A 56,118-nucleotide genomic window follows, 5' to 3' on the forward strand; every position below is an offset into this window, starting at 1 on the left:
GGTTCAGCGTCTGGCCATGCAGGTCGTTCTTGGTGAACCAGCGCAGCGAAAAGGCCGGCGTATTGGTCCGCCCCACAATGACCGCACCGGCCTTGCGCAGATTCGACACCACGGGGCTGTCCTCTTCCGCGATCAGGTCCTTCTGGATCTTCAGACCGTTGGTCGAGGCATGGCCCTTCTGGTCCGAGATCACCTTGATCGTCACCGGCACGCCCGCCATCGGGCCCGGATCGCCCCCCTTGGCCAACAGCGCATCGACAGCCGCGGCCTCGGCCACGGATTCCTCGGGGAAAATATCTACAATTGCATTGATTGCCGGGTTGGTCGCTGCGATCCGGTCCAGGTGCGCCTGCGTCACCTCGACCGCGGTGACGGCGCCGCTTCGCACCATTTCCGCAAGTTCCACCGCCGAACGGCTGTAAAGTTCCGTCATCTGCCCGCCTCTGCGCCACTACCTCACCGGTGATAACCGAGCGTTCAGCCGCCGCACAAGGCATAGCGGTCCGGTGGCCGGATTAAACAGACCGTCAAGACTTAGCTGCTAGAGCCTTCGAACGGGTCCGACCGGATACACCGCCCGCACGACTGCGGAGCGACCGTTCGGGATGCCAGAGTGACATGCCAAGATGGAGGCACGCGATGGAGGATTTCAGTTCGGTCCAGGTGACCGACGGACATCAGGCCGGTATGGCCGCCCCCTTTGCGCCACATCAGATCATCTACTCCCGGTCGGATGAACGGGGGGTCATACTGTTCGGAAACGCCACCTTCCAGGAGATCTCGGAATACTCCTGGGCAGAGCTGCGGGGCGCTCCGCACAAGATCATCCGCCACCCGGACATGCCCCGGGGCATCTTCTGGATCATGTGGGACCGGTTGACGCGCGGCCTGCCGGTGGTGGCCTATGTCAAGAACCGGACCCGGTCGGGGCGGTATTACTGGGCGCTGGCCTATGTCTCGCCCTGCCCGGGCGGCTACCTGTCGATCCGGATCCGACCCGACGACGACCTGCGCGCCACGATGGAGGCAGAGTACAGCGCGCTTCTTGCGCGGGAGGAGACGCAGAACCTGAAACCAGAGCGCAGCGCCGAGGCGTTTCTGGCGCGGCTGAAGGAACTGGGTCACATCGATTACGAAGCCTTCATGCGCACCGCCCTGACCCAGGAACTGAAGGCCCGGACGTCGCGCCTGGGCCGGACTGACCGAATCCGCGCCAATGCGCTGGACGGGATATTGGAGCTGTCGCAACAGGCGGACGATTATGTCCAGCGCATGGCCGCGGGCTTCCGCAACATCCGCGCGGAACCCATCAACATGCGCATCCTGTCCAACAGGATGGAAGACGGCGGCGCGGCGATCAGCTCGATCTCGCAGAACTACGAGGTGATGGCCGCCGACATGGGCCAGGACCTTGCGTCGCTGGATACCGGTGACGGTGAAACCTTCGGCCAGATCCGGAGCGCGGTCACCGAAGGCCATTTTGCTCTGCACGCCGCCGAAATCGCAATGGAAGCGGCGCTCGAGATGACGACCCACCGCGAGGCGCTTGCCGGCCACGGGGTCGACATCGACGCCGAGCTGGCGCTGATCCACCAATTTGCGGCCCTGACCCAGCATCGGTCGGTCGACTCGCTGAAACTGATCGCGGGTCATGCCGAGCGTCTAAGCGAGACCTGCCGCCGGCTGCGGCGGCGGATCAACGGTCTGGACGTCGTGAAACTGATGTGCCGCGTCGAAAGCGGCCGGCTGGAAAACCCCGATGCGGCCCTGACCGGCATCATCGACCGGCTGGCGAAATTCCACCTGGAGATCGACAGGAACCTGGTCAAGCTGGGCCGCTGCGCCGGCGGCATGACCAGGAACGTCAAGTCCTGCCGCTGAAATCGCCCGGCCCCCTCGCCCCTACAGTGTTTGTTAATTCCGCTGTGTCAGGGTCCCCACAGATTGAGCCGTGCGACGCTGCTTCGCTTGCACGCCCCAAACGAAGGAAATCGAATGAGACTCTTCAACCGAATTGCCAAGGCCGGCGCCGTTGCGCTGCTGACCCTCCCGATAGCGACTGCGTCCGGCGCCGACGATTTCACCGGCATCCTGACGGAACTGGGCAACACGGCCATCCGTGACCTTGCCAACGATCCCCAGGTGATCTCGGCCGTCCAAACCCAGAACCTGACGACCTACGGTTACGATCAGTCACAGATCGATGCACTGGACACCAAATGGGCCAACCAGACGGCGATCAACGGTCCGATGGTCGCGGAAACGCTGGGCAACCCCCTGTCGCAGCACCTGCTCGCCGTGGTCGAGGACAATCGTGGCCTCTTTGCCGAAGTCTTCGTAACCGATCACCTCGGCCTGAATGTCGGGCAAAGCCACGTCACCTCGGACTACTGGCAGGGCGACGAACCGAAATGGGACGTCCCCATGCATACCGACGACATCCATATCGGCGAAATCAACTTCGACGATTCGTCGCAAAGCTATGTCGCTCATGTCAGTCACCCGATCCACGACCCGGACACCGGCAGCCTGATCGGCGTCATCGTGGTCGGCGTGAACGTCGAAGTCCTGGCTGACCTCCAATAACTGCAACCGGCGGAGCGTGATATGGAAAACACCGCAGCAGGCCGCCTGGTCGGCACCCTTATGAAGCGACCTAAGATTTCCGGTGTCGGCCTTCGGTTCAAGCTGGCCTCGATTGTGGTGCTGGGCTTCTTTCTGTCCTTTGCCATCGTGGCCTGGCTGAATTTCTCCAGCCAGTCCCGCCAGATGGAAAGCTTCGCCGCCGAGACGACGCGGGCGCTGACCGGCCAGCTGGGCCAGCAAATGGCCGCCTCGCTGAAGTTCCAGCGGACGGAACGGCTGCGCGACATCTATGACACCGTGCTAAAGAACAAGAAGATCCACCTACAGGATATCGTCGTCCTGGATTCCGAAGGTGCCGTCGTAGATCAGTTGAAAGAAACCGGCAGCAACGTCTCCGAACTGGTGGCCCTGGGACGCAAAGTGCTCAATTCGGGCGAAGCTGAGGTCGTCCAGGACAACGGGCTGATTCAGGTTGCGCAGACCGTCCGCACAGGCAAGGACAACGAGACCGTGGGCGCCGTCGTGATCCTGTGGGACCTGACCTACGAAATGGGCCTGCTCCTCCGAAACTCGATGATCGCATTGGGCGTGGCGTCGATCGCCATGCTGGCCGGCCTGGGCGGGATCATGTTGTCCATCGGCAAGATGGTTAGCGGGCCGCTGCTGCGGGTGACCAATGCCATCGAACGGATTGCCGATGGCGACTATGTCACCGCCGTGCCGGACATAGAGCGTACGGACGAGATCGGGCGCATCTCCCGCCATCTGAGCGCCTTCCGCGACCGCCTGGCCGAGGAAGAACGGGCACGGGCAGAACGGGCCGCCAGCGAGGCACGCAAGCACGATCTGTTCGATCACCTCAGCGCCTGCCTGGGCCAGGTTTCGGAAGGCGATCTGTCGCCCCGCGTGGACGTGGCGATGTCCGATGGCCTTGGCGACAGCTATCGCCAGGTCTGCTACGACCTGAACACCCTGCTGGAAAACTTCAGCGACGTGATGCTGACGGTGGTCGGTACGGCCGAAAGCGTGCGGGCCAGCGCCATCGAAATCAGCCAGGTGGCCGACGCACAGTCGCAACGGTCCGAAGCGCAGGCCTCGACCCTGGAAGAATCGGCGGCAGCCCTGGATGAACTGACCAACAGCGTAAAGTCCGCCGCGGTCCACGCCGCCGAGGCCGACAATGCAGTGGCAGAGAACCGGCGCCAGGCCGAGGCGAGCGGCGACATCGTCCGCAATGCCATTGCGGCAATGAAGCAGATCGAGGAATCGTCCAGCCAGATCACCCAGATCATCGGCGTGATCGACGACATCGCGTTCCAGACCAACCTGCTGGCCCTGAACGCAGGCGTCGAGGCGGCGCGGGCCGGCGAATCTGGTCGGGGCTTCGCGGTCGTCGCCTCGGAAGTGCGGGCCCTGGCCCAACGTGCCTCGGAATCCGCGCGCGAGATCAAGGACCTGATTTCGAAGAGCGGTCAGCAAGTGAACGAGGGCGGCATGCTGGTCAGCGAGACCGGAGATGCCCTGGCCGAGATCATCAACCGGATCCGCAAGGTGTCGGAACTGGTCTCGAACATCGCCGCATCGATGCGCGAACAGTCCACGGGCCTCGAGGAGATCAACTCCGGCATCAACGAACTGGACAAGGTGACCCAGCAGAACGCCGCCGTGATCGAGGAAACCTCGGCCGCCAGCCAGGCGCTGTCGAAGGAAGCCGAACGCCTGAGCAGCACGCTGGACCGGTTCCGTCTCGGCGGCGACAAGCCTGTGGCTGCGGCCGCGGCCCCCGTCTCTGCCTTCAAATCGAGCGCGGGCGGCGGTGCGTCGTCCAGGGGATCCGCGGCGATCAGCCACGATGCGGGCTGGCAGGACTATTGACGGCCCGACAAGGGTCAAGCCCGGCGCGACAGGTATCGCGCCGGTCCGCTCAGCCCGGCGGGGATCCTTCGCCCGGCCCGCAATCCCGTCGGAGACAGCCGGATCCAGGCCCCTCATCCGACGCAAGCCAAACCCTGATGGTCCTTCCCGCCATGGCGGCCTTCCCGGACCGGATCGACAACCGAAGCGACGTTTCCGATGATTGAAAACGGACTCAGAACGATCACGGTCCTTCAGGGCGAATACAAGCTTTCGGCCGAACCTGACGTCGTGCTGGTGACCATCCTGGGATCCTGCATCGCGACATGCCTATGGGACGAGGGAGCAGGCGTGGGTGGCATGAACCACTTCCTGCTACCCGGCGATCCGGACGACAAGAACGGCAACCTGCGCTATGGCGTCAACTCGATGGAACTGCTGATCAACGCGATGCTGCAAAAGGGTGCCAGGCGCAGCGAGCTGCGGGCCAAGGTTTTTGGCGGCGCCAAGATGACCAAGGGCAGCAACAGCATCGGCAAGAGCAACTCGGAGTTCGCGTTCTGGTTCCTGGCCGAAGAAGGCATTCACTGCGTCGCCCATTGCGTGGGCGGCACGATGGGCCGCAAGATCCGGTTCCGCCCCAGTACGGGACAGGTGCAGCGCATGTTCCTTCAGGACGCGATCCCGTCAGAGCCGACGCTGGTGCGCCCCAGCCGGCCCTCTGCCCCTCCGGCAGCAGCCGGCGCGGGCGACATCACCTTGTTCGACTGACCGACAGACCGGAACGGCGCGTCCGACACGTTCTGGCGGCGCGCCGGTCGGTGCGCTGCTTGCCACCAGGACCCAGTCAGCCAATCTGCCGGTCCGCATCGACTGGAGGACTTTCGCCATCTCTGGCCGCGGCCACTTCAACCGCTGCAAGGCGCTGCAAAAAGAATGGCCTCCCATCGAAACGGGCCAGATAGCAAGACCCGCTGACAGGGCCCGCTCGCAAGGAGGGCGCAGCGCCCGGATGCACGCGTCGTCCTCGACGGCTCCGCGGCCGGCGATTGCGCAAGTGCCACAGCCGTCGCTGCGACCATCCAGCGGTTGCAATCGGGTCTTGGATCTCTGATCAGAGTCATGCAGCCTGAGCGGCAGAAGTTGGGGCCGCTGTCCGGGTCATGTGAGTTTGATGGGTAGTCGGTGTGGCCGGATCTGCGCTGCGAGGGCAATCATGACGAGTGATCCTTATGGGGCCGCCACGCCCGGACGCTGTGCGACCGGGCGACGGTCGTGCCGATTGCGCCGGCACCTAGGCCCCCAGCCCAACCCCCAGGTTCGCCCATGTCGCGAACCAATTTGCACCGTCCAACAAGATATCATTCGCGGATCCTGGCAGAGCCAGGTCCGACAGTCCTATCCGGGCCCTGCACGCAGCATCGCCCCCCGCACCTTTGCGGAACGCGCCCCGCGGCGCGCCAAGATGCGCCATGACAGTGCCTTTTACCGTCAGATCCCGATCCGCCCGAACCCGGCCGCATATGCGTGCCGCCATCCGGGTGTGGACGTCTTGCGCGGGGCCTTTCGGCGTCTCCGTGCAAAGAACGCTTCGAAATCGAACGCCGCGGCGGTTACAATCGCAAGACGGGTAACCTTCGCCATCGTAAAGCCATGCGCGCCCAGTTCCAGCAGGGGCCGCGCCATACCAAGGAGAGTTGAGGGATGCTGAGACTCATATCTGGGCTGATTTTCCTGGGCGTCGTGGGCCTTCTGGGCTTCGGCGTCTTCATTCTGGTCTGGGGGGTGCCCCGGGCCGAGGAACGCCCCACGCTGACCGCCGCATCGGACATCCAGGATGGGCAGTACCTTGTCCAGCTGGGCGACTGCGCGTCCTGCCACACGGCCGAGGGCAAGGCCGACGAACTGGCCGGCGGCTATCCGATGGAAACGCCCTTCGGGACGATCTATTCGCCCAACATCACGCCCGACAAGAAGACCGGCATCGGCAACCTGACCTCGGCCGAGTTCTACCAGCTGATCGCCTATGGCGCGGATTCGATCTGGGCGCCGCTGTACCCGGCGATGCCCTATACCTCGTTCCACAATGTCGACCGCGACGACAGCGACAAGATCTTTGCCTACCTGCAAAGCCTGAAGCCCGTTGACCGGCCCCAGACCCCGAACGAAATGGGTTTCCCCTTCAACATCCGCCCCGCCATGTTCGGCTGGGATTTCCTGTTCGCCAGCCGCGAACCGTTCCAGCCAACCGAAGGCAAGGATGACGTCTGGAACCGCGGCAAGTGGATCGTCGAAGGTCTGGGCCATTGCGGCGAATGCCACACGCCCCGGAACGCCCTGGGTGCGATGAAAACCGGCAAGGACGACGCCCTGTCCGGCGCCGTCCTGGGCGCATTGGAAGCCCCGGACATCCGTCCAGCGGCGCTGGCGGAACGGGGCTGGACGCGCGAGGATCTGATCATCTTCCTGCAGACCGGGGCCGCACCGCAGGGATCGGCCTTTGGCGAGATGTTCCTGGCAGTCAAGAACTCCTTCCGCCACATGACCAGTGACGACCTGAAAGCCGTGTCCACCTTCCTGATGGACGTCCCGGCGGACGAACCCACCAAGGGCGAAAAGCTGGTGGCCGCGATGGGCGACAAGGCCGACCCGAACAAGGCGGGCCAGGCGCTGTTCCTGTCCAATTGTTCGGTGTGCCATGGCGACAAGGGCCAGGGCGTCCAGGGGGCGGTGCCGGCATTGATGGGGAATTCGACCCTGGGCGAACCCGGCGGACGGAACCTGGTGTCGGTCGTGACCAACGGGATCGAACCACAGCAGGCCGACGCCAGCTCCAACGCCTATGGCCAGATGCCGTCCTTCGGCGACCGCTTCTCGCTGGAGCAGATGACGGATCTGGCGAATTTCGTCCGTGCGAACTTTGCCCCGGACGGCGCCTCGCTGACGCCACTGACACAGGCGGAGGTGGCCGCAAACCAGTAACCCCTGCCCCATCGGACAGGACCGGCCGCCCCCAGAGGGGGCGGCCGTTTTCGTTTCGGTGTCAGGGAAGAGAGCCACAGCCGGGGACCCGTCCCCCCTTCACTGGCGGCCAAGGGCCGCATCGCTCGCCGGCCGCCCGTCGGCCCCTCCACACCATGGCCCCGCGCATCGGCGGCGAGGACCGGCCGCCGAAAGGCCAAAGCGGTCCCCGTGATCGCCCACAACCTTCAGAAGCCGGCCCTTGCCGTCACCTTCCCCCAGCGAAACCGTGTAGGGCCCCGCCCGGACGGCAGGGCATGAAAAAACCCGCCGGCCCAGGGCCGACGGGTTCGAATTGTCCGGGAAACCGTCAGGGGTCGATCAGACCTCTTCCAGATCCTCGACCGCCTTCTGCAGGTCGTCCTTCGACACTTCCTTGTCGGTCAGCGTCGCCAGCTCGAAGACGTAGTCGACGACCTTGTCTTCGAAGATCGGCGCGCGCAGTTGCTGTTGCATCTGCGGATTCTGCTGAACGAATTCGAAGAACTGGCGTTCCTGGCCCGGATAATTGCGGGCCTGCGCCATGACCGCCTGACTCATCTCGGCGTCGGTGACGCTGATCTCGGCCTTCTCGCCCAGATGGGCCAGCAGCAGGCCCAGACGCACGCGGCGTTCGGCCAGCTTTTGGTGCTCTTCTGACGGCTCGATCGAATCGTGGTTGTGGTCGTGAACCTCGGGGTGTTCCTCGTGCCACAGCTGGTGCGCGATCTGGTCGGCCTCGGCCTTGACCAGCGTCGGCGGCAGCTCGAAGCTGACCAGGTCGTCCAGCTTGTCCAGCAGGCCACGCTTCATGATACCGCGGGACGCGTTGGAATACTCGCTTTCCAGCTGTTCCGAGATCCGTGCCTTCAGCGCTTCCAGGTCATCGGCGCCGTATTTCTTGGCCAGCTCGTCGTCGATGGCGGCTTCGGCCGGGGCCTTCACTGCCTGCACGGTGCACGCAAAGACGGCTTCCTTGCCCGCCAGATGCTCGGCACCGTATTCCTCGGGGAAGGACACGGTCACGTCACGCTCTTCACCGGCCTTGGCACCGACCAGTTGCTCTTCGAAGCCCGGAATGAACGAACCCGAACCCAGGACCAGCGGATAGCCTTCGCCTGCGCCGCCGTCGAAGGCTTCGCCGTCGATGCGGCCGACAAAGTCGATCACGACCTGGTCGCCATCGGCAGCTTCGGCGCCTTCTTCCTTGTCGGCGAATTCCTGGGCGTTCTTGGCCAGGCTTTCCAGCGCCTCGGTCACCGACGCGTCGTCGGCCTTGACCACCAGGCGCTCCAGCGCAATGCCCGACAGGTCCACTTCCGGGATTTCCGGCAGCGCTTCATAGGACATCTCGACCTGAAGGTCGTCGCCTTCCTTCCAGTCCTCGTTGGTCATCTTGACCTCGGGCTGAAGGGCCGGACGCTCGCCCGTGTCCTCGAAATGCTTGGACATGGCGCCGTCGATGGTTTCCTGCATCACTTCGCCCATGACGCGCGGGCCGAACTGCTTTTTCAGCAGGGCCATCGGGACCTTGCCCTTGCGGAAGCCCTTCATCTCGATGTCGGGCTGGGCTTCGGAGAGTTTCTCGTTGACCTTCTCGTCCAGCTCGGCAGCCGTCACCGTGATGGCGTAGCCGCGTTTCAGTCCGTCCTTGAGCGTCTCGGTGACCTGCATTCCCGTATCTTCCTGGCGCATGTTCGGTGCGGGCCTGCGTGAACAGGGGCCGCGGATGACAAAAGGGCCCGGACGAAAGTCCGCCGGGCCGCGCGAATTTGCTGCCTTCTAGAGACCTCGCAGCAGAGGTTCAAGGGGAGAAGCGCGCCCGCATGCCTGTGGTTGCTGGGCACCCGGCACCGGTTTGCCTGCCGGACCGACGACGGACCGCCCCTGCCGGGAACGGCCCGTCCGGTTCAGGCGGGGGCCAGGGGGCCGCTCAGAAGTCCCAGCGCATGCCGACGGTCCAGTTGTCGGCGTCCATATAGGGATTGCCCGGCTCCTGATAGTCGTAGGAGCGATAGCCGGCATAGACCTGCATGTTGGCGTCGTCGAAATACTGCGCGACACCGATCCCCCACGAGGTCGAGGTCGAGCCGGAGACGTTGTAATCCTCGCCCCCGAAGTAGTCGATCACGAAGGCGGTCATGCCCAGCGGCGTGAAATGGGCGTTGTAGCCGGCCGAGACATAGTCATAGCGCCCGTCGCCATGCTGCCGTGCCGAGGCCACGGCAAAGTTCAGGCCGCTGCCGAACTCGATCGCGATCGACGACATTGTGCGCCTGCGGTCGGGCTGGCCCGGGGTCTGCTTGACTTCGTAGCCCACGCCGCCATCGACCTTGGTGGTGCCGAACTCCTGCTTGTAGTGGATCTGGGCGTCCGTGTATTTGTCGTCGGATCCTTCGGTCAGGATGTCCTTGCCGGTGGCGACGCGGAACTGGAAGCCGCCAAAGAAGGGCGTGTCATAGCGGATCCGGCCGCGGCGGCTGGGATCCAGGCCGTTGAAGCTGTTGCCGACGGTGGCCTGTCCCAGCAGGCCGTTGGCCTGCCTCAGGAAATAGCCGCCGTCCTCGTCCTGAAGTTCGTTCAGGATCGCCATCTGCACGCCTTCGAAATTGTACTGCGTGACCCCGTCGGCCGCCATCGATCCCTGACCCGCAAAGAAGGTCCCCCAGGGTCCTTCCAGGCTCAGATCGGCCCAGCGGATGCTTTCGCGGGTCCAGTTATAGGCCTTGGGATCGTTGGTCTGGTTGTAGGCACTGGTGGACGCGAAGCCCAGCGCGGTTTCCAGCCGGATTCCGAAGGTCAGCCCGTCCGACAGAGGCTGGGCCAGGCGCATGCCGATACGGCTGGGCGCGGTATCGTTGTCGGCCAGCACGCTGCGTGTCTCCTGCCCGTCCGAGAACTGGACCCAGGCCGGGTTGAGGAAGCCGTAGAAATCGACGGTGCCACCGGAACTGTTGGTGTACCGGTGCTTCGGCGCCGCTGCCGCAGGGGCGGCAACGCCGATCAGGGCCACCGCCAGCGCAGCCTGCGAAACGTAAAGGGGAAAGGCACGGGAAAAGAGGGAACTGGTCATGTGTCACCTTGGTCAAGCGTTGGGAAACTTGGGGTCGGGTATCCCCAGTCGATGTAGGTTTCGTGATCCCGACAAGGTTCCGGGCACCCGCAGGGCCCAAGAATCCGCCCGCAGTGTCGCGACGGTAACGTTTCGGAACGCCCCGGCGCCCCCGCCGCCCGATGTTGCCGGTCGGTTCGGCATTTTGCCGGTCTTGCGGAAACAGGCGCCCGGTGACGGCGCGAATCTGCCCATTGCCCGGCTTCGGGGGAACGGTCCGGCGCCACCCGGCCCCGGTGCAGGCCGCCGGCGGGACCGTCCGATCCGGGCCCGAAGCCGCGATTCGGGTCGTGCGCGGACGGTCTGCGGCCCCAGGACCATTGCAATATGCGCCGCCGCGGGCTTGGCTGGGGCCGACATCTGAACCACCGACCGGGGATCCATGGAACACGCTGCCGACCTGCCGACCGCCCTGCCCTTCGACATGACCGAATACGACCGCCGGCTGCGCGCCGTCGATGCAAGGATGGAGGCGGCGGGGCTGGACGCACTGATCGTCGCCGACCCTTCCAACATGGCCTGGCTGACAGGCTATGACGGCTGGTCCTTCTATGTGCCGCAGGCGGTGATCTATCGGCCCGGATCGGCGCCCTGGTGGTGGGGCCGCTACATGGATTCTTTCGGCGCGCTGCGGACGGTCTGGCTGCCTGCCGATCATATCCTGCATTACACCGACGATTACGTGCAGGCCGGCGCTCGCCACGCGATGCAGGACCTGTCCGCGCAACTGGCAGGCCTTGGCATGGGCACCCTGCGGATCGGGGTGGAGCTGGACAACTACTACTACTCCGCCCGGGCCCATGCCGAACTGGTGCAGGGCCTGCCCGATGCGACGCTGGTCGATGCGACCGGTGTCGTGAACTGGTGCCGGACGGTGAAGTCCGAGGCGGAACTGACCTTCATGCGCCGCGCCGCACGGATTTCGGAAACGCTGGTCGATGGCGTGCTGGACCGGATCCGCCCGGGCCTGCCCAAGAATGAAATGGTTGCCGGGGTCCTGTCGGACATGGCGACCGGCGCCGACGGGCACTGGGGCGATTACCCGGCCATCGTGCCGCTGCTGCCGTCGGGCGCCGATGCCTCGGCCGCGCATCTGACCTGGGACGGGCGACCCTTCGCTGCGGGCGAGGCCACGTTCTTCGAACTGTCGGGCTGCTATCGCCGCTATCACGCGCCGTTCTGCCGGACAGTCTACCTGGGCGAACCGCCCGACCGCATGCGCAAGGTGGAAACCGCGCTGGTCGACGGGCTGGAAGCAGGGCTGGACGCCGCGCGGGCCGGCGCCGTGGCGGGCGACGTGGCGCGGGCGCTGCATAGCACGCTGGCCAAGCACGGCATCACCCGGACCGGACGCTGCGGCTATCCGATCGGGATTTCTTACCCGCCGGACTGGGGCGAGCGGACAATTTCCTTCCGCGAAAGCGACGAGACGGTACTGGAACCCGGCATGACCTTCCATTTCATGCCCGGCCTCTGGATGGAGGACTGGGGGCTGGAAATCACCGAGACGATCCTTATCCGCGAAGGCGGCCCCGCGGAAAGCCTGTGCAACCGCCCGCGGGAACTCTTTGCGGTGGTCTGAAGACGCGGGCGGCGCCATCGCGCCCTCACCGGCCCCACCCGCCCATCCCGGCGCGGAACGCGCAGGGCGTGTGGCTGAAGGGCGATGGCAGGTATCCCATGGCGCGCCAATTCGGCGCTAGGGATCTGGACAGGATCCGGCTAGGCTTTGGCATTCCCAACAGAGGTCGCCAGGATGAAACCCCGCATCAGCATGATCACACTGGGCGTCAGCAACCTGGACCGCGCCCGCCGTTTCTATCGCGACGGGCTGGGCCTGCCGGAATTCCCGACGCCCGGCGACGTGGCCTTCTTCGACCTCGACGGCACATGGCTGGGCCTTTACGGCCGGGCCGAACTGGCGCAGGACGCGGATGCCGACGACGACGGCCAGGGTTTTCCCGGTGTCACGCTGGCCCACAACCTGACATCGCGCGCCGAGGTCGACGCGCTTTATGCCGAAGCTCTGGCTGCCGGCGCCACCGCCGCGAAACGTCCCGCACCAACCTCCTGGGGCGGCTATTCCGGGTATTTCCAGGACCCCGACGGGCATTTCTGGGAAGTGGCCCACAACCCGCATTTCTGGATCGGCCCCAAGGATCCGGACCCGGCCCGGGCCTGACCGACACCTGACCCGCATCAGCCGCGTTGCCGACCGCAGGCTGCGCACGTATCCTTGCGCGCACAGGACGGCGCCGTTGGACCGGCCCGCCGGACATGTTTGGGGGGACCACCGCATGGTGATCTGGATCGGACTGGGCATCGCGGTCCTGGCCGGGATCTATGCCATCTGGCTTTACAACCGGCTGGTGGCCTACCGGCAACGCACGCGCGAGGCGTGGTCCGACATCCTGGTCCAGATGCAGCGCCGATATGACCTGATCCCGAACCTGGTCGAGACGGTCAAGGGTTATGCCGCGCACGAGAAGACGACGCTGGACGAGGTGGTCGCCGCAAGGAACGCGGCCGTGGCCCAGACCGGCACACCCGACGAACAGGCCACGGCCGAGGCGACCCTGAACGGCGCGCTGGCCCATGTCTTCGCCCTGTCCGAAAACTATCCCGATCTGAAGGCCAGCGCCAATTTCCAGGACCTGCAGCACGAACTGTCGGATTCCGAAAACCGCATCCAGTCGGCCCGGCGCCATTACAACGGGTCGGTGAAGGCGCTGAACACTGCCATCGAAAGCTTCCCCGGGAACATCGTGGCGGGCCTCTTCCACTTCACGCCAGAGCCGTTCTTCGAACTGGAAGCCGGCACCGCGGCAGAGGTCGAACGCCCAGTCGGCGTATCCTTCTGAGATGACCGGCAACGGCCAGCGGCTGATCCGGATCCTGGGCGGCCCTGTCGTGGCCATGCTCGCCATCGGCGGCCTGACAGGGCAGGCCCGGACGACCTCGACCTATGACGGCGCCACGCCCACCGGCCGCGAACCCGTCTCGGCCAACCCGCTGACCGGCACGATAGGCAGCGCGATCGAGGCGCAGGCCCGCGCGGTGTCTGCGCGGTCCGGCTCCGGCTCTGGCGGGGGCGGATCCTCGGGCAGCGGCGGGTCGGGCGGCTGGTAGGCGATCGACCCTAACCCAGGTCCATGACAAAGGTGTGGATCGTGAACAGCACCGCCTTCGTCTTTGGCAGGCGCAACAGGTTCTGGCGTTCCGACCGCAGATAGCGCCCGTCGCGCTTGGCACCAGACACGCGCTTGCGACTTTCCAGTTCCGGCTGGAACAAGTCCGGGTTCGTGTACCGAAGCACGTTGAACCGCCACAGCGGCCGGCCCACCTGGATCCCATCGAACAGGCGCTGCACCCGGCGGGCGATGTTCTCGTCGTAATCCGGCACGGGCACGTGGATGCGCAGCAGCGGCTTCATGAATTTCTCGGCCAGGGTCCAGTTCGCGGGAAAGCACAGGACGGCGCCCGTCAGCACATGTTCGTCGTCACCGTCGGACTTCTGAAGGATGTTGAAATCCTCCTGCACAAGACGCCCGACCGTGCCCAACGGATCGGACCGGTCGATCGGGACGGTCACCCCATCGGGCCGCGTCACCTGGTCCCCTGCCCCCGGATAGACATGGGCCAGCACCATCTGCAGCAATTCGTCGGCCGCGGGCCGCGCAGCTTCGTTCAGCCGCAGCACGTCGTCCCGCCGGTCCGCCAGCAACCGGTCGCGCAGCGCCATCTGCCCGGCATAGGCATCGTCGCGCAGCAACCAGTCTTCCATCGCCATGGGCTGGATGCCCGGCAGTGGCCTTTTCGCGTCGATATCGTACGGTATCGCGCTTTGCAAAATCGGTTCCATCATCTGTGTCCCGGCCCCCTTGGCATCGCGTGCCTTCGCCTTGCGTTCTTCGCCCATCGCCGCGCCGCGGTAAAGCACCGGCAAGGCGCGGAAAACGACGCGGTGCCTGTCGTAAAAAGGAAGGACCGGCGCCCCGGGCTGACCGACGCTCGGACCGACACACTCCCGGAGTTTTCAGGCATGAACCTGCACTATCGCGACACGCGCAAGATCGACCCGACCCGCGGCGACATGCTGGGCGACGGCACGCCGAACGATGCCAACCGGGTGGAAATCGGGCCGACACCGCTGGCCTTCGCCGAATGGGCCGAGGCCGGGCTGCAACTGCCGAACCTGCCGACGATGCGCGAATACCGCTGGCAGCGGCTGACCCAGGCTGTGGTGGCCCGCAATTATGCCGGGATCCTGCTGACCGACCCGCTGAACATCCGCTACGCCACGGATTCGACGAACATGCAGATCTGGAACATGCACAATCCGTTCCGGGCCGTGCTGCTCTGCGCCGATGGCTACATGGTCCTGTGGGACTACAAGAACGGCATGTTCCTGTCGGCCTTCAACCCGCTGGTCAGGGAAGTCCGGACCGGTGCCGACCTTTTCTATTTCGACCGCGGCGACAAGGTGGGCGAGGCGGCCGAGGTGATGGCGAAGGACATCCGCGCCCTGCTGGCCGAACACGCGCCGGGTAACACGCGCCTTGCTGCCGACAAGCCGATGCTGCACCTCTCCCGCGCGCTGGAGACACAGGGGCTGGAGCTGTTCGATGGCGAGGAAGTCTCGGAAAAGGCGCGCTCCATCAAGGGCCCGGACGAGATCCTGGCGATGCGCTGCGCCATGATGGCCTGCGAGCGCGCCGTAGGCGAGATGGAGCGTTTCGCCCGCGAGAAGATCCCCCTGGGCAACGTGACCGAGGCCGATGTCTGGGCAGTTATGTCCGCGGAAAACATCCGCCGCGGCGGCGAATGGATCGAAACGCGGCTGTTGTCTTCCGGCCCCCGGACCAATCCCTGGTTCCAGGAATGCGGCCCCCGAGTCATTTCGCAGAACGAGATCCTGGCCTTCGACACCGACCTGGTGGGCAGCTACGGCATCTGTTCGGACATCTCGCGCACCTGGTGGATCGGCGACACGGCCCCGCCTGCGGACATGGTCGATGCCATGCGGCACGCGCACGAACACATCATGACCAACATGCAGCTTCTGCGCCCCGGCGTGTCCTTCCACGACCTGACCCACAAGGGCCACGTGCTGGAGGACCGCTACCAGGCGCAGAAATACGGCTGCAAGATGCACGGCGTGGGCCTTTGCGACGAATGGCCCCTGATCCTCTACCCCGACACCGAGATCGAGGGCGCCTTCGACTACGAGATCGAGCCCGGCATGGTCTTCTGCGTCGAGGCGCTGGTGGGCGAGGTCGGCGGCGATTTCATGATCAAGCTGGAAGACCAGGTCCTGATCACCGAAACCGGGCACGAGAACCTGACCGTCTACCCCTTCGATCCCCGCCTGATGGGCGCCGCCTGACCCCTGCGGGTTTGGTGCGTGGCAGGCACGCACCCTGCGCCTCCTCCCGCCCCCCGACACATTACCACTTCCGCACCCGCCCCCTCGCCCTTCGCCCGCGGACCCGCCCTCACCTCCAAACTTCTTCGATCTCCAAATACCCTTGGGGGGAGTCCGGGCCACAGGCCCGGGCGGGGGGCAAAGCCCCCCAGCCACCCCGACGCCCGACTGCACCCGGGAACTCCCCGCACTCCCCTCCGTAGGGTGCGTGCTCCGCACGCTCCATCCACCGCCCATGCACCGACCTGCCCCGCCCAAGGCAACCACCCTCCCCCGCAACGTCCGACCAGGCAGCGCCCCTGCCGCCTCTGGGCTCCTGCCCCTCGACCCGCTACGATTGAAGCGCGGGGGCCACAGGCCCCGGAACAGACGGAGACCCAGACATGCCAACCGAACGCGTCACCTTTCCCGGCCATGGTGGCGACCAGCTGGCAGCGCGGCTGGACCTGCCGGACGGACCCGTCCTTGCCACCGCGCTGTTTGCGCATTGCTTCACCTGTTCCAAGGACATCCTGGCCGCGCGCCGGATCGCCGGCCGGCTGGCCGCGATGGGCTTTGCCGTCCTGCGGTTCGATTTCACCGGTCTCGGGCATTCAGGCGGTGAATTCGCCAACACGACCTTCACCTCCAACGTGGCCGACCTTGAAGCCGCGGCCCGCTATCTCGACGGTCGCGGCATGGCGCCGTCCCTCCTGATCGGCCATTCGCTGGGCGGGGCGGCGGTGCTGAAGGCCCGCGCGGGCATCCCGTCCGCCCGGGCCGTCGTCACCATCGGCGCGCCTTTCGACCCGTCCCGCACCCTTGAAAACTTCGGCGAAGCCCTGCCCGACATCGCCCGCGACGGTCAAGCGCGGGTCACCCTGGCCGGCCGTCCCTTCACCATCGGCCAGGACTTTGTCGAAGACGTTTCGGCCACCCGTCTCGAACCTGCCATCGCCCACCTGCACGCGGCTCTCCTTGTCCTGCATGCACCGCTGGACGAAACCGTCGGGATCGACAACGCGACCCGGATCTTCGTGGCCGCGAAACACCCGAAGAGCTTTGTCACGCTGGACGATGCGGACCACCTGCTGGACGACCCGGCGGATGCGGACTATGCCGCCGCGGTCATCGCCGCCTGGTGCAGCCGCTACGTGCCGATGGACCGCCCCGCCCCGCCGCCCGGCGCGCCCGAAGGCGTGGTCCGCGTGTCCGAGGTGTCGCCCGACGGGTTCCTGCAGGACATCCAGTCGGGTCCCGATCACCACCTGCAGGCGGACGAGCCCAAGGACGCCGGCGGCACCGACCGGGGCCTGTCGCCCTACGGTCTGATCGCCGCAGGGCTGGGTGCCTGCACGTCGATGACGATCCGCATGTATGCCCGCCGCAAGGGCTGGCCGCTGACCCATGTCAGCGTCGATATCAGCCACGAAAAGATCCACGCACAGGATGCCCAAGGGGCGGAGACGGGCCAGAAGATCGACCGCTTCGACCGGAAGATCCGCCTGACGGGGGACCTGACCGACGACCAGCGCGCCAGTCTCCTGTCCATTGCCGACCGGTGCCCGGTCCACCGCACGCTGGAACACGGGGCACAGGTGGTCACGACCGAAGTCATCGATACCGCCTGACCCGACCGGCCCATCGCATCGCCCCCGTGGCAGGTGGTTAGGCAGGTCCGGCGGATCCATCCGCCCGGGATAGGACCCCGCGGGCGCGATGCGCCACACGACGCAGGCTCAGCGCGTATAGGTGCTGGCCATCCGGTAAGACTTCCGCGGGCCCTCGACCGTCCAGACCGTGGCAAAGGACGGCCAGCCGGAAAAATCATAGTCCACGACGTAGTGATCCGGCGCGCAGTGATGTTCGGCCCGGCCACCCTCGACCGGCACCGCGTGAAAGAACCGCCCGTCATCAAAGAAGACCTGCAGCCCCGGCCGCCATAGGTAGCGCCGCGTGCCCTGCAGGGCCGGCTGGTCGCCGATCTGCAACAGGCCCCGCTCCTCGCAGGTCAAGCCCGCGCCATCCGGCGTCCAGACCGCCTCGCCCTCGAACCGCGCCTCCGGCCCGTCGGCCTGCACGATCCGCCGCGACAGGCGCCAATGCCCGGCAAAATCTTCCAGATCGCGCACCTGCGTCCCCCCCCTGCCGATATGGGCAAACCGTCCCAGCCTCTCCATGCCCGCTTGAGATTGCGGGACCCACAGTCTATGTGCAGGCGCATCTTCCCGACAAGCAGGACCCGCCGCGCCATGATCCCCCGCTATTCCCGTCCCGACATGGTCGCCATCTGGAGCCCCGAGACCAAGTTCCGCATCTGGTTCGAGATCGAGGCCCATGCTTGCGACGCCATGGCCGAAATCGGCGTGATCCCGAAGGAAAACGCCAAGGCCGTTTGGAAGGCCAAGGATGTCGAATTCGACGTCGCCCGCATCGACGAGATCGAGGCCGTGACCAAGCACGACGTCATCGCCTTCCTGACCCACCTGGCCGAGATCGTGGGCAGCGACGAAGCCCGCTTCGTCCACCAAGGCATGACCTCGTCCGACGTGCTCGACACCTGCTTCAACGTTCAGCTGACCCGCGCGGCCGACATCCTGATCGCCGATCTGGAAGGTCTGCTGGCCGCGCTGAAGCGCCGGGCCTACGAACACAAGGACAGCGTCCGCATCGGCCGCAGCCACGGCATCCATGCCGAGCCCACGACCATGGGCCTGACCTTCGCGCGCTTCTACGCCGAGATGGACCGCAACCTGTCCCGGATGCGCGACGCCCGGTCCGAGATTGCCACCGGCGCGCTGTCGGGCGCCGTCGGCACCTTTGCCAATATCGACCCGTCGATCGAGGAACATGTCTGCGACATGCTGGGCCTCGTGCCCGAACCGATCTCGACCCAGGTGATCCCGCGCGACCGCCACGCCGCCTTCTTCGCAACGCTGGGCGTCATCGCGTCCTCGGTCGAAAACATCGCGACCGAAATCCGCCACATGCAGCGGACCGAGGTGCTGGAGGCCGAGGAATATTTCTCCCCGGGCCAGAAGGGCTCGTCGGCCATGCCGCACAAGCGCAACCCGGTCCTGTCGGAAAACCTGACCGGTCTTGCCCGCCTTGTCCGGTCGATGGTGATCCCGGCGATGGAGAACGTGGCGCTCTGGCATGAGCGCGACATCTCGCACAGCTCGGTCGAACGCAACATCGGGCCCGATGCGACCGTGACGCTCGACTTCGCGCTGGCGCGCCTGACCAGCGTCATCGACAAGCTGGTCGTCTATCCGCAGCGGATGCTGGACAACATGAACAGCCTGTCCGGCCTTGTCATGTCGCAGCGCGTGCTTCTGGCCCTGACCCAGGCCGGCGTCAGCCGCGAGGACGCGTACCGCCTGGTCCAGCGCAACGCCATGAAGGTCTGGGAACACGGCGCCGACTTCAAGACCGAGCTTCTGGCCGATCCCGAAGTCACCGCCGCCCTTCCCCCCGCGGTGATCGAGGAGAAATTCGACCTCGGCTACCACACCAAGCATGTCGACACGATCTTCGCCCGCGTCTTCGGCGACTGATCCCTTTCGAGAACGGTGGTTTCAGGGGCGCCCCTTGCAAGGGGCGCCCTTTTCGCATGGAATTTCCTGCAAACACGAATGAATGATTTCGCAGATGGCGGGAAGGCTGGTACTTTTCACCATTGGTTCAAGCAATGGAGGACAAGATGATCGTGAAGACCGTACTGACCGCCCTTCTTCTGACCGTTGTGCCCGCCCTCTCCTATGCGATGGGATGCGGCAACGAACGCGAACAGCAGGTTCAATCCTGTGCAACCGGCACCCACTGGGACCCGGTGAAACTGTCCTGCGCGCCCATCGCCAGCAGCTGAACGCCCCCGGGCCGGTCGCGTTTTCCGCCCTGGCCCGGCATCTTTCCGCGCGCCGCGCGGACTTTTTTCGATCGGGTCCGAAAAAAGGTTGAACCGTTCGGGCCCCGCTGGCGACAAACTGCATGTAACGATGCAATCGACCCCAGCTCACTTGCCAGCACCGGAGATCACAATGCGCTTTCTGCTTCCCCTCGTCCTTATCGTGCCTTCCGTCGCCTTCGCGGCGGGCGATGGCGCCGCCCCGAAACCCAGCAAGACGACCAAGTCCTGTAAGAACGGCCAGGTCTGGGACAAGAAGTCCAAGTCCTGCGTGAACCCCAGCCATCATGGCCTGGACGAGGACACCCTGTACCAGGCCGCGCGCGAGCTGGCCTATGACGGGCAGTACCAGGCGGCGCAGCACGTCCTGGCATCGATGGCGGATCCGCAAAGCGATCGCGCCCTGACCTATTGGGGCTTCACCTATCGCAAGATGGGCCAGATCGAGACGGCGAACGCCTTCTATGAACAGGCCATCGCCAAGAATCCCGACAACATCCTGGCCCGGTCCTACATGGCGCAGGGCTTCGTGACCGAAGGCCGTACCGACGATGCCATCGCCCAGTGGCGCGAGATCAAGGCCCGCGGCGGCGAAGGCACCTGGGCCGAGGCCTCGCTGCGCGAAGCGATCCGGACGGGCATGACCTACAACTACTGACATTCACGGCGAAAAATCTCCTGCCCCGGCCCGTCCGGGGCAGTTGCGTTTAAGCGGCTCTTAACGCTGCCGCGGCTAGGATCGGTCTCGATTCCGCGGTTCAGGTGGATGGAGTGCAGATGCAGGCCGAAGACACGCTTCCCCAGCTTCCCATGGCCCCCTTGCCGGGGCTGCCGAATCCCGGCGGGTTCGGCGACGAGGACGATATGGGCTTTCAGCCCATGGGCGGGTTCGACACCGATTACGACGATGCAGAGGACGACTATCCCTCTGCCTGGACGGAACCCGAACCTAAACCGGGCCTCGACCAGGCCTCCAAGGCCGCCATCGTCGTGCGCCTGCTTCTCTCCGCCGGAGAGGACCTGCCGCTGGAGGAACTGCCGGTCGACCTGCAGACCCGGCTGGCGCAGCGGATGGGCGCGATGGGCATCGTCGACCGCGGCACGCTGGTCAGCGTGGTCCGCGAATTCACCCGGGCACTGGAAGGCGTCGGCCTGACCTTCCCCGAAGGCCTGGCCGGCGCGCTGCAACTGCTGGACGGCAAGATCAGCCCGCTGACCGCGGCCCGGCTGCGCAAGGAAGCCGGGGTAAAACAGGCCGGCGATCCCTGGATGCGCCTGCGCAGCCTGCCCGCGGAAGAGATCCTGCCGCTGGTCCAGCAGGAAAGTATCGAGGTATCGGCGGTCCTTCTGTCCAAACTCGACACGCCCAAGGCGGCCGAAATCCTGAGCCGCCTGCCCGGTCCGCTGGCCCGGCGCGTGGCCTATGCGGTGTCGCAGACCGGCAAGGTCACCCCCGAAGCGGTCGACCGGATCGGGCTGGCCCTGGCCAGCCAGGTCGACATGCGGCCGATCCTGGCTTTCACCGACAACCCCGGCGAACGTCTGGGCGCCATCCTGAACGAGGCGTCGGCGGCCACGCGCGACGACATGCTGACCTCGCTCGACGAACAGGATGCCGATTTCGCGACGCGGGTGCGCAAGTCGATCTTCACCTTCGCCCATATTCCCGCGCGCGTGCGTCCCCGCGACGTGGCCACCGTCCTGCGCGCGGCCGACCCGGCCGCCCTGCGCACCGCACTAGCCTTTGCCACGGACGATGAAACCAAGCCTGCCGCCGACTTCATCCTGTCCAACATCTCGTCCCGCATGGCCGCCAATATCCGCGAGGAACTGGCCGAACTGGGCATCCCCCGCCGGAAGGAGGGCGAGGCCGCGATGGCCATGGTCGTCGCCGCCGTCCGCGAACAGGCCCGCGCCGGCTCCATCACCCTCGTCACGCCGGAAGCCGAGGAGGAAGGCTGAACGGACACTCTCGCCACCGCCGCCCCATGCGCTCGCCGGTCGAAGGGTCTGAAGGCGACGTTGCGACGACAGCGGCGCGGAATACTGCAGGAAGATGGACAAACCCAAGCCAGCGCCATATCCGGGGCCTCATGGCCTCAAGTCCCTCTGCCTCATCCGCACCGCCCGCTTCGCTGACCGATCTGCGCGGCCGTGCGATCCTGTACATGCTGCTGGCGACGCTCTGCTTCTCGCTGATGGATGCGAGCGTAAAGGGGCTTGCGCCGCGGGTCGGCGTTCTGCCGTCGCTCTGGGTGCGTTATGCCGGGCAGATGCTGCTGGTCGTGATCCTGGTCGCGCCGCGCCTGCGCACGGTGGCCCGGACCCATTTGCCCGGCCTGCAATTCGCCCGGTCCGTCCTGCTGATGGGTGCCACGGCCTTCTTCTTCACGGCGCTCAGCCTGATCCCGATCTCGGACGCGGCCGCGCTGATGGCGGTGAACCCCGTGCTGGTGACACTGGGCGCGGCGCTGTTCCTGGGCGAGGCCCTGGGCCCCCGCCGGATCATCGGCATCGTCGTCGCCATGATCGGCGCCATGATCGTGATCCGCCCGGGCAGCGGCCTGTTCACGACCGATGCGCTGTTCGCCCTGGCCGGTGCGGTCTGCTATGCCTCCTACGCGCTTCTGACCCGCAAGGTCGGATCGCAGGAAAGTCCCTGGACGTCGCTCCTTTACACCGGGGTCGTGGGCACCGTGATCCTGTCTGTCCTGGTGCCCTTCGCCTGGGTCACGCCCGACGGCCCGGCACTGGCGCTGATGGCGGCCACGGTCGTCTGCGGCACTCTGGGACAGACCTTCCTGATCCGCGCCTTCTCGATCGGCGAGGCGGCGATGCTCGCACCCTTTGCCTATGGCACGATCCTCTTCTCGACCGCCTGGGGCGCATTCTTCTACGACGAATGGCCGGCGGCCTACACCATCCTCGGCGCGCTTGTGATCGCAGGCGCCGGTATCTATGTCTGGTACCGCGAGACCCGGACACGCTAAGAAGACGGCCCCAGCGATGCCAGTTGATCCTTCGACCCTCTCCCGGGGCCAGCGCTTCGGGTACTATACCTCGACCCTTGCCGTCCGGGGGATGCTCGGCCTGTTGCGCCTGGTGCCGTACGAAAAGCGCATCGCGACCATGGGCTGGATCGTTTCGAACGTCTTTGCCGGACCTGCGGGCTTTCGCCGCCGGATCCGCCGGAACCTGGCGATGACCTGCCCCGACCTGCCGGAAGACGAAGTCCGCCGCCTGTGCCGCACCGTGCCCGACAACGCGGCCAGGTCGATGGCCGAGCTGTTTTCCGGCGACGAATTTCGGGCCCGTGCCGACAAGTGGCCGGTGACCGGCCCGGGGGTCGAGGCCGCGGTCGAGGCGCAGGCCGCCGGCCGGCCGATCATCTTCGTGACAGGCCATATCGGAAATTACGATGCCGCGCGGGTCGGCGTCAGGGGCCTGGGCGTGGGCTTTGGCGTGCTCTACCGCCGGATGGCCAATCCCTATTTCAACGACATCTATGTCGAGGCGATGCTGGGCAATGGCGGGCCCCTGTTCGAACAGGGGCGCAAGGGCATGTCACAGCTTTTCCGGCACCTTCGCGGCGGCGGCAATGTCGCCATCGCGGCGGATCTCTATGTCCAGGGCGGTCAAGTGCTGCAGTTCTTCGGACAGCCGGCGGTGACCTCGACGGCCTCGGCCGAGATGGCGCTGAAATTCGATGCCCTGCTGATCCCGGCCTACGGGATCCGCCAGCCCAACGGGCTCGACTTCGAGATCGAACTGCACGACCCGATCCCCCATACCGACCCGGTCACGATGACCCAGGCCATGAACGACGATCTGGAAGCGCTGGTCCGCACTCATATGGACCAGTGGTACTGGATCCACCGCCGCTGGAAGCAGTAACCCCGCAAGGCCCCGGAGCGCGCCATGTGCGCGAGGCGGATGCGGACACGCATCCGCCGGGGTGGGCGGGTGGGCGCACGTGGCGCGGTCCGGCCCCGACGCGTATGATCGATAGCGCTAGTCGACCCGCGCCGAGGCGACGATGGCCCCCGGTCCCGGTTCCTGCACGATGACCGCCGCCGGCCGGCCTTCGGCCACCGTCGCGGTCAGTTTCGCGGGCCCCTGCCCGTCCCAGTGCGCAATGGTCCGCCAGTCCGTCACGATATTTGCATAATCGATCTCGCGCCCCGCATTCTCGCCCTTGGCGATCTGCACCCGGCGCAGCGGTTCATAGGACACGATCTGCACGTCATAGCCTGCACCGGCCGCCAGCGCCGCCAGCGGCGTGACCTCGACCGACACGTCCGCCCCGTTGCGTACCGCCGTCACCCGGGCAACGGGCGCCGCGGCCGCGTGCTGTGCCAGAAGCTCGGCCAGCTGACCGCCACGGGCGCCCACGACATCCTCCTGGCCCATCACCACCATCTGCGGTGTATAGATCATGTCGCGCCCGGCATGGTGGGCATAGGCCCGCTGCCGCGCGGAAAAGGCCGGATCGGCCAGGTCGTCCTGCCAGCCCAGATAGTCCCAGTAGTCGACATGGAGCGCCAGCGGCAGCACGTCGTCCCGTTCCGCCAGCGCATGCAGCAGCTTGTCGGCCTTCGGACAGGACGAACAGCCCTGCGAGGTAAACAGCTCCACCACCACCGGCGCCGTGCCTTCGGGATCCGCCGCCGCCTGCATTGCGCTGACCCCCAGGGCCAGGCTGATCAGGGCAGAACGGAACGAATAGGTCGGTGTCATGGGCGGGCCGGTTTCAGTTGTCGAATGGCAAGTGTCCTATGCGCCCCGCACCCGAATCGCCAATCAATGTTTCTTGAGACAGCCACCCCCAAGCCTCGATTTTCCGTGAGTGCCTGCAACATGATCACGGCCGCCAATCTGCCGCATGCGCCCAAACCCCCGAAACGGCCTCGAAAACCGGCCCTGCCCCTTGTCCGGGCCGCCTGGGGCCCCACGTTGTATGCAATAGCATACCAAATTTGACGCATTGGCCCGCAAGCCTATTGATCGTCGCCCGGCGCTGGGGCAGAGAGACCCCGAGCCACCTTCACATCCACCCCCATAGGGAGGCATTCATGCCGATTACCGTTGGACAGGACACCAGCCAGACCCGCAAGACGTTGACCGTGGGCGGCCAGACCGTCTCGTACTACTCGATCCCGGCCGCGACGGCGGCGGGCCTCGGCGACTTCTCGCGCCTGCCGGCCTCGCTGAAGGTGGTGCTGGAGAACATGCTGCGGTTCGAAGACGGCAAGACCGTCAGCGTCGACGACATCAAAGCCTTCGCCGAATGGGCGGAAAAGGGCGGCGACAACCCGCGCGAGATCGCCTATCGCCCGGCCCGCGTGTTGATGCAGGACTTCACCGGCGTTCCCGCTGTGGTCGACCTGGCCGCCATGCGTGACGGCATCAAGGCGCTCGGCGGCGATCCCCAGAAGATCAACCCGCTGAACCCGGTCGACCTGGTCATCGACCACTCGGTCATGATCGACGAATTCGGCAACCCGCGGGCGTTCCAGATGAACGTGGACCGCGAGTACGAACGCAACATGGAACGCTACGAGTTCCTGAAATGGGGCCAGGGCGCGTTCAACAACTTCCGCGTCGTCCCCCCCGGGACCGGCATCTGCCACCAGGTGAACCTGGAATACCTGGCCCAGACCGTCTGGACCGACACCGACCAGAACGGTGATCTGGTTGCCTACCCGGATACGCTGGTCGGCACCGACAGCCACACCACCATGGTCAACGGCGCGGCCGTGCTGGGCTGGGGTGTGGGCGGCATCGAGGCCGAGGCCGCGATGCTGGGTCAGCCGATCTCGATGCTGATCCCGGAAGTCGTCGGCTTCAAGCTGACGGGCGAAATGGTCGAAGGCACCACCGGCACCGACCTGGTGCTCAAGGTCGTCGAAATGCTGCGCAAGCACGGCGTGGTCGGCAAGTTCGTGGAATTCTACGGCGCGGGCCTTGATAACCTGCCGCTGGCCCAGCGCGCCACGATCGCCAACATGGCCCCCGAATACGGCGCCACCTGCGGCTTCTTCCCGATCGACGACGAAACCCTGCGCTACCTGCGCCAGACTGGCCGCGAGGAAGACCGCATCGCTCTGGTCGAAGCCTATGCCAAGGAAAACGGCTTCTGGCGGGACGCGGATTATTCCCCGGTCTACACCTCGACCCTGGAACTCGACATGGGCGAGATCGTCCCGGCGATCTCGGGTCCGAAGCGTCCGCAGGACTACCTGCCGCTGACCAAGGCCGCGTCGGCCTTCACCAAGGTCGTGGGCGACTATCGCGGCATCGACATCAGCGATGCGGCCAAGGACATGGCGGACGAAGGCCCGGTGGCCACCAAGCCGGTCAGCATCAACAAGTCGGCGGCCGTCGAAGGCGAAGATTACGAATTGACCGACGGTTCGGTCGTCATCGCCTCGATCACGTCCTGCACCAACACGTCGAACCCCTATGTGCTGATCGGGGCCGGCCTGGTCGCCCGCAAGGCGCGCGCCCTGGGCCTGAACCGCAAGCCCTGGGTCAAGACTTCGCTGGCGCCCGGTTCGCAGGTCGTCACGGAATACCTGGAGGCCGCAGGCCTGCAGGAAGACCTGGACGCCGTGGGCTTCAACCTGGTGGGCTATGGCTGCACGACCTGCATCGGCAACTCTGGCCCGTTGCAGCCAGAAATCTCGAAGGCGATCAACGACAACGACCTGATCGCGACCGCTGTCCTGTCGGGCAACCGGAACTTCGAAGGCCGGATCAGCCCGGACGTCCGCGCCAACTACCTGGCCTCGCCGCCGCTGGTCGTGGCCTATGCACTGGCCGGCGACATGAACATCGACCTGACCACGGAACCGCTGGGCAAGGGCAAGGACGGGCAGGACGTGTTCCTGAAGGACATCTGGCCGACCAACCACGAGATCGCCGAGCTGGTCGAGAAGGTCGTCACGCGCGAGGCGTTCCGGTCCAAGTATGCCGACGTCTTCAAGGGCGACGCCAAGTGGCAGGAAGTCGAGACCACCGACAGCGAGACCTACAACTGGCCGCCGACGTCGACCTATGTCCGCAACCCCCCATATTTCCAGGGGATGACGATGGACACCAAGTCGATCGAGAACATCGAGGGCGCGCGCGTCCTGGCGGTTCTAGGCGACATGATCACCACCGACCACATCTCGCCGGCCGGCTCCTTCAAGGAAACCACCCCGGCCGGCAAGTATCTGGTCGAACACCAAGTGCCCGTGCGCGAGTTCAACTCGTACGGGTCGCGCCGCGGTAACCACGAAGTCATGATGCGGGGCACCTTCGCCAACATCCGCATCAAGAACGAGATGCTGGACGGCGTCGAGGGCGGCTATACCAAGGGCCCCGATGGCGAACAGACCTCGATCTACGACGCATCGATGGCCTACCAGGCCGCGGGCACCCCGCTGGTGATCTTCGGTGGCGAACAGTACGGCGCGGGCTCCTCGCGCGACTGGGCGGCCAAGGGGACCTATCTCCTGGGCGTCAAGGCCGTGATCGCGGAAAGCTTCGAGCGGATCCACCGGTCGAACCTGGTCGGCATGGGCGTCATCCCGTTCGAGTTCACGGGCGGCGACACCCGCAAGACCCTGGGCCTGACCGGGGAAGAGATCGTGGCGATCCACGGGCTGGACACGATCAAGCCGCTGGCCGAGGTGCCCTGCACCATCACCTACGCGGACGGCACGGAAAAGACGATCACGCTGAAGTGCCGGATCGATACCGCGGTCGAGATCGAATATATCGAAAACGGCGGCGTGCTGCACTACGTGCTGCGCAACCTGGCCCGCGAAGCCTGATCCGCGCATCGCCAACGGTTTTCGAAGGGCGCCCCACGGGGCGCCCTTTTCGATTCAGCCCTCCCCTCGGGTTCGCAGTCGGTTTACCCTCTGCCGGTACAACAGGTGCCACGCCCCCAGTCACGCCCCAGTCGCACCAGAACCCCGGAGGAGATCCACATGCGCAAGACAGCCCTGGTCACCGGAGGTGCCCGCGGCATCGGCCGCGCCATCGTCGAGGATCTGGCCCGGGACCACGACGTGGCCTTCACCTGGCATCGTTCGCCCCCGGACCTTGTCCTGGCGACGCTGCCGGACTTGCTGGCGGTCCAGGCCGACCTGACCGATGCCGGCGCCACGGACCGCGTCGTGACTGCCGTGATGGAACGGTTCGGTCGGATCGACCTGATCGTGAACAACGCCGCCACGATCCAGACAACGCCTACGGATACCTTCGATGCCGGCGCCCATGCCCGGATCTATGCGACCAACGTGATCGCACCTGCAACGCTGCTGACGGCCGCCCTTCCCCATCTGAAGGACGGCGCCGCCATCGTCTCCATCTCGTCGGTGAACGCTGTCCTGCCCCCCAGGGACGCGGTGGCCTATGGCGCCAGCAAGGCGGCGCTGAACCTCTGGACCAAGGGCATGGCCAAGGAACTGGGCCCCCGCGGCATCCGCGTGAACGCCGTGGCGCCCGGCGCCGTAAACACGCCCGAAGCCCCCCGTCCGGACGACCTGACCAGGGTCTTCGCCGAAATGACCGCCCTGGGCCGCATCGCCACGCCCGCCGACATCGCGCCCGTGGTCCGCTTTCTGGGCTCCGACGCCGCCCGCTTCATCACCGGCGAAATCCTGACCGTCTCCGGCGGCTACCGCCTCTGACCTCGCGGCCCATCCCGGACGATTTCGGTGTCGGGTTCCAAGGCCCCATTGCCATGGGATCAGGCGCACCGCCGATCCCGCCAGACAACACCGCAACGCGCCGGCCCCCCCACCCGCCCAACTTCTGCTTCGGAGCCGTCCTCGCGTGCCCCGAACGACCGGGACGCTGCGCCGGCGTCAAGGACAATCGCCGAGAGGCCCCGCAAAGCGGGGAGACGGCTATTGTCCTTGATGACGGTGTGCTGCCTTGGCAGGCGGGCGGTGCGAGAGGACGGTTTCAAAGCTGCTGCTTCGGTAAGCTCCGAAGCGCCGCAACATCGATTTCAGGCGCCCCCGCCGATCCCGGCAGGCAAGGTCCCCAGGGCTTTCTCCAATTCCGGCAGGAACCGGTTCTGGTAGTCCGCGCCCACAAGCGGGCCGATGAACTTGAACAGCACGGTGCCATCGCCGGCAACGATGAAGGTCTCGGGCGGGCCGGTCACGCCCCAGTCTATGGCGCGGCGGCCGGACGGGTCGAAGCCCAGCGCCAGGAACGGATCGCCTTCGTCCTTCAGGTAGGCGTCCGCATCCTTGGCCGTGTCCTTGAAGTTCACGCCGTACAGCGGAATACCCGCGGCGGACAGGCGCTTCAGGACCGGATGCTCGGCCCGGCAGGGCGGGCACCAGCTGGCCCAGAAATTCACCAGGCTGACCTCGCCCTTCGCCAGGTCGGTAGAAGTCAGGGTCGTGTATCCCGGCAGCCCTTCGTCCGGCACCGGCGGCGCCACCTGCCCGATGAAGGTCGACGGCAGCGCGCCGTCGTCCCCTCGGTACATGCCCACGGCCGCAAGCCCCACGAAGGCGGCGAAGATCACGGGCGGCACGATCAGCATCGGCGACAGCTTAGGCATTGCCGGGTCCTTTCCCAGTCATCCGCGCCTCGATCCGGCGCAGCTCGGCCCGGACCTTTCGCCCGCGCCAGAGTGTGGCAACAACGACCCCCACCAGAAGCGCGATCGAAGCCGCATAGGACCACAGGACCGTATCCGTGTATTTGCCAAGGTCCGGAATCATGCCGCGGCGCGCTCCCGTGTCTGAAGGGCCTGGATGCGGCGGGCGCGGATCTCGGTCCCCGTGCGGTAGAGCACCAGTGCCACGAACAACAGCAAGAAGCCCGCGATGCAGACCAGCGCGGGCAGCCAGAAAACGTCGGCCACGTTTTCCTTTTTGTCGAGGCTCATGGACGCGCCCTGGTGCAGGCCCTGGTTCCAGAAGTTCACAGCATAGCGCGACAGCAGCGCAAAGACCGATCCCACAAGGCACAGGATCGAGGTCAGGTCGGCCGCCGTATCCGGATTGTCGATAGCGGCCCACAGCGCCATGTAGCCCAGGTAGAACAGGAACAGGATCAGGAAAGACGTCAGCCGCGGATCCCACTCCCACCATGTGCCCCACATCGGCTGGCCCCAGATCGCCCCCGTCACCAGCGCGATGACGGTCATCGTCGCCCCCACGGGCGCCGCGGCGCGGGCGGCCAGCGCGCTGACATGGTGCCGCCGGATCAGCCAGATCAGCGAGGCGACCAGCATCATCAGCCAGGCATTGATGGCCATCAGCGCGGACGGGACATGCAAATAGAAGATCTTGACCGTCGCACCCATGCGGTAGTCGTCCGGCGTCAGGAAGAAGCCCCAGAACAGGCCAACGGCCAGACACGCAATTGCCAGCGCCCAGAGCCAGGGCAAGGCCCGCTCGGTCGTGGTCAGGAACTTCTTCGGATTGGCGTATTCCCAAATCGACATATGACGTATCTAGCCGTGGCCCCCCCTGCCCGCAATTCACATCTCAGCGCAGATTGACGCGCAGGACCGCGGCACTGGCCAGCGGCAACAATGCCGCGACGAAGGCCGTGATGCCCGCTAGCAGCAGAAGCGGCGTCGCCGGGTCCAACCCTTCGGCCCCGCGCCGCGCCGCCTCGGCCCCGAAGATCAGCGTCGGGACATATAGCGGCAGGACCAGGAGCGACAGAAGCAGCCCGCCCCGTTTTAGCCCCACCGTCAGCGCCGCACCGAAGGTGCCGATAACCGACAGGGCCGGCGTTCCCAGCGCCAGCGAGGTCACGAGCGGCAGGAACCCTTCGGGCGACAGGTTCAGAAGCACCCCCAGCACCGGCGCCGCGATTACCAGCGGCAGGCCCGTCGTCACCCAGTGGGCCGCGGCCTTCACCGTCACGACGGCCTCCAACGGGATGGGTGCCGTCGCCAGCAGGTCCAGCGTCCCGTCTTCCCAGTCCAGCGCCAGAAGGCGGTCAAGCGACAGAAGGCACGCCAGAAGCGCGCCCAGCCACAGGACACCCGGTGCGATGCGGGACAGAAGCCCGGTGCCCGGTCCGATGGAAAAGGGCACCAGAACCGTGACGATCAGGAAGAACGCAAGACCAAGGCCGAAACCGCCCCCGGCGCGCAGTGCCAGTTTCAGGTCCCGCAAGAACAGCGCGATCACAGGAAGGCCTCGTCAAAGCCGTCCGCCGTCAGATCGGGCAACCGCGCGCGATGGGCCGCGGCATCCAGCACGGCGCCGTCCAGCCCCAGTTCGATATGGGTGGCAATCACGGCCGATCCGCCCCGCGCCAGATGCGCACGGATGGCGTCGGCGAACATCTGGACGGCCGAGACATCGAGCGAGACGGTCGGTTCGTCCATTACCCAGACCGGCCGGCCCGTGACCAGCATCCGCGCCAGCCCCAGCCGCCGTTTCTGCCCGGCCGACAGGCCCCCTGCGGGACGGTCGGCCAGGGGCTCCAGTTCATAGGCGCTCAGCGCACCCTCGATGCCGGTCTGCCCGAAGATACGGGCCCAGAAGGTCAGGTTCTCGGCCACGGTCAGGGTGGCCTTGATGCCATCGGCATGGGCGGCATAGGCGACACGGTCGCCGCCACCTTCCACCGTTCCCTTCACGGGCGGCTGAAGCCCTGCCAGCGTGCGCAGCAGCGTCGTCTTGCCGATGCCGTTGGGGCCCCGAAGGATCAGCGCCTGTCCAGCCGGCACGGCAAAGGTCAGCCCTTCCAGCACTGGCAGGCCGCCACGGGCCACGGTCAGATCGGTCACGGTCAATGTCATGGGAACCGGCTTACCTCACGGGCGCGCGCGGCAAAAGCGGACATGGGATCAGGACCCATTAATCCTGCGCATTTGTTGGTGGCCGGAATGGAGCTCTGTCAAACCCATTGTGCAGGACAAAGGGGTCCTGACCCTAGACCGGCAGAACGGCCAACGCCACGCGCCGGCCCTCGGATGCCAGCACGTTGAAGCCCCGACAGGCCGCGGGCGAGGCCATGGATTCGACCCCAAGGCCCACCTCTTCCAGTGGGGCGCGAAAGTCCCCGGGCAGGTGGGAGACGTCGGCGCCGGTGCCCACGAACAGGACATCTATCCGGCCCGCCAGCGCCAGCAGCGGCTCCAGATCCTCGTAGCCGCCCCAGAGGGCGGTGCCGGAGGGGCCTGTCAGGACCCCCCCGTGGTAGACCTCTCCCCCGATCCGGAAGAAGCCGGGGCCGTAGCCATCGACTGGCACCAGATCGGGAAAGCGGGCCTGGTTGATCTGCATCTCAGGCGTCCACGTTCGCGAACTGGGTGCCCGCGTTGCCCTTGCCGCCTGTCTTGGTCCAGTCGCGCTTGACCCCCAGCTTCAGCAGGATGGCCGAGGCTACGAAGATCGACGAATAGGTGCCGACAACGATGCCCCAGGTCATTGCGAAGACGAAGCCGCGGATCACGTCGCCGCCCAGAACCAGCAGCGCGATCAGCGCCAGAAGCGTGGTGCCAGAGGTCATAAGCGTCCGCGACAGCGTCTCGTTGATCGACAGGTTCAGCACGTCCTTCAGGACCAGTTGCTTGTACTTGCGCAGGTTTTCCCGCACCCGGTCGAAGACGACCACGGTATCGTTCAACGAATACCCCACGATGGTCAGAAGCGCCGCGATGATCGCCAGGTCGAACTTGATCTGCACGATGGAAAAGACGCCGATGGTCAGCACCACGTCGTGGATCAGGGCCGCCACGGCGCCCACCGCGAACTGCCATTCGAAGCGCAGCCAGATGTAGACCAGGACCGCTGCTATGGCCAGCGACACGGCCAGGATCGCGGTCTGGATCAACTCGCCCGACACCTTAGGCCCGACGCTTTCGACCGAGACGAAGCGGATGTCCGGCGTCACGCCGGCCAGCGCGGCTTCAACCGTCTCGACCATTTCGGCACTGGCCGCTTCCTGATCGTCCTGCGACTGGATGCGGATCATCGCCACGTGCTGGTCTTCGGCAAAGGTCGGGTCGAAGATCTCGGTGATCGTGATGTCGCCCAGGCCCAGTTCGTCGATGGCGGCGCGATAGTCGCCGACATCCACGGCCTGGGTGCTTTCCGTCCGGATCGTGGTGCCACCCCGGAAATCGATGCCGAAGTTCAGCCCCAGCATCAGGAACGACACCAGCGACCCAAGCATCAACAGGCCCGAGATCCCCAGCCACAGCTTGGAGCGGCTGAAGAAGTCGATCTTGGTCTCGTCGGGAATCAGTCTCATGCGCATCTGATCAGACCTCGATTGTCTTCGGCCGGCGACGGTCGAACCATGTGACGATCATCACCCGGGTGACATAGATCGCCGTGAAGACCGAGGTCAGGATGCCCAGGCCCAGCGTGATCGCGAAGCCCCGCACGGGACCAGAGCCCATGACATAGAGGATCACGGCCGTGATGAAGGTGGTGATGTTCGCGTCCAGGATCGCCGACAGTGCCTTTTCATAGCCCAGCTGGATCGCCCGGGCCGGGCCCTTGGCGGTCTTCAGTTCCTCGCGGATCCGTTCGAAGATCAGCACGTTGGCGTCGACCGCCATGCCGACCGTCAGCACGATCCCCGCGATCCCCGGCAGGGTCAGCGTGGCCCCGATCACCGACAGAAGGCCGAACATCAGCCCGATATTGATGATCAGCGCAATATTCGCGAAGACCCCGAACAGGCCATAGGTCAGGAACATGAAGATCAGCACCGCGGCGAAGGCCACGGCGGACGCGATCTTGCCCGCGTCGATCGAATCCTGCCCCAGTTCCGGCCCGATGGAGCGTTCTTCCAGGAAGGTCAACTCCGCCGGCAGGGCCCCGGCCCGCAGCAGCACCGCCAGGTCGGTCGACCCTTCGACGGTGAAGTTGCCGGTGATGATGCCCGACCCGCCCGGGATGTGGCTCTGGATCACCGGGGCGCTGATGACCTCGTCATCCAGCACGATGGCGAAGGGCGAACCGATATGTTCGGCGGTATAGTCGCCGAAACGCCGCGCGCCATGCGGGTTGAAGCGGAAGTTGACCGCCGGCCGGCCGTTCTGGTCGAAGGCAGGCTGCGCGTCCACCAGATCCTCGCCCGTCACGACGGGGACGGCATCGACGATGTAAAAGGTGCCCGGTTCGTCCATCGACGGAATCAGCTTGTTGCCGACGCCGGCGCTGGCATTTTCGTCGCTGGTCCGGTTGATCACCGCGTTGAAGGTCAGCTGGGCGGTCGTGCCGATGATGTCCTTCAGTTCCGCGGCCGATCCCACGCCCGGCACCTGGATCAGGATGCGGTCGGCGCCCTGACGCTGGATCGTGGGTTCGCGCGTTCCAGCCTCGTCGATCCGGCGGCGAATGATTTCAAGAGCTTGGCGGACCGTCCTGTCATCGGATGCGATCTTCTCGGCGTCCGACAGGGTGATCACGATCTCGTCGCCCTGGGCGGACACCACGATGTCGTTCGATCCCACGCCCGTCAGCGTGGTGATCGGCTGGGCCAGTTTCCGGACCGAGGCCAGGGCCTGCGCCATGTTTTCCGGCTTGGAGATCTTGACGCGCAGCGTGCCGTCCTGGGCGGGCTGGCGGCGGATGGTGCCGACGGTGTCGCGCTCGTCGCGCAACGTGTCCCGCACCTCGGGCCAGAGCGCCTCCATCTTGGCGGCATAGACCTCCTGCACCTGCACTTCGGCCAGAAGATGCGCCCCGCCCCGCAGGTCGAGGCCAAGGTTCACGAGGTCGGAGGGAAGCCAGTTCGGCCAGAGCGCGGCATCCGCCTCCAGCCCGGGCGTGCTGCCGCGGGCCTCGATGGCCTTCACGGCATCGTTGTGAAGCTCCACCCGTCCGTAGAACAGGTTGGGAGCGGCGAAGACCAGCCCGGCGGCGCAAACCATCCAGACCAGAACTCGCTTCCAAGTTTCAATGTAAAGCATTGGCGGCTAACGCCTTTTCAGGGGTCAGCTTGCGGCCGGCTCGGTTTTGGACACGACCTGCGCGATGGTGGACTTCACCACGCGGACCTTGACGTTCTCGGCCAGTTCGACCTCGACCTCGCCGTCTTCCTTGACCTTGGTGACCTTGCCGATCAGCCCGCCCTGGGTGATGACCTGGTCGCCGCGACGCAGGCCTTCGACCATGGCCTTATGCTGTTTGACCTTCTGCTGCTGCGGCCGGATCAGCAGGAAGTACATGATCACGAAGATCAGGATCAGCGGCAGAAACTGGGCGAGTGCACCGTCCATGAAGAGGTCCCTTGTAGCTTTGGAGACGGGGCTCCCTGCCCCCTCGGAGAAGTTTGGCGGAACCTAGTGCCTGCCGGTCCCCGATGCAAGGCGGCCCCGGACAGGGGGGCGTGGGGGTGGGTTTGTGTGGGTTTGTACAAAACTTGGAGGGGGTGGAGTCCGGTTTGTACATCGCAAACCTTGTTCAACATCGTCCCAAATTTGATCTCAGATCGAATTTGATCATATTCTTCAGCTAGCGTACCGGCCCAAGAATCGATAGTCTGTTTGTCTCAGGAGGAAGACGTCCAGTGTCCCGAGCCTTTTTAATGGCTTCCTCGTTTGGGTCAGGATGCTCGTGCAGCGCTCCGCCAAAAATTCTAGCTTTAATGCATTCGGCAACAATCAGCTCCAAATCCTCGATTGGATCGAAGCCATACCTACTAAAGTATTTTGGGTACTTACTAGAATCGTACACATCTGGCGCGCCACCATGGATTACCGAGGCCCTGAGCTTCAGGATCTTGCGCAGCCTACCCTCATCAATTTCACCCCCCAATGTAGCTCGAACACCATCCACTACTGATTGGGTCGCATTCTCAGGATCCCCAAAGATTGCATCGATCGCCATGCAAAGCACTGGAAACCTCTCTTCCGGCGTCAATGCCCAAGCGCGATAGAAGTACTCCAAAGCCTTAAGTTCACGCCGAACAGCACCAGCAGAGGAATTGAACTTTTCCGCCAGGAGGGCGAGCCAACCCAAGTCATCTTCACTTAAGTTAATATCGTATGCGCAAGGGGGAGTGTGCGGCCTTTCATTGATCACGCTATAAGTGATTCCTCTTTCAGAAATAGTGCATCGCCCGCCGTACACTGTCCGAAGCGAAAACATGTAACGACAGTAGTGAGGCTGCGTAAGAGCGACAGCCGCAAGTATTGCTGATCTTGCTTTCAAAGCAGAACGGTAGTCAGGACTAAATACACCCAGCCAGCTAATTGGATGCCAGGTGGAAGGCTTCTCATCAAGAACTGGCGGGAAGTTTTTTGGGTTAAGCTTCGCGCGTCTGGGATTATCTTTCAATTGGAAGGCGTCTTCCGCCGCTGACGATGAGAAGAAGAAGCCCTCCAATAAAAGCGCCTGCTCCACCTTAATCGTTCCTAGCGGAAAATATGAAAACTCATTCGGAGGTCGAAAAAGTGGGCTCCGAGACAGCTCCGCCGCCAATTCAACCTTTTTCTCATGGGAAATGAGGCTATCAAACGGTCGATTCACCTCTGTCTCATCCAGCACTGCTTCAACCACCCAAAAACTGTCCGCAACAAAGTCAAATATTTTCTTTTTGACCTCGATCAGCGGAAGCGCCTTCAAGTAAGTCGGCCCATTGCTGCGCAGATACAAAGCCGCAAGGTTAAGCTGGACGGGATGGTAGTAGATCACGGCCGAACAGGCTCTCTCAGACCAGCGCGATCTCGGACTACCTGTTTTAAAGTACGAATATATGCCATCCCTGCCCATAGAGAGGGTAATCGACGCAAGAATTTTTTCTATGAGTTCGAGCTGGATGCTTTTTGCCAAGTAATTCGCCCACATTGAAATCTTATAACCGCGGCAGCAGTCGGACTGATCAGTGCATTTAAAACCTTTCACACTATTGCGCCACCAGACATATTCAACAAGAACGATTCATCGGTCGTTTGCCTATTCGATGTAACACCACCACCTTCCCCTCCGCCCCGTCGCACGGCATAAGCAGGCTCGACACGACTCGGACCGCGAAGGACAGCCCTCATGCACGACATCCGCGCCATTCGCGAGGCCCCGGAGGCCTTTGACGCAGCTCTCGCACGGCGGGGGGATGCGGCCGTCTCGGCCGCACTCCTGTCGCTCGACGAGGAGCGCCGGGCAAAGATCCTCGCCGCCGAGACCGCGCAGGCGGAGCAGAACCGCGCCTCGAAGGAGGTCGGCGCCGCCAAGGCCAAGGGCGACGAGGCCGAGTTCGAACGGCTGCGCGCACTGGTCGCGGCCAAGAAGGACGAGGTGGCAGCGCTTCAGGCCGAGGCCAAGGCGCTGGATGACAAGCTGACCGACCAGCTGGCGCGGATCGCGAACCTGCCGGCGGCGGATGTGCCCGACGGCGCGGACGAGAACGACAATGTCGAACAGCGCCGCTGGGGCACCCCGCGGGAACTGGCGTTCAAACCCAAGGAGCATTTCGAGATCGCGGGCGTCGTCCCGGGCATGGATTTCGCGACGGCGGTCAAGACCTCCGGCAGCCGCTTCGTGATGCTGAAGGGCGCGGTGGCCAAGATCCACCGGGCGCTGGCGCAGTTCATGCTGGACACGCATACCGAAGAGAACGGCCTGACCGAAGTGCAAAGCCCGGTGCTGGTCCGGGACGAGGCGATGTACGGCACCGACAAGCTGCCGAAGTTCGGGGATGACAGCTATCAGACCACCAATGGCTGGTGGCTGATCCCGACGTCCGAAGTGACGCTGACCTATTCGGTGGCCGGCGATATCCTGGATGCAGGTGATCTGCCGATCCGGATGACGTCCCACACGCTGTGCTTCCGGTCCGAGGCGGGGTCGGCGGGGCGCGACACGTCCGGCATGCTGCGCCAGCACCAGTTCGAGAAGGTCGAGATGGTGTCGATCACCCATCCGGACGAAAGCGACGCGGAGCAGCAGCGGATGCTGAAATGCGCCGAAGGGATCCTGGAAAAGCTGGGTGTTCCCTACCGGACCGTGCTGCTGTGCACCGGCGACATGGGCTTTGGCGCGCGGCGGACCTTCGATATCGAGGCCTGGCTGCCGGGACAGAACACGTATCGCGAGATTTCCAGCGTGTCGACCACGGGCGATTTTCAGGCCCGGCGGATGAATGCCCGGTTCCGCGAGGACGGCGGCAAGCCGCAATTCGTCCACACGCTGAACGGGTCGGGTCTGGCCGTGGGGCGCTGCCTGATCGCGGTGCTGGAGAACGGGCAGGAAGAGGACGGATCGGTCACGCTGCCGTCCGTTCTGGCGCCCTATCTCGGCGGCAAGCTGACGCTGACCGCCGAGGGCGTTCTGGCCTGACGCCTACTTCGTAAGCTTGTCGACCAGGGCCGCGGCTTTCGCGGCCTTGGCTTCGGCGCGCCTTCGGGCCTCTTCCGCGCGCAGGGCGGCCTTTTCCGCCTTGGCTGCCGCCTCTGTGGCCTTCTTCTCGGCCTTCTGGGCACTGCGCTCGGCCTTCTTGTGCGCCTTTTCCGCCGCGGCGACGGCCTGGGCGGCCTTCTTGCCGGATTTCTTCGCAGGCACGGTGTCCGCCGCGGGCACAGGGACCGGGGCGGCCGCCACGACCGGGGCTGCCATGGGCGTCACCGCCTTTGGCTTGGCCACCGGCGCCGTCTTCACGCGCGCGGTCCGGCGGGCCGGCTTGCGCTTGGGCGTGCTGGCGGCGGTTTCCGCCTCGGCCGCCTTGACGGCGGCGGTGCGGGCCTTGGGGGCTGGCTTGCGCTTGGCCGCCGGCTGGGCGGCAGGCTTGGGCGCGGTCTTGGGAGCGGTCTTCTGGGCGGCAGAAACGCGCTTCGGTGCCGGCTTCGCGGTGGACGGTGCCGGCGCCGCCGTCTCTGCCTTGGCGGCAGCCACCAGGCGTTCGGCGCGCTGCGCGCTGACGCCCTTGATCGCGGTCAATGTCCCAGGATCGGCGGCGGCCAGATCCTCGGCCGTGGTTATCCCGTTTTCGGCGAGCGCTTTCACCAGGGCCGGACCGACCCCGTGCACGCGGTTGATGGACGTCATGTCAACTCCTTCTGTCGCCCGCATCTCTTCGCGCAGCCTTCGGGCGCGCGGCCCTGCCGGGCCCGGCAGGGCCTGTTTCGAGCATATCGTATGTATATACACCGCAAAAAGCCCTCAATCCTCAATACGAAAAAGCGCGGCGTATTGCACGCCGCGCTGCCGAAATCGGGTCTGCGATGAGATCAGATTGGATCAGGCCGTCAGCGGCGCCTGACGCGCCCGCCCGGCCTTCGGGAAGGGCACCAGGCGGTTGTTCTCTTCGTCCCACAGCTTCAGCCGCAGGGCCGCCACCGCTTCCGGGAACTTGATCCGGCGCAGCTGGACGTCCTCGGGCAGGCTGTAGTGGCACTTGCGCAGCCGGTAGCAGGGAATGCGCGCGTTATAGTGGTGGATGTCGTGAAGCGTGATCCAGGCCACCGCCATGTCGAAGAACCAGCCGAAATCCAGGCAGGACGACCCCTGAAGCGCCGCGACCTGCGGGTTCAGGTCGGGACGGCGGTCCCAGTAGGTGTCTTCGAAATTGTGTTGCAGGTAGACGAGGAACACTCCGATCATGCCGCCCAGCATCGAGGCGCCGAACCACACCGCCAGACCGGTCCAGCCGGCCACCATGTAAAGAAGCCCCACGGCGACCAGGATCGCCAGGTTGTGCAGGATCACGCCCATGGCGCCGAACTTCATCGTGTTCTTGGGCCAGCGGTAGCGGAAGAAATAGGTATACAGCGCCCCCAGCGGCATCAGCATGAACGGGTTGCGGTACAGGCGGTAGAACAGCCGTTCCCAGAAGCCCGCCGCATTCCACTCCCGCAGGGTCATCGTGTAAATCTCGGTCGTTTCCCGGTGATCCAGATTGCCGACATAGGAATGGTGCAGGTTGTGGTTCTGCTTCATCACCTCGTGCGGGGCGAAGGTGAAGGGAGATATGATGTGGCCCGCAATCTCGTTCTGGCGGCGGGTCTCGAACAGGGCGTGGTGACCCAAATCGTGCTGCAGGACGTACATCCGCACCGCCGCGAAGGCGTGCACGATGACCGCCGGCGCCAGTATGTACCAGTGCTGGACGTAGATGATCCCGATCGCCAGCGAGGCGAAGTAGACCGCGAACGTCCCCAGATAATTGACCAGTGCCCAGCCATTGTCCTTGACGGCATAGGCGCGCGTATGTGCCCTCAGATCCATTGCCCACTCCCTTTCGTGCGGCAGGTCCCAGATGCCGGTCTGCGGCGGCCCCGGCGGGGCCGTGCAAAGGGGGAAGGCATGCGGATCGTCCGGGAACGTCCCGCGGCACCCCTTCCCCGGCTGGCGCAACATTAACGGGTCTTTAACCGGAGGTCACGGGGGGATTGCGGCGCTGCGGCAAGGGGATCGCGGCAAACCCTGCGTCACGGGCGGCGTGCTGCCGAAGGTCCGGGACGGGCAGCGGGGATGTCCCCCCGCTCCGGGCAGAAGGCCAATCGCGATCTGCGCCGGCCCCTGCCCTGCGTGCGGACGGCATTCGTATCCCGGATCGTGAATGAATCGGCGGGGCCGTCGGGCCCCGCAACGGGCGCGACCGCAATGCCGGGCGCAGGCAAGCGGGACCGAAGCCCGTGAAAACGAAAAAGCGCCGCCGGAACCGGCAGCGCCCTTCTGTCATTCGTCAAGCGGTCCGACACAAGGCCGGACGGACGCTTACGATGCGTCGGTGATGAACTTGACCGCGTCGCCGAAGGTCTGGATGGTTTCGGCCGCGTCGTCCGGGATCTCGATGCCGAACTCTTCTTCGAAGGCCATCACCAGCTCGACGGTGTCGAGGCTGTCCGCGCCCAGATCGTCGATGAACGAGGCGCTCTCGGTGACCTTGTCCTCTTCGACACCCAGATGCTCGACAACGATCTTCTTCACGCGGTCTGCGACGTCGCTCATATCAGTCCCTCATTCCGTTCCGGGCCCTGCCCGATGTTGCGCGCCCCCCCGCGGGAAGACGTGCCAAATGCCCCAAATCGGGCGGTTCCAAGTGCCCACTTGGGGCTGTTCGGCGCCGGAAACATGTGCATTCCGCGGCCCCAGCGCAACGGGCAACCTAAGGTAACAGCCCAGATGGCCCGTAAATTCTGTGCGCCGCCTATAGCACAGTCGCCCGCGATGGCAAACGCTTTCGCACCAAGAGAAACACGAGTTCTTTCACATCCGCCGGCGGTCCTTCGACCGGGCCGGCAGATATTCGCAACATCTTGATTTGCAATGATCTTCAACGGGCTTTCGCCCGATGGATCACAGCATCGCCATGCCACCGTTCACGTGCAGTGTGGTCCCGGTGATGTAGGCGGCTTCCGGGCTGGAGAGGTACAGGACAGCCGAGGCGATTTCCTCGGGCGTGCCCATCCGGCCGGTCGGAACCTGAGTCAGAATCGCGTTTTTCTGGTCGTCAGTCAGCTTGTCGGTCATCGCCGTGGTGATGAAGCCGGGCGCCACCGCGTTCACGGTGATACCGCGCGACGCCACTTCATAGGCCAGCGACTTCGACATGCCGACCATACCGGCCTTGGCGGCGGCATAGTTGCCCTGCCCCGGGTTGCCCGTCGCACCGACAACAGAGGAGATGTTCACGATCCGCCCCCAGCGCGCCTTCATCATGCCGCGCAGCACGCCCTTGCAGAGCTTGAAAGTCGAGGTGAGGTTCACGTCCAGGACCGACTGCCATTCGTCGTCGGACATGCGCATGAACAGGTTGTCCCGGGTGATGCCGGCGTTGTTGACCAGGATGTCGACCGACCCCATCGCGTCCGCCGCCTGCTTCGGCAGGGCCGCCACGGCTTCGGGGTCCGACAGGTTGCAGGGCAGCACGAAGGTCCGCTCGCCCAGTTCGGCGGCCAGTGCCTCCAGCGGTTCCAGCCGCGTGCCGGACAGGCCCACGGTGGCCCCTGCCCCGTGCAGCGCCTTGGCGATGGCCCCGCCGATACCCCCCGACGCACCCGTGATAAGGGCGTTCTTGCCCGACAGATCGAACATTGTGCTCTCCGCTTTCCCTGAACGTCTTTCCATGGTCTGTGCGGCGCAATAGCAGTCGCGTGCCCGCCGCGCAAACATCCTGCCAGTCATCCGCAGACCGGTCTGCCGCATGGATCCGCCCCCATCGGCCGGAAACCGCACCCCGGGCCGGGTCAGGAGCGGTATCCTGCAAGGCCCCACGCCTTGGAAGGACGCAATCCTTTCGGCTGTACCCCGGGGCGGAATGAAAAAGCCCCCTGAGACGGGGGCTTTTGTCGGGGATTTGCCTGGGGGCGATCCTTGTCTCGGGTCAGGCCCTGGGACCTGCCCGCGGATATCAGCCCTTCAGGCTTTCCGCCGCGGCCACCACATCCTCGGGCGTACCCACGGCGCGGCAGGTCAGGGCCTTGTCGATCCGCCGGATCATGCCCGAAAGCGCCTTGCCCGCGCCGATTTCCCAGATCTCGGTCACACCGAGTTCGGCCATGGACAGCACGCTTTCGCGCCAGCGCACCGCGCCTGTCACCTGGTCGACCAGAAGCGAGCGGATGGTTTCCGGGTCGCTGACCGGCTCCGCCAGCACGTTGGCGATCAGCGGCACCTTCGGCGCCACGATGTCGACATCGTCCAGCGCGTTGGCCATGACCTTGGCCGCCGGTTCCATCAGGGCACAGTGGAAGGGCGCGCTGACCGGCAGCAAGACGGCGCGCTTGGCACCTTTCGCCTTGGCGATCTCGACCGCGCGTTCGACGGCGGCCTTGTGGCCCGACACGACGACCTGCGCCGGATCGTTGTCGTTGGCGGCCTGGCAGACCTCGTCGCCCGCCGCTTCGGCCGCGACCTCGCGCGCGGTGTCCATGTCCAGACCCAGAAGGGCGGCCATGGCGCCCACGCCCACCGGCACGGCGGCCTGCATGGCCTGGCCACGGGTGCGCAGCAGCCGGGCGGTATCGGCGATGGAAATCGCCCCCGCCGCCGCCAGTGCCGAGTATTCGCCCAGCGAGTGGCCCGCGACATAGGCCGCAGCCTCGACCGTCACGCCTTCGGCCTCCAGCGCCTTCATCGCGGCCAGCGAGGTCGCCATCAGCGCCGGCTGCGCGTTCTGGGTCAGGGTCAGCGTCTCGATCTCGCCGTCCCAGATCAGCGCGCTGAGGCTTTCGCCCAGCGCCGCGTCGACCTCGTCGAAGACCGCCCGGGCCGCCGGATAGGCATCGGCCAGCGCCTTTCCCATGCCGATGGCCTGCGCCCCCTGTCCGGGAAATACGAATGCTCGAGTCATGGGCCTTTTCCCCCTTGCCTGTCTGTTCTTTCCGCGTTCGGCCTCGTGTAGACCGCGACGCGGCGCCGCACAAGCCGCGTGAACCCTGCCGAACCTTAGGGCGCACCAACCCTGTGCATCCGTGCGGATTGTGCAGTTCCGCGCGCACGATAGGTCGGATAGGTCAACTCTTCCGTCCTGTTTGCCCTTCCCCTTTTCTGCGCAGAGGAATCCCATGCCGCTCACCAATACCGCCACCCAGTGGGGCAGCGTGACAAAGATCCTGCACTGGCTGACCGCATTGCTGATCCTGACCGTCCTGCCCCTGGGCCTGATCGCCGAAAACCTGGCCGAAGGCATCCGCGCCGGGACCGCCACGCAGGCGCGGGTCGCGCTGACCGCCACGCTCTTCTCCCTCCACAAGACGCTGGGGCTGACGCTCTTCGCCGTGGCGCTGTTCCGGATCGCCTGGGCCCTGACCCAGACACGCCCCGGCCTTCTGAACGCAGATCACAGGGTCGAGGCCTTTATGGCCGAATTCATCCACTTCGCCCTTTACGGCGCGCTGGTGATCACGCCGCTGTCGGGGTGGATCACCCATGCCGCGACGCAGGGCTTCGCGCCGATCTGGTGGCCCTTCGGGCAGAACCTGCCCTTCGTGCCGAAATCGGATGCCGTGGCCCATGTCGCCGGGGCCGTTCACTATGTTGCGCAATGGACGCTGATCGGGGCGCTGGTCCTGCACGTGGCAGGGGCCATCAAGCACCACGTCATCGACCGCGACGCGACGCTGCGCCGGATGTGGTTCGCGAAATCCGACGCGCCGCAGCCGCCGAAGGCCGACCATACCGCCCGCCCGCTGGCCGCGGCCGTCGTGGTCTGGCTGGCCGTCGTGCTGGGCGGCGCCGTCCTGGGCCTGGACCTGAGCCAGGGGCCGGCACAGGCCGCCGTCGCACCGTCGGAAGAGGCCCCGGCCTCGCAACCGGCGGGCGCCGATGCCTGGACCGTCGCCGACGGCACGCTGGGGATCCGGATCGTCCAGTTCGGCAACACGGTCGACGGCAGCTTTGCTACCTGGCGCGCCGACATCCGCTTTGACGAAAACGCCGATCCGGCCGACATGGGCCAGGTCGACGTGGTGGTCGACATCGCCTCGCTGACGCTGGGGTCGGTGACGCAGCAGGCGATGGGCCCGGATTTCTTCGACGCGACCCAGTTCCCGCAGGCCCATTTCGCCGGAACGATCGAGAAGACCGACACCGGCTATCTTGCCTCCGGCCCGCTGACGATCCGCGACCAGACGGTCGAGGTCGACCTGCCCTTCACCCTGACCCCGATCGAAGGTCAGCCGGACGCGCGCCAGATGGAAGGCCGGCTGGAGATCCAGCGTCTGGACTTCGGCGTGGGCCAGACCATGCCCGACGGCTCCAGCCTGGGGCTGGACGTTGCCATCGAGGTTGCGCTGACCGCAGTGCCCGCCGCGCAGTAACGGCTATCGGGCGACAGCGAGGCCGGGCAGTCCCCCTGCCCGGCTTTGTCATGTCCGCGTGACGCGACCTGTACCGACGGGACCCTTGCCATCCATGTCCCTTTCCCAAGCCGCGGAGGAACCGGCCGCTTGCCGCCCGTGTCCCCGGTCCTGTCCGCCGGCCAAACCCTGACCAACAGGCATTCCGCCCATCAACAACCCGTCCGACCTCCCGCTCCCGCGCGCCGCGGATGCGGCGCAAAGGCTTCGTGTCGCGCCGCAAGGCGCGGCCCTTGGGACGCGGCCCCCTCTCCGCCAAACGCCATCCGAAAACGGAAAACGCCGGCCCCTGGGGACCGGCGTTTCCGTCTGTCGAAGACCTGGCGCAGGGGTTTATTCGGCTGCCTTCATCGCTTCGATCGAGATGAAGACGTTCACCTCGTCGCCGACATAGGGCGCGAACATGCCCATGTCGAAGTCGGTCCGCTTGACGACCGTGGTGGCGTCGAAGCCCATCCACTCCTGGTTGGCCATCGGGTGCATGCCCATCTGGTTCATGGTCGTCGCCAGGACCACCGGCTTGGTGATGCCGTTGATGGTCAGGTCGCCGGTGATGTTCGCGGTCTTCTCGCCCGTCACCTCGATCGAGGTCGACTTGAAGGTCACGTCGGCGTTTTCTTCCGCGCCGAAGAAGTCGGCGGTCAGGAAGTGGGCGTCGCGCTCGGCCCAGCCGGTCAGCAGGTTGGTCACCGGAAAGCTGACCTCGACCGAGGAAGCAGCCGGATCTTCGGCGTCAAAGGCGATCTCGCCGGTCAGGCCGCCGAACAGGCCATAGGTCGTCGAGAAGCCCAGGTGGTTGTAGTTGTAGACGACCTGGCTGTGGCTGGGGTCCAGGGTATAGTCCACGGACTCGGCCAGGGCCTGGCTGGAGAACACGGGGCCGGTCAGGCTGGTGGCAAGCGCCAGTGCGGCGAGCAGTCGAGAGGTCATCGAGATCTCCTAAGGGGGACAGGTGTTGCAATGCAGCAAGAAGTGTCGCTGCGGCTGCATAGTCGCAATTGGGCACCCCCCAACAGAACTTGTGCGGGGATGAACGGGTCCCGGGGCCCATCTGCACCCGGTTTTTCCTTGCCCCCCGGGCGGGGATGTGTATACGGGGCCATCCCTTCGCAGGCATATCTATTACCCGCGCAGACTCTCGTGACGGGACCGCGAAGGGGGCCAATGGCCCGGTCCCATCTTTGAAATGCGCCTCGACAGAAGAACAGGAGCACGCATGCCGCTCTACGAGCATGTCATGATTGCGCGCCAGGATCTCTCCGGCACGCAGGCCGAAGGCCTCATCGAACACTTCGGTGCCGTCCTGACCGACAACGGCGGAAAGCTGGTCGATCACGAGTACTGGGGCGTCAAGACGATGGCCTACAAGATCAACAAGAACCGCAAGGGCCATTATGCCTATCTGCGTTCCGATGCACCGGCAGCCGCCGTGCAGGAAATGGAACGCCTGATGCGCCTCCACGACGACGTCATGCGCGTCCTGACCATCAAGGTCGACGAGCACAAGGAAGGTCCGTCGGTCCAGATGCAGAAGCGCGACGAGCGCGGGGATCGCGGCGACCGTCGTGATCGCGGGGATCGTGGCGACCGCGGGGATCGTGGCGACCGCCGTGACCGTGGCGATCGCGGTGACCGGGGTGATCGCGGCGACCGCGGTGATCGCGGCGACCGTAGCTGAGACCGGCTGAGAGGAGATACCAGATATGGCAACCCGTCCGTTTTTCCGCCGTCGCAAGGTCTGCCCGTTCTCTGGCGAGAACGCGCCCGCCATCGACTACAAGGACACCCGTCTTCTGCAGCGCTACATTTCCGAGCGCGGCAAGATCGTCCCGTCCCGCATCACCGCCGTTTCGGCCAAGAAGCAGCGTGAGCTGGCCCGTGCAATCAAGCGTGCCCGTTTCCTCGCCCTGCTCCCCTACGCGGTGAAGTAAGGAGCCCATCCGATGCAAGTCATCCTTCTTGAACGCGTGGCCAAGCTGGGCCAGATGGGCGACGTCGTCGACGTCAAGTCCGGCTATGCACGCAACTTCCTCCTGCCCCAGGGCAAGGCGCTGACGGCCTCCAAGGCAAACATCGCCGGCTTCGAAACGCAGAAGGCCCAGCTCGAGGCGCGCAACCTCGAGACCAAGAAAGAAGCCGAAGCGCTGTCCGACCGTCTGAACGGTCAGCAATTCGTCGTCATCCGCTCGGCATCCGATGCCGGCGCGCTGTACGGTTCCGTCGCCCCCCGCGACGTGGCCGACGTGGCGACCGAAGAAGGCTTCAGCATCGACCGCAAGCAGGTTGTCCTGCTGCGTCCGATCAAGGACCTGGGCCTGCACACCGTTTCGGTCGTGCTGCACCCGGAAGTGACCGCCGAAGTCGTCCTGAACGTTGCCCGCTCGGTTGAAGAAGCCGAACTGCAGGCTTCGGGCAAGTCGATCCAGGAACTGGCCGCCGAAGAGGAAGCTGCCGCGGAATTCGAAATCGCCGGCCTCTTCGACGATATCGGTGGCGCAGCCAACGACGACGACGACATGGCCCCGGCGTCCCGCGCCGAGGAAGACGAGGACACCGCGTCGTAATCCGACCGGACCTCTTGTCGAAGACATGGGAAAGCCGCGCTCCGGGACCGGAGCGCGGCTTTCTCGCTTTTCGCGGGCATTTTCAGGGTTGCAGGGCAACCTGCCTGTCCGGCGAACGCAGCGTCCCTGCGCGGCCGAGCCGGGCTGGGGTCGCGGGGCAGACGGCAGACCCGGGCATAGGCCACCCGGAACGGGGAAGGCTGCCGGAGCAGCCCGGCAAGATCACGCAACCCTGCACCGTGGAACGCCCGTCCCGCGGCTGACGGCCGGGTCATGCGCCCGACCCGGGATCCGCCGGTCGGGCGGGCCCGCTTGGATCACCCTTCGGGGTCGGCGAAGTTGCCCCCGGTGGCCAGCGGCCGGGTGCGGATCAGCCGCGAATCGGCCACCGCCGCCTTCCGGTGGATAACTGCCTTCTGGTAATCGGGGTCCTTCACCATCGCGACGAAGGCGTCGACCGACGGATATTCCGCGATGAAGCAATGGTCCCACGCCTCGCCCGTGTCGGGGCCGATCAGCATCAGCTCGAACGCGCCGCGCCAGACGATGCGTCCACCCACGCGCTCCATGACCGGCGCGCTGTGGCGGCCATAGGCGGCATAGGCCTCGGCCCCCGTGGCCGGCCCGTGGCCGCTGTCGGCCGGGTATTCCGCAACTTCGCGCAAAAGCACGAGGTTCAGCATCTGCACGGGGCCTTCGCGGTCCATGTCGCGAAAGGCGCGGAACTTCTCGCGCGTGGTGTCCAGGTGGGGCATGGGGTTTCCTCCGATTGCGGCGCTTTGGCCATTCGGGGCAGACTGTAGGGCGCGCCTCGGCTGGGCAAGGCGCTTTTCCAAGAGCCTTCCGCCGTCACGAGGCGGCGCCCCGCTCTCCCGCCATCGGCGGGAGAGCGCCAAGACGCTTTTCCGGCGCCTTCCTGGCCACTTGCCTAAGCCATCAAGGTTAAGCAGGATATGCGCCACCTGAAGCAGCTCCGCAGGACCCACATGGCGCTCCATTCCCGACGCTCCACTCTTTGCCTTCTCGGCCTCGGCCCTGCGGCCCTGGCGCTTGCCGGCTGCGGTCAGCCCGGCAAGGGCACGCTCTCTGCCAAGAAGAAATTCTCCGGTTCCGAACCGCCGCTCTATCCGAACGAGACGCCGGAACTCCGGGCCCTGATCAACCATTACGCCGATACCTACGAAGTGCCGCGCCCGCTGGTGCAGCGCGTCGTGATCCGCGAAAGCACCCACCGCCCGCACGCCCGTAACGGCCCCTATTACGGCCTGATGCAGATCCTGCCCGCAACCGCCCGCACCATGGGCTTCAGCGGCTCTGCCAACGGTCTGCTGGATGCCGGCACCAACCTGAAATACGGCGTGAAATATCTGCGGGGCGCCTATCTCGTCGCCGACGGCAATCAGGACAAGGCGGTCAGCTGGTACGCCCGCGGCTATTATTACGAGGCCAAGCGCAAGGGCCTTCTGGAAGTCACCGGCCTGGTCTGAACCTGGACCCGCGGGGCGCGCACCTGCCCTGCTTTGTCGGCCGATACTGAAAAGGCGCCGTCCCCCTGGGAACGGCGCCTTTTCTTTTGCACGCAAGACCCAGATCTATTTCGTGATGATCTCGGGGCCCATGATCGCCGTCGGCAGGAAGGTCGACAGCGGCGGGAAGTAGGTCACCAGGATCAGGAACACGAACAGCACCGCCAGGAAGGGCAGCGCCGCGCGTACCACAGCCATCATCGGCATCCCCGCCACGCCCGACGTCACGAACAGGTTCAGGCCCACGGGTGGCGTGATCATCCCGATCTCCATGTTCACCACCATGATGATACCCAGGTGGATCGGATCGATCCCCAACTCGACGGCTATAGGAAAGACCAGCGGCGCCACGATCACCAGAAGGCCCGACGGTTCCATGAACTGGCCGCCGATCAGCAGGATGATGTTGACCACGATCAGGAACATGATCGGGCCCAGCCCCGCCTCCAGCATCGCGCCGGCGATCTTCTGCGGGATCTGTTCGTCCGTCAGCACGTGCTTCAGAATCAGCGCATTGGCGATGATGAACATCAGCGTAATGGTCAGCTTGCCCGCCTCGAACAGCGTCTGGCGCGTGTCGCGGTGGACAAAGGCCGTCAGCAGCGCCCAGGGCTTGTGCAGAAGCGAAGACCGCTCTCGCCCCTCGCCCGCGCTGAGCGGCCCCATGTCGCGATAGACGAAAAGCGCGATGATGAAGGCATAGACCGAGGCGACGGCCGCCGCTTCCGTCGGTGTGAAGATGGCGCCGGTGATGCCGGGAATGCCGTAGATCCCGATCATGATGATCGCGATCAGCATCAGCCCCCAGAACGCTTCCGAAAAGCTGCGGCCCACTTCGGCCCAGCCCAGCCAGTCGCCCTTGGGCATCTTTTTGATGCCCGCCATAACATAGATGGTCACCATCAGCATCAGGCCTGCGACGATCCCCGGAAAGACCCCCGCAAGGAACATCCGCCCGACCGAGACATCGGTGGCCGAGGCATAGACCACCATCACGATCGATGGCGGGATCAGGATCCCCAGCGTGCCGGCATTGGCGATGACGCCCGCGGCGAAGTCACGGGTATACCCGGCCTCGCGCATGGCCGCGATGACGATGCCGCCGATGGCCACCACCGTCGCGGGCGAAGACCCCGACAGTGCCGCGAACAGCATGCAGGCGAAGACGCCCGAGATGGCCAGCCCGCCCCGCAGGTGCCCGACGCAGGCGATGGAAAAGCGGATGATCCGTTTCGCCACCCCGCCTGTCGACATGAAGGACGACGCCAGGATGAAGAACGGGATCGCCAGAAGCGTGTAATGGCCCGCCATCGCCTGGTAGAAACTTTGCGCCACCGAAGCCAGCGAGGTGTTCGAGAACGCCAGAAGGAAGATCGTCGACGACAGGCCCAGCGACACGGCGATGGGCACGCCGATCAGCATCAGGCCGATCACGATCACGAAAAGCAGAACGACTTCCATGGATCAGTCCTTCCCCGCCCGGGCCGCGGCCAGTTCCTCGATCGCGTCCTCGGCCTCGTGGCTGGCGATCATGCTGCTGCGGGTGCCGTTGACGATGCCCACCGTGGCCTGAATGAAGCGGAACAGGATCAGCGCAGCACCCACGGGCAGGATCGCGTAGGGGATCACCCGGGGCAGCTTTTCGTATTCGTCACCATAGTTGATCAGTGGCTCCAACCAGCGGAAGATCTCCGGCATGGGGACCTGGTCGGTGGTATAGAACGCCCGGTCACGCACGCCCGTGGTGAAGCCCAGCGGGAACCAGCGTCCCTCGGTCGGCTGCAGCGCCGCAAAGGGCGCCCAGTAATCCCACGCGCCTTTCAAAAGCAGCACCCCATAGGCGATGCAGCACGCGGCCGAGATCAGCGCCAGCACCTTCCGCCCTCGGGGCGAAAAGAGGTTGGTCACCGCGTCCACGCCCAGATGGGCCGTAACCTTGATGCAGTAGCTGACCCCGAAGATCACCAGCCAGGCGAACAGGATCAGCGTCACCTCCAGCCCCCAGATCAGCGAGGCATTGAAGACGTAGCGCAGGACCACGTTCACGAAAGTAACAATCGTCATCAGCCCCAGAAGCAGGGCGATGGCACTTTCCTCGAACTCGTTGACCACACGTCCCAATGCACTTCGGGACGGTTCTCGATGCGCGCTCATGCCGGTCTCCATGGCAGGTTGCGGAAGGGAATTGCAAACGGCCGTGCGGATACGACAAGGGCGCCGGACCGAATTGTCGATCCGGCGCCCCGTCGGTCCCCGTGTCGCTTACATCGACTCGTTGATCTTCTGGGCCGCCGCGATGTTATCGGCGCCCACGTCCCCTTCGAACTGGCTCCAGACCGGCTTCATGGCAGCCACCCAGGCTTCGCGCTGTTCCGGCGTCAGTTCGCGGATCACGCCACCGGCATCCAGGATCGCCTGACGGGCATCCATGTCCACCTGGCCCACGGCCGCGTTCCGTTCCGTCGTCACCTCGTTCAGGATGGTCAGGAACTGGTCCCGCACCGCCGGGTCCAGGCTGTCCAGCCAGTCGACCGAGGTCACGACCAGATAGTCCAGTACGCCGTGGTTGGTTTCGGTCGTGCCGTCCTGCACTTCAAAGAACTTCTGGCCGTAGATGTTGGACCAGGTGTTTTCCTGCCCGTCCACGACGCCCTGCTGCAGCGCGCCATAGACTTCCGAGAAGGCCATCGGCTGCGGCGAGGCCTTCAGCGCCTCCATCTGGGCCACCAGCACATCCGACGGCTGGACCCGGAACTTCAGCCCAGCCGCATCTTCCGGCATCAAGAGCGGCTTGTTGGCCGAAAACTGCTTCATCCCGTTGTGCCAGAATTCCAGCCCCTGCAGACCGCGGCGCGCCATGGAATCCTTCATCGCCTGGCCCGTATCCGACTCCTGGAAGGCATCGACCGCATCGATGTTCACGAACATGAACGGCAGGTCGAAGATCCGGAACTTCTTGGTGAAGGTCTCGAACTTCGACAGCGACGGCGCGGCCAGCTGGACATTGCCCTGCAGCATCGCTTCCAGCACCTGGTCGTCGTTATAGAGCGTGGAGTTCGGATAGACCTCCAGGCACAAGGTACCGTTCATCTCCTCGTTCACGCGGTCGGCCAGCAGGCTGGCCGCGATGCCCTTGGGATGCTTGTCGGTATTGGTGACGTGAGCGAATTTCACGACCATCTCGCCATCGTCGCAGGCGGCAAATGCGGTCGAAGCGCCAAGGGCCAAAATGGCGGCGGCCGCTGTCGAAACGAGATACTTCATCTTCATACTCCTCCTGTTGGGGGTCACAGACCGCACGGCCCGTTCAGGCGCGGGCGCTCCTTGTCCACGGTCCGGACCCGGATTCGATGGTAGCCGATCTTCAAAGCTTTTCCAGCCGCTCGCACAACGTTTACGTGAACGGACAGGTCATGACTCAAACGGCGCGTGGCTTTTGTTTCGTCAATGATTACCGCATCTTACGGTAGGTTTCCGGTAGGTCAAGGCCGATCCCTGTCAGGTGCCCGAAAACTTCTTCGAGGATAGTGCAATCTTCTTGGGGTAGCGGCGGCTGGTTGATCGCTTCGATATTGGACTTCAGGTGCGCCGGATTGCCGGTACCAAACAGGACCACTTCGGCCCCGGGCTCGTGCCGGCCATAGCGATAGGCGGCCTCGGTCAGGCTGGCGGCGTGGCCGTCGGCCAGCAGAAAGCCCAGGGGCGCCGCGCGGTCGACCCGGGCCGGGTCCAGCTTGCCCTCGTCCAGCAGCTGGGCGACCGTTTCCTCCAGAAGGTTCGGTCGGCTGAAGATGTTGCGGACGACGAACATAAGCTGCGTGGCGATGCCCTTCGCCTGCGTGTGGGGAAAGACCTTCCGCCGGGCGATCTGGTTCAGCATGTGAAAGGCCAGCATCACCGCTTCCCACGGATTGTCCGGGTCGGCCATGGCCATGGACAGCATCTCCTGCTGGGGATCCGCGGGTCCGCTTTCGGTGATACCGATATGGCGGATGCGGCCCTTCTCCTTCTCCTTCAGAAGCAGCGGGAGATAGATGTCCTTGGCCCTGGCATAGGTATCGGGCTGGACCGCGTGCAGGCTGAAAAGGTCGACATGATCGGTCTTCAGTTCCCTGAGCGAGGTTTCGAAGTTTTCAAGGAAGGTCGCTTCGTCGATATGTTCGCCCTTGAAGCGGATCAGGCCCTTGGTGGCGATCGCAACCTTGTCGCGGCCGATGCGGCCGACGGCGGTGCCGACCGCCCCTTCGGAACCATAGGCCCGCGCGGTGTCGAAGAAGGTGACGCCCTGGTCGAAGGCCGCTTCGACCAGCGTGGCGGCCTCGGCCTCGGTCCCGCCGGTGCCCAGGCCCAGCCGGCTGTTGCCGCCGCAGCCCAGCCCTGCAACCCCGACGGTCAAACCTGTCGATCCGAAACTGACCTGATCCATGATGCGCCCTTTCCCGCGTGTCTGTCGATGCGCGGACAATGCGCGACAGCGGCGGCCGGGCCAAGGCGCTTCGAAACGCCTTTTGGTCGCCCGGTCGCGAAACCGGGCGACAAGGGGACGGCCTGGTGCGGGGGAAGGCGGTTTAAATCGCCTTGCCCCGCACCGGGACTTGCCGTCAGCCGGCCTTTGCGGCCGGCGGCGTTTCGGTCAGCAGTCGGATCGCGTTCTCGATCATGCGCATGCCGACGTCCTGGCCCAGCGACATGATGCTTTCCGGGTGGAATTGCACCGCCGCGATGGGCAGGGTCCGGTGTTCGATCCCCATGATCACCCCGTCCGAGGTGGTGGCCGTGACCATCAACTCCTCCGGCAGGGTTTCAGGGTCGATATGCAGCGAATGATAGCGCCCGATGGCCACCGTCTGCGGCAGGCCGGCAAAGACCCGGCCCGGTGCCTCCACCGTCACCCGCGACGGCTTGCCATGCATGGGCACGTCCAGTTGCTTCAGCTTGGCGCCGTAGAACTCGCCGATGGCCTGCTGACCCAGGCAGACGCCGAAAATCGGCAGCCCCCGCGCCAGCGCCGCCCGGATCGTCGCCGAACAGTCGAAGTCCCGCGGATTGCCCGGTCCCGGGCTCAGCATCACCAGGTCCGGCTGCACCTCGTCGAAGACCTCGGCCGGCACGGGCGAGCGCACGGTCACCACCTCAGCGCCGGTCTGGCGCACGTAATTGGCCAACGTGTGGACGAAGCTGTCCTCGTGATCGACCAGCAGCACCGTCCGGCCCGAAGCTGTGGGCCCGCGCCATCCGTCGCCGCCGCCCTCGTTCGGCCGGTCGACACCGCGCACGGCCGCCCGCATGGCGGAAGCCTTCAGTTCGGTCTCGGCCTCTTCCTCTTCGGGATCGCTGTCATACAGAAGCGTCGCACCCGCGCGCACCTCGGCCACGCCGTTCTTGATCCGGACCGTGCGCAATGTCAGGCCCGTGTTCATGTCGCCGTTGAACTGCACCGCGCCAACGGCACCGCCATACCAGAAGCGGGTCGATTTCTCGTGCCGCTCGATAAAGCGCATGGCCCAGAGCTTGGGCGCCCCGGTCACCGTCACCGCCCAGGTGTGGCTGAGGAACGCATCGAACGCGTCCATCCCCTGCCGCAGCCGGCCTTCGATATGGTCGACCGTGTGGATCAGACGCGAATACATCTCGATCTGCCGCCGGCCGATCACGCGGACCGAACCGGGATCGCAGACCCGGCTTTTGTCATTGCGGTCCACGTCCGAGCACATCGTCAACTCGCTCTCGTCCTTCTTGGACTGGAGAAGCTTCAGGATCTGTTCGCTGTCCTCGATCGCGTCGGCGCCGCGCTTGATCGTGCCAGAGATCGGGCAGGTCTCGACCCGCCGTCCTGTGACGCGCACGAACATTTCCGGGCTGGCGCCCACAAGGTATTCCTGCGCGCCCAGGTTCATGACGAAACCGAAGGGCGCCGGATTGATCCGCTTCAGCCGCTCGAAGATCGCCGACGGGCTGTCCTTGCAGGGTTCAAAGAAGACCTGGCCCGGGACCACCTCGAACAGGTCGCCCTTGATGAAGCTTTCCTTCGCCTTCTTGACCAGTTCCGCATATTCGCCCGGCGCATGGTCGCCGCGCGGCACGTCCTGCGGGCCGGGCCGGAACGGTTCCGCCACGCCGCCGCCGCTCAGGCCGCGGGTGTCATGTCCGTCCTTGGCGAATTCGTAGTCCAGCCAGTAGCTTTGCGCCGAATAGTGGTCGGTCACCAGGATCGAATCGATCAGGAACAGCACCAAATCGCGCTGGTCGTCGGGGCGGTCCAGCACGTACTCGATGGGTTCGAACTGGAAGGCCAGATCGTATCCGAAAGCGCCGTAAAGCCCCAGGTGCCCGTCCTCGTCCGACCTGAACAGCTCGACGATGGCCCGCAGGACCGAGAAGACAGAGGGCGCGCGCGAACGTTCCTCTTCGCGGAAGACGCGCTCCGGCTCCTTCACGGTCAGGGTGATCAGCGCCGGCGTCGCGTCAAAGCTGCGGATGTCCTTGTGGCCGTCCAGCACCGGGCCGATCATGCCCAGGATCGCCTGGCCCCGTTCGTTCAGGGCGCGGATCTGCATGGTCCGGCCGCGGGCCTCCAACATCACCGGCGGCTCGACAAAGCCGAATTCCCAGCGGGTGTACCGGCCGGGATATTCATAGTTCGAACTCAGCAGCACACCGTGATGGCTGTCCAGCTTGCGGGCCAGATCGGCGCTTGCGGTCAGGTACTCGGCGGGACGCTCACGTCGTGCGACATGGACGCCACCCGCGGTGGCGAAGGACAGATCGGTCATGGATTTTCACTTTCTGGACGGATCGGGTGCGTCAGCGGCACCCGGAAATAACTTGGGACAGGCAGGCTTCAGCAGTTACGCCAGCCACGCCATCGGCCGTTGGAGCATTGGACGTGCCATCGCATCACGGTCATCGGTCCTTGGACACCCAGGTTGAAAGTTTCTTTCGCCTAGCAACCGCCGCGCGGAATGTAAAGTCGGCATCGCTCCCGTCAGGGTAATTGGCGACGTGGAAAGGCGTAGAGAGACGGACCGCGCGCGGGACGGCAAGCCGGATCGCTCAGTCGCTTCCGGAGGAGCGGCCGGCGGGGTGGGCCTGCGTGCGATCCGGGCGCCCGGGCGCACCACGCCGATTGCCAGCGTCATCCCCCCGACATATGCTGCATCGCAGCACCGAAGGCCGCGCCAGATGCCGAAACGAAGGGATGCCATGACAGACCGCCTGACTATAGTCGTGGTCGAAAAGGATCGCGACCGGGCCATCCAGATCGTCGACGCCCTGAAGGCGGCCGACGATTACGAGGTCTTTGTCATCAGCGAACCGACCGCGCTGGCCCGCCAGATCGCGGCCCATGCCCCCGACATCGTGCTGATCGACATCGACAACCCGTCCCGCGACACGCTGGAGGAACTGACGCTGGCCTCCGGCCCTC

54 protein-coding genes (2 of these 54 only partly in view) are annotated in these 56,118 nt (G+C 65.2%); 26 read left to right on the plus strand and 28 right to left on the minus strand.

Going from position 1 to position 56,118, the window contains the following annotated elements; translation table 11 throughout:
• Nucleotides 1-433, minus strand: partial view of an amidase family protein gene (locus tag FQK05_RS04570; protein ID WP_158964664.1) — the beginning only. The gene continues 956 nt to the left of window position 1, outside the view; only the first 433 of its 1,389 coding nucleotides appear in the window; the start codon lies at nt 431-433; the stop codon falls past the left edge of the window.
• A 206-nt stretch (nt 434-639) separates the two neighbouring features.
• Here FQK05_RS04570 and FQK05_RS04575 point away from each other — a divergent pair, with 206 nt between their 5' ends.
• The 5 genes from FQK05_RS04575 to FQK05_RS04595 all read left to right on the plus strand — a co-directional run bounded on the left by FQK05_RS04575 (nt 640) and on the right by FQK05_RS04595 (nt 7,422).
• Complete coding sequence (locus tag FQK05_RS04575) at nt 640-1,881, plus strand: PAS domain-containing protein (protein ID WP_158964665.1); 1,242 nt, start codon at nt 640-642, stop codon at nt 1,879-1,881.
• 114 nt (nt 1,882-1,995) lie between these two features.
• A complete protein-coding gene (locus tag FQK05_RS04580; protein ID WP_158964666.1) occupies nt 1,996-2,586 on the plus strand; it encodes a hypothetical protein in 591 nt (196 codons plus the stop codon).
• Nucleotides 2,587-2,607: 21 nt separating this feature from the next.
• On the plus strand, nt 2,608-4,461 hold the full coding sequence (locus tag FQK05_RS04585; RefSeq protein WP_158964667.1) for a methyl-accepting chemotaxis protein: 1,854 nt from the start codon (nt 2,608-2,610) through the stop codon (nt 4,459-4,461).
• Between the two features lie 198 nt (nt 4,462-4,659).
• Nucleotides 4,660-5,211 carry a chemotaxis protein CheD gene (locus FQK05_RS04590; RefSeq protein ID WP_158964668.1) on the plus strand — a complete coding sequence of 184 codons (552 nt, stop codon included), beginning with the start codon at nt 4,660-4,662 and terminating at the stop codon, nt 5,209-5,211.
• 933 nt (nt 5,212-6,144) lie between these two features.
• Nucleotides 6,145-7,422 carry a c-type cytochrome gene (locus tag FQK05_RS04595; protein ID WP_158964669.1) on the plus strand — a complete coding sequence of 426 codons (1,278 nt, stop codon included), beginning with the start codon at nt 6,145-6,147 and terminating at the stop codon, nt 7,420-7,422.
• Nucleotides 7,423-7,782: 360 nt separating this feature from the next.
• On the opposite strand, the gene tig is transcribed toward FQK05_RS04595, so the two are convergent.
• On the minus strand, nt 7,783-9,114 hold the full coding sequence (gene tig, locus FQK05_RS04600; protein WP_158964670.1) for a trigger factor: 1,332 nt from the start codon (nt 9,112-9,114) through the stop codon (nt 7,783-7,785).
• Between the two features lie 259 nt (nt 9,115-9,373).
• Nucleotides 9,374-10,513, minus strand: a complete 1,140-nt coding sequence (locus FQK05_RS04605) for a porin (RefSeq protein WP_158964671.1) — start codon at nt 10,511-10,513, stop codon at nt 9,374-9,376.
• Nucleotides 10,514-10,934: 421 nt separating this feature from the next.
• Here FQK05_RS04605 and FQK05_RS04610 point away from each other — a divergent pair, with 421 nt between their 5' ends.
• The 4 genes from FQK05_RS04610 to FQK05_RS04625 all read left to right on the plus strand — a co-directional run bounded on the left by FQK05_RS04610 (nt 10,935) and on the right by FQK05_RS04625 (nt 13,681).
• Complete coding sequence (locus FQK05_RS04610) at nt 10,935-12,134, plus strand: M24 family metallopeptidase (RefSeq protein WP_199252591.1); 1,200 nt, start codon at nt 10,935-10,937, stop codon at nt 12,132-12,134.
• 174 nt (nt 12,135-12,308) lie between these two features.
• Nucleotides 12,309-12,734: a VOC family protein gene (locus FQK05_RS04615; RefSeq protein WP_158964672.1), complete on the plus strand. Its 426-nt coding sequence runs from the start codon at nt 12,309-12,311 to the stop codon at nt 12,732-12,734.
• Nucleotides 12,735-12,849: 115 nt separating this feature from the next.
• Nucleotides 12,850-13,413: a LemA family protein gene (locus FQK05_RS04620; RefSeq protein ID WP_158964673.1), complete on the plus strand. Its 564-nt coding sequence runs from the start codon at nt 12,850-12,852 to the stop codon at nt 13,411-13,413.
• Between the two features lies 1 nt (nt 13,414).
• Nucleotides 13,415-13,681 (plus strand): hypothetical protein, encoded by a 267-nt coding sequence (locus FQK05_RS04625; RefSeq protein ID WP_158964674.1) that lies wholly within the window; start codon nt 13,415-13,417, stop codon nt 13,679-13,681.
• A gap of 10 nt (nt 13,682-13,691) precedes the next feature.
• On the opposite strand, the gene FQK05_RS04630 is transcribed toward FQK05_RS04625, so the two are convergent.
• Complete coding sequence (locus FQK05_RS04630) at nt 13,692-14,414, minus strand: heme-dependent oxidative N-demethylase family protein (protein WP_158964817.1); 723 nt, start codon at nt 14,412-14,414, stop codon at nt 13,692-13,694.
• Between the two features lie 180 nt (nt 14,415-14,594).
• Between FQK05_RS04630 and dddP the strand changes: the two genes are divergently transcribed.
• Nucleotides 14,595-15,938, plus strand: a complete 1,344-nt coding sequence (dddP, locus tag FQK05_RS04635) for a dimethylsulfonioproprionate lyase DddP (RefSeq protein WP_158964675.1) — start codon at nt 14,595-14,597, stop codon at nt 15,936-15,938.
• A 422-nt stretch (nt 15,939-16,360) separates the two neighbouring features.
• Complete coding sequence (locus tag FQK05_RS04640; protein WP_158964676.1) at nt 16,361-17,587, plus strand: bifunctional alpha/beta hydrolase/OsmC family protein; 1,227 nt, start codon at nt 16,361-16,363, stop codon at nt 17,585-17,587.
• A 108-nt stretch (nt 17,588-17,695) separates the two neighbouring features.
• On the opposite strand, the gene FQK05_RS04645 is transcribed toward FQK05_RS04640, so the two are convergent.
• A complete protein-coding gene (locus tag FQK05_RS04645) occupies nt 17,696-18,088 on the minus strand; it encodes a DUF6314 family protein (RefSeq protein WP_233270357.1) in 393 nt (130 codons plus the stop codon).
• Nucleotides 18,089-18,208: 120 nt separating this feature from the next.
• On the opposite strand from FQK05_RS04645, the gene purB reads away from it, so the two are divergent.
• From purB to FQK05_RS04675, 6 genes are all read left to right on the plus strand, one after another.
• Nucleotides 18,209-19,513, plus strand: a complete 1,305-nt coding sequence (purB, locus tag FQK05_RS04650; RefSeq protein WP_158964678.1) for an adenylosuccinate lyase — start codon at nt 18,209-18,211, stop codon at nt 19,511-19,513.
• Nucleotides 19,514-19,659: 146 nt separating this feature from the next.
• The gene (locus FQK05_RS04655) at nt 19,660-19,824 is read left to right on the plus strand and encodes a hypothetical protein (protein ID WP_158964679.1); all 165 of its coding nucleotides are present in this window, start codon (nt 19,660-19,662) and stop codon (nt 19,822-19,824) included.
• A 172-nt stretch (nt 19,825-19,996) separates the two neighbouring features.
• Nucleotides 19,997-20,521: a tetratricopeptide repeat protein gene (locus FQK05_RS04660; RefSeq protein ID WP_158964680.1), complete on the plus strand. Its 525-nt coding sequence runs from the start codon at nt 19,997-19,999 to the stop codon at nt 20,519-20,521.
• 119 nt (nt 20,522-20,640) lie between these two features.
• Nucleotides 20,641-21,825 (plus strand): FliG C-terminal domain-containing protein, encoded by a 1,185-nt coding sequence (locus FQK05_RS04665; protein WP_158964681.1) that lies wholly within the window; start codon nt 20,641-20,643, stop codon nt 21,823-21,825.
• 131 nt (nt 21,826-21,956) lie between these two features.
• Nucleotides 21,957-22,853, plus strand: a complete 897-nt coding sequence (locus tag FQK05_RS04670) for a DMT family transporter (protein WP_158964682.1) — start codon at nt 21,957-21,959, stop codon at nt 22,851-22,853.
• 16 nt (nt 22,854-22,869) lie between these two features.
• On the plus strand, nt 22,870-23,757 hold the full coding sequence (locus FQK05_RS04675) for a lysophospholipid acyltransferase family protein (RefSeq protein ID WP_158964683.1): 888 nt from the start codon (nt 22,870-22,872) through the stop codon (nt 23,755-23,757).
• Between the two features lie 117 nt (nt 23,758-23,874).
• On the opposite strand, the gene FQK05_RS04680 is transcribed toward FQK05_RS04675, so the two are convergent.
• The gene (locus FQK05_RS04680; RefSeq protein ID WP_158964684.1) at nt 23,875-24,600 is read right to left on the minus strand and encodes a DUF1223 domain-containing protein; all 726 of its coding nucleotides are present in this window, start codon (nt 24,598-24,600) and stop codon (nt 23,875-23,877) included.
• A gap of 335 nt (nt 24,601-24,935) precedes the next feature.
• On the opposite strand from FQK05_RS04680, the gene acnA reads away from it, so the two are divergent.
• A complete protein-coding gene (gene acnA, locus FQK05_RS04685) occupies nt 24,936-27,683 on the plus strand; it encodes an aconitate hydratase AcnA (RefSeq protein ID WP_158964685.1) in 2,748 nt (915 codons plus the stop codon).
• 159 nt (nt 27,684-27,842) lie between these two features.
• Nucleotides 27,843-28,547, plus strand: coding sequence for an SDR family NAD(P)-dependent oxidoreductase (locus FQK05_RS04690; RefSeq protein ID WP_158964686.1), 705 nt, complete (start codon nt 27,843-27,845; stop codon nt 28,545-28,547).
• A gap of 323 nt (nt 28,548-28,870) precedes the next feature.
• Here FQK05_RS04690 and FQK05_RS04695 read toward each other — a convergent pair whose 3' ends face one another.
• The 10 genes from FQK05_RS04695 to FQK05_RS04740 all read right to left on the minus strand — a co-directional run bounded on the left by FQK05_RS04695 (nt 28,871) and on the right by FQK05_RS04740 (nt 36,638).
• Nucleotides 28,871-29,437, minus strand: coding sequence for a DsbE family thiol:disulfide interchange protein (locus FQK05_RS04695; RefSeq protein WP_158964687.1), 567 nt, complete (start codon nt 29,435-29,437; stop codon nt 28,871-28,873).
• Nucleotides 29,430-29,600, minus strand: a complete 171-nt coding sequence (gene ccmD / locus FQK05_RS04700) for a heme exporter protein CcmD (protein ID WP_199252592.1) — start codon at nt 29,598-29,600, stop codon at nt 29,430-29,432. Before ccmD ends, FQK05_RS04695 begins: the two co-directional genes overlap by 8 nt.
• A complete protein-coding gene (locus FQK05_RS04705; protein WP_158964688.1) occupies nt 29,597-30,328 on the minus strand; it encodes a heme ABC transporter permease in 732 nt (243 codons plus the stop codon). The genes ccmD and FQK05_RS04705 overlap by 4 nt, the downstream gene beginning before the upstream one ends.
• Nucleotides 30,329-30,371: 43 nt before the next feature.
• Complete coding sequence (gene ccmB, locus FQK05_RS04710) at nt 30,372-31,028, minus strand: heme exporter protein CcmB (protein WP_158964689.1); 657 nt, start codon at nt 31,026-31,028, stop codon at nt 30,372-30,374.
• Nucleotides 31,025-31,645: a heme ABC exporter ATP-binding protein CcmA gene (gene ccmA / locus FQK05_RS04715; RefSeq protein ID WP_158964690.1), complete on the minus strand. Its 621-nt coding sequence runs from the start codon at nt 31,643-31,645 to the stop codon at nt 31,025-31,027. The genes ccmB and ccmA overlap by 4 nt, the downstream gene beginning before the upstream one ends.
• A gap of 133 nt (nt 31,646-31,778) precedes the next feature.
• Nucleotides 31,779-32,132, minus strand: a complete 354-nt coding sequence (locus FQK05_RS04720; protein WP_158964691.1) for an Mth938-like domain-containing protein — start codon at nt 32,130-32,132, stop codon at nt 31,779-31,781.
• Nucleotide 32,133: 1 nt separating this feature from the next.
• A complete protein-coding gene (secF, locus tag FQK05_RS04725) occupies nt 32,134-33,108 on the minus strand; it encodes a protein translocase subunit SecF (protein WP_158964692.1) in 975 nt (324 codons plus the stop codon).
• 4 nt (nt 33,109-33,112) lie between these two features.
• Nucleotides 33,113-34,774 (minus strand): protein translocase subunit SecD, encoded by a 1,662-nt coding sequence (gene secD, locus FQK05_RS04730; RefSeq protein ID WP_158964693.1) that lies wholly within the window; start codon nt 34,772-34,774, stop codon nt 33,113-33,115.
• Nucleotides 34,775-34,798: 24 nt separating this feature from the next.
• On the minus strand, nt 34,799-35,083 hold the full coding sequence (yajC, locus tag FQK05_RS04735) for a preprotein translocase subunit YajC (protein WP_158964694.1): 285 nt from the start codon (nt 35,081-35,083) through the stop codon (nt 34,799-34,801).
• 235 nt (nt 35,084-35,318) lie between these two features.
• Entirely contained in the window at nt 35,319-36,638 is a 1,320-nt protein-coding gene (locus tag FQK05_RS04740; protein ID WP_233270358.1) for a hypothetical protein, read from the minus strand.
• Between the two features lie 213 nt (nt 36,639-36,851).
• Here FQK05_RS04740 and serS point away from each other — a divergent pair, with 213 nt between their 5' ends.
• The gene (gene serS / locus FQK05_RS04745; protein WP_158964696.1) at nt 36,852-38,141 is read left to right on the plus strand and encodes a serine--tRNA ligase; all 1,290 of its coding nucleotides are present in this window, start codon (nt 36,852-36,854) and stop codon (nt 38,139-38,141) included.
• Between the two features lie 3 nt (nt 38,142-38,144).
• On the opposite strand, the gene FQK05_RS04750 is transcribed toward serS, so the two are convergent.
• From FQK05_RS04750 to fabD, 5 genes are all read right to left on the minus strand, one after another.
• Complete coding sequence (locus FQK05_RS04750; RefSeq protein ID WP_158964697.1) at nt 38,145-38,846, minus strand: helix-hairpin-helix domain-containing protein; 702 nt, start codon at nt 38,844-38,846, stop codon at nt 38,145-38,147.
• Between the two features lie 192 nt (nt 38,847-39,038).
• A complete protein-coding gene (locus FQK05_RS04755; protein ID WP_158964698.1) occupies nt 39,039-40,025 on the minus strand; it encodes a fatty acid desaturase in 987 nt (328 codons plus the stop codon).
• Nucleotides 40,026-40,517: 492 nt separating this feature from the next.
• On the minus strand, nt 40,518-40,751 hold the full coding sequence (locus FQK05_RS04760; protein ID WP_158964699.1) for an acyl carrier protein: 234 nt from the start codon (nt 40,749-40,751) through the stop codon (nt 40,518-40,520).
• Nucleotides 40,752-41,099: 348 nt separating this feature from the next.
• Nucleotides 41,100-41,837 carry a 3-oxoacyl-ACP reductase FabG gene (fabG, locus tag FQK05_RS04765; protein WP_158964700.1) on the minus strand — a complete coding sequence of 246 codons (738 nt, stop codon included), beginning with the start codon at nt 41,835-41,837 and terminating at the stop codon, nt 41,100-41,102.
• 316 nt (nt 41,838-42,153) lie between these two features.
• Nucleotides 42,154-43,095: an ACP S-malonyltransferase gene (gene fabD, locus FQK05_RS04770; RefSeq protein ID WP_158964701.1), complete on the minus strand. Its 942-nt coding sequence runs from the start codon at nt 43,093-43,095 to the stop codon at nt 42,154-42,156.
• 214 nt (nt 43,096-43,309) lie between these two features.
• Between fabD and FQK05_RS04775 the strand changes: the two genes are divergently transcribed.
• Nucleotides 43,310-44,563, plus strand: coding sequence for a cytochrome b/b6 domain-containing protein (locus FQK05_RS04775; RefSeq protein WP_158964702.1), 1,254 nt, complete (start codon nt 43,310-43,312; stop codon nt 44,561-44,563).
• 372 nt (nt 44,564-44,935) lie between these two features.
• Here the strand turns inward: FQK05_RS04775 and FQK05_RS04780 are convergent, their stop codons facing one another.
• Entirely contained in the window at nt 44,936-45,532 is a 597-nt protein-coding gene (locus FQK05_RS04780) for a YceI family protein (RefSeq protein ID WP_158964703.1), read from the minus strand.
• A gap of 286 nt (nt 45,533-45,818) precedes the next feature.
• Between FQK05_RS04780 and rpsF the strand changes: the two genes are divergently transcribed.
• From rpsF to rplI, 3 genes are read left to right on the plus strand one after another with little or no spacing between them, the layout of a single operon-like run.
• Nucleotides 45,819-46,280 (plus strand): 30S ribosomal protein S6, encoded by a 462-nt coding sequence (rpsF, locus tag FQK05_RS04785; RefSeq protein ID WP_158964704.1) that lies wholly within the window; start codon nt 45,819-45,821, stop codon nt 46,278-46,280.
• Nucleotides 46,281-46,305: 25 nt separating this feature from the next.
• Nucleotides 46,306-46,533: a 30S ribosomal protein S18 gene (gene rpsR / locus FQK05_RS04790; RefSeq protein WP_158964705.1), complete on the plus strand. Its 228-nt coding sequence runs from the start codon at nt 46,306-46,308 to the stop codon at nt 46,531-46,533.
• A gap of 12 nt (nt 46,534-46,545) precedes the next feature.
• Nucleotides 46,546-47,166, plus strand: a complete 621-nt coding sequence (rplI, locus tag FQK05_RS04795; protein WP_158964706.1) for a 50S ribosomal protein L9 — start codon at nt 46,546-46,548, stop codon at nt 47,164-47,166.
• A gap of 317 nt (nt 47,167-47,483) precedes the next feature.
• On the opposite strand, the gene FQK05_RS04800 is transcribed toward rplI, so the two are convergent.
• A complete protein-coding gene (locus tag FQK05_RS04800) occupies nt 47,484-47,921 on the minus strand; it encodes a DUF1330 domain-containing protein (protein ID WP_158964707.1) in 438 nt (145 codons plus the stop codon).
• Nucleotides 47,922-48,152: 231 nt separating this feature from the next.
• On the opposite strand from FQK05_RS04800, the gene FQK05_RS04805 reads away from it, so the two are divergent.
• Complete coding sequence (locus tag FQK05_RS04805) at nt 48,153-48,653, plus strand: transglycosylase SLT domain-containing protein (RefSeq protein ID WP_158964708.1); 501 nt, start codon at nt 48,153-48,155, stop codon at nt 48,651-48,653.
• Between the two features lie 105 nt (nt 48,654-48,758).
• Here FQK05_RS04805 and FQK05_RS04810 read toward each other — a convergent pair whose 3' ends face one another.
• From FQK05_RS04810 to FQK05_RS04830, 5 genes are all read right to left on the minus strand, one after another.
• Complete coding sequence (locus tag FQK05_RS04810; protein ID WP_158964709.1) at nt 48,759-50,153, minus strand: TRAP transporter large permease; 1,395 nt, start codon at nt 50,151-50,153, stop codon at nt 48,759-48,761.
• A gap of 3 nt (nt 50,154-50,156) precedes the next feature.
• The gene (locus FQK05_RS04815; protein WP_158964710.1) at nt 50,157-50,846 is read right to left on the minus strand and encodes a TRAP transporter small permease; all 690 of its coding nucleotides are present in this window, start codon (nt 50,844-50,846) and stop codon (nt 50,157-50,159) included.
• 108 nt (nt 50,847-50,954) lie between these two features.
• Complete coding sequence (locus FQK05_RS04820) at nt 50,955-51,956, minus strand: DctP family TRAP transporter solute-binding subunit (protein WP_158964711.1); 1,002 nt, start codon at nt 51,954-51,956, stop codon at nt 50,955-50,957.
• Nucleotides 51,957-52,143: 187 nt separating this feature from the next.
• The gene (locus tag FQK05_RS04825; protein ID WP_158964712.1) at nt 52,144-53,118 is read right to left on the minus strand and encodes an aldo/keto reductase; all 975 of its coding nucleotides are present in this window, start codon (nt 53,116-53,118) and stop codon (nt 52,144-52,146) included.
• A 175-nt stretch (nt 53,119-53,293) separates the two neighbouring features.
• Nucleotides 53,294-55,465 carry an anthranilate synthase component I gene (locus FQK05_RS04830; RefSeq protein WP_158964713.1) on the minus strand — a complete coding sequence of 724 codons (2,172 nt, stop codon included), beginning with the start codon at nt 55,463-55,465 and terminating at the stop codon, nt 53,294-53,296.
• 430 nt (nt 55,466-55,895) lie between these two features.
• Here FQK05_RS04830 and FQK05_RS04835 point away from each other — a divergent pair, with 430 nt between their 5' ends.
• A protein-coding gene (locus FQK05_RS04835) for an ANTAR domain-containing response regulator (RefSeq protein ID WP_158964714.1) crosses the window boundary here: on the plus strand, nt 55,896-56,118 show its 5' end (the start). Its footprint extends 362 nt past the window's final position; the window shows 223 of its 585 coding nt (coding positions 1-223); the start codon lies at nt 55,896-55,898; the stop codon falls past the right edge of the window.

It is taken from the genome of Chachezhania sediminis, from assembly GCF_009765275.1.
GTDB classification, from domain to species: domain Bacteria; phylum Pseudomonadota; class Alphaproteobacteria; order Rhodobacterales; family Rhodobacteraceae; genus Chachezhania; species Chachezhania sediminis.

Bases quoted from the DNA above. Each gene is read 5' to 3' on its own strand.
- FQK05_RS04825 (WP_158964712.1), bottom strand. From the start codon at position 53,118: ATGGATCAGGTCAGTTTCGGATCGACAGGTTTGACCGTCGGGGTTGCA.
- FQK05_RS04830 (WP_158964713.1), bottom strand. From the start codon at position 55,465: ATGACCGATCTGTCCTTCGCCACCGCGGGTGGCGTCCATGTCGCACGA.
- secD (WP_158964693.1), bottom strand. From the start codon at position 34,774: ATGCTTTACATTGAAACTTGGAAGCGAGTTCTGGTCTGGATGGTTTGC.
- FQK05_RS04775 (WP_158964702.1), top strand. From the start codon at position 43,310: ATGCCGCTCACCAATACCGCCACCCAGTGGGGCAGCGTGACAAAGATC.
- FQK05_RS04805 (WP_158964708.1), top strand. From the start codon at position 48,153: ATGGCGCTCCATTCCCGACGCTCCACTCTTTGCCTTCTCGGCCTCGGC.
- FQK05_RS04615 (WP_158964672.1), top strand. From the start codon at position 12,309: ATGAAACCCCGCATCAGCATGATCACACTGGGCGTCAGCAACCTGGAC.
- FQK05_RS04580 (WP_158964666.1), top strand. From the start codon at position 1,996: ATGAGACTCTTCAACCGAATTGCCAAGGCCGGCGCCGTTGCGCTGCTG.
- FQK05_RS04820 (WP_158964711.1), bottom strand. From the start codon at position 51,956: ATGAAGTATCTCGTTTCGACAGCGGCCGCCGCCATTTTGGCCCTTGGC.
- FQK05_RS04640 (WP_158964676.1), top strand. From the start codon at position 16,361: ATGCCAACCGAACGCGTCACCTTTCCCGGCCATGGTGGCGACCAGCTG.
- FQK05_RS04625 (WP_158964674.1), top strand. From the start codon at position 13,415: ATGACCGGCAACGGCCAGCGGCTGATCCGGATCCTGGGCGGCCCTGTC.
- FQK05_RS04585 (WP_158964667.1), top strand. From the start codon at position 2,608: ATGGAAAACACCGCAGCAGGCCGCCTGGTCGGCACCCTTATGAAGCGA.
- FQK05_RS04800 (WP_158964707.1), bottom strand. From the start codon at position 47,921: ATGCCCCACCTGGACACCACGCGCGAGAAGTTCCGCGCCTTTCGCGAC.
- FQK05_RS04750 (WP_158964697.1), bottom strand. From the start codon at position 38,846: ATGACGTCCATCAACCGCGTGCACGGGGTCGGTCCGGCCCTGGTGAAA.
- FQK05_RS04620 (WP_158964673.1), top strand. From the start codon at position 12,850: ATGGTGATCTGGATCGGACTGGGCATCGCGGTCCTGGCCGGGATCTAT.
- FQK05_RS04760 (WP_158964699.1), bottom strand. From the start codon at position 40,751: ATGAGCGACGTCGCAGACCGCGTGAAGAAGATCGTTGTCGAGCATCTG.
- FQK05_RS04605 (WP_158964671.1), bottom strand. From the start codon at position 10,513: ATGACCAGTTCCCTCTTTTCCCGTGCCTTTCCCCTTTACGTTTCGCAG.
- FQK05_RS04575 (WP_158964665.1), top strand. From the start codon at position 640: ATGGAGGATTTCAGTTCGGTCCAGGTGACCGACGGACATCAGGCCGGT.
- FQK05_RS04720 (WP_158964691.1), bottom strand. From the start codon at position 32,132: ATGCAGATCAACCAGGCCCGCTTTCCCGATCTGGTGCCAGTCGATGGC.
- FQK05_RS04680 (WP_158964684.1), bottom strand. From the start codon at position 24,600: ATGACACCGACCTATTCGTTCCGTTCTGCCCTGATCAGCCTGGCCCTG.
- FQK05_RS04610 (WP_199252591.1), top strand. From the start codon at position 10,935: ATGGAACACGCTGCCGACCTGCCGACCGCCCTGCCCTTCGACATGACC.
- FQK05_RS04660 (WP_158964680.1), top strand. From the start codon at position 19,997: ATGCGCTTTCTGCTTCCCCTCGTCCTTATCGTGCCTTCCGTCGCCTTC.
- fabD (WP_158964701.1), bottom strand. From the start codon at position 43,095: ATGACTCGAGCATTCGTATTTCCCGGACAGGGGGCGCAGGCCATCGGC.
- FQK05_RS04675 (WP_158964683.1), top strand. From the start codon at position 22,870: ATGCCAGTTGATCCTTCGACCCTCTCCCGGGGCCAGCGCTTCGGGTAC.
- fabG (WP_158964700.1), bottom strand. From the start codon at position 41,837: ATGTTCGATCTGTCGGGCAAGAACGCCCTTATCACGGGTGCGTCGGGG.
- tig (WP_158964670.1), bottom strand. From the start codon at position 9,114: ATGCAGGTCACCGAGACGCTCAAGGACGGACTGAAACGCGGCTACGCC.
- rpsF (WP_158964704.1), top strand. From the start codon at position 45,819: ATGCCGCTCTACGAGCATGTCATGATTGCGCGCCAGGATCTCTCCGGC.
- rpsR (WP_158964705.1), top strand. From the start codon at position 46,306: ATGGCAACCCGTCCGTTTTTCCGCCGTCGCAAGGTCTGCCCGTTCTCT.
- FQK05_RS04690 (WP_158964686.1), top strand. From the start codon at position 27,843: ATGCGCAAGACAGCCCTGGTCACCGGAGGTGCCCGCGGCATCGGCCGC.
- serS (WP_158964696.1), top strand. From the start codon at position 36,852: ATGCACGACATCCGCGCCATTCGCGAGGCCCCGGAGGCCTTTGACGCA.
- FQK05_RS04810 (WP_158964709.1), bottom strand. From the start codon at position 50,153: ATGGAAGTCGTTCTGCTTTTCGTGATCGTGATCGGCCTGATGCTGATC.
- yajC (WP_158964694.1), bottom strand. From the start codon at position 35,083: ATGGACGGTGCACTCGCCCAGTTTCTGCCGCTGATCCTGATCTTCGTG.
- FQK05_RS04630 (WP_158964817.1), bottom strand. From the start codon at position 14,414: ATGGAACCGATTTTGCAAAGCGCGATACCGTACGATATCGACGCGAAA.
- FQK05_RS04590 (WP_158964668.1), top strand. From the start codon at position 4,660: ATGATTGAAAACGGACTCAGAACGATCACGGTCCTTCAGGGCGAATAC.
- ccmD (WP_199252592.1), bottom strand. From the start codon at position 29,600: ATGATTCCGGACCTTGGCAAATACACGGATACGGTCCTGTGGTCCTAT.
- FQK05_RS04665 (WP_158964681.1), top strand. From the start codon at position 20,641: ATGCAGGCCGAAGACACGCTTCCCCAGCTTCCCATGGCCCCCTTGCCG.
- dddP (WP_158964675.1), top strand. From the start codon at position 14,595: ATGAACCTGCACTATCGCGACACGCGCAAGATCGACCCGACCCGCGGC.
- rplI (WP_158964706.1), top strand. From the start codon at position 46,546: ATGCAAGTCATCCTTCTTGAACGCGTGGCCAAGCTGGGCCAGATGGGC.
- FQK05_RS04705 (WP_158964688.1), bottom strand. From the start codon at position 30,328: ATGTCGATTTGGGAATACGCCAATCCGAAGAAGTTCCTGACCACGACC.
- acnA (WP_158964685.1), top strand. From the start codon at position 24,936: ATGCCGATTACCGTTGGACAGGACACCAGCCAGACCCGCAAGACGTTG.
- FQK05_RS04595 (WP_158964669.1), top strand. From the start codon at position 6,145: ATGCTGAGACTCATATCTGGGCTGATTTTCCTGGGCGTCGTGGGCCTT.
- FQK05_RS04755 (WP_158964698.1), bottom strand. From the start codon at position 40,025: ATGGATCTGAGGGCACATACGCGCGCCTATGCCGTCAAGGACAATGGC.
- ccmA (WP_158964690.1), bottom strand. From the start codon at position 31,645: ATGACATTGACCGTGACCGATCTGACCGTGGCCCGTGGCGGCCTGCCA.
- FQK05_RS04815 (WP_158964710.1), bottom strand. From the start codon at position 50,846: ATGAGCGCGCATCGAGAACCGTCCCGAAGTGCATTGGGACGTGTGGTC.
- FQK05_RS04670 (WP_158964682.1), top strand. From the start codon at position 21,957: ATGGCCTCAAGTCCCTCTGCCTCATCCGCACCGCCCGCTTCGCTGACC.
- FQK05_RS04780 (WP_158964703.1), bottom strand. From the start codon at position 45,532: ATGACCTCTCGACTGCTCGCCGCACTGGCGCTTGCCACCAGCCTGACC.
- FQK05_RS04695 (WP_158964687.1), bottom strand. From the start codon at position 29,437: ATGCCTAAGCTGTCGCCGATGCTGATCGTGCCGCCCGTGATCTTCGCC.
- purB (WP_158964678.1), top strand. From the start codon at position 18,209: ATGATCCCCCGCTATTCCCGTCCCGACATGGTCGCCATCTGGAGCCCC.
- secF (WP_158964692.1), bottom strand. From the start codon at position 33,108: ATGCGCATGAGACTGATTCCCGACGAGACCAAGATCGACTTCTTCAGC.
- FQK05_RS04655 (WP_158964679.1), top strand. From the start codon at position 19,660: ATGATCGTGAAGACCGTACTGACCGCCCTTCTTCTGACCGTTGTGCCC.